Raw genomic sequence first — 57,671 nt, forward strand, 5'->3', positions numbered from 1 at the left:
CGGGTCCATCTATAAGTGATAGCGGGTCCATCTATAAGTGATAGATTGCTCCATCTTTCCCGATTCAGTCATGCGACCATATCGCGTATCCGGTATTAGCATTCGTTTCCGAATGTTATCCCAGTCTTAYAGGCAGGTTACCCACGTGTTACTCACCCGTCCGCCGCTAAGTATCAGAGGTGCAAGCACCTCATCAACTCCGCTCGACTTGCATGTATTAGGCACGCCGCCAGCGTTCGTCCTGAGCCAGGATCAAACTCTCCAAATTGGTGTTTGACTTGCTCATAACTTTTATCGCTATATTTGCTCATCCCGAAGGATTTGCAAGGCAGTTATTACTCGTTGTTCAGTTTTCAAAGAGCAATCTTTTCTTTCGTGTCAACCGCGTATTTCGTATCGGCGACTTTTATAATATATCACGTTTGCCTATCTCTTTGCAAGTACTTTTTTTCGTTTTTCGACATTTTTTTTAAAATGTCGTTTTCGCGATTATGTATCCTGTAAAAGCGGCGAGTACTAATATATCATCTGATACTAATATAAGTCAAGCATGTTTTCTACTTTTTATTTTAAACAAAAGAAGCGCATGCCTGCCTCTATAAACATAGGGCATGACATGCGCTTCTACTATTATAAACGGTTGAATCATTAGCTTGTTTTCACGTTGTTCATATATCGAAGTTCAAGCGCACCTATATCTCCTGCTTCATTCATAACAGCAACCTCACGAATGTACTCCCGCTTTACAAGCTTCTGAAGAACAAGTGATAAATCACCATGCAAAATATTTAATGTGGAGTGTGATTGCAGCTCCGCAATACTCCAAGGCTCTTCGCGACTGCCAAGTATATTAAATAATAACGCGCAGCTTGTTTTCATTTTGCTCATAACGGAAAACTCGCAGCCAAGCATAACTAATTGTACTCGTTGCTCCAATGTTTCTGGGCTTACCGTTAGCTCCTCGTAGAGCTTATATATTCCTGGGTGAACTCGCTTCAGCTGTTTCCACACGGTTAGCTCAGGATGCCTTCCTTCTTCTATAAGAACGATATGAGCCCAATGATGCAAGGCTGTCAGCACATGACTGTATGCATCCAACAAATTACCATCCAATAGATCCTGCTTTGCTTGTAAATACGTTCTTAAGAAACCCGTAAATTCAGCAAACTGCTTTTGCTCCCGCATTGAAGCAGGAAACTGAAGCAGACGTTCACGAACACTGCTCAGATAGCCGTCGCGATCCACCAAGATCTCCCCCCGAACTAGCCACTCGATAATATTGCGGTTTTCGCCACCAGACAACCATTCACTCAATCCATTCGAATCAATCGTTCGAATCAATACCCGTTGATCCTCGATTTGGACATGCTCCGTATCATTCCGCTCAATCTCTTCATTCATTACAACAAGTACTAATGAATCTAATCCATCAGCTAAAGGATTATAAGGATATGGGTTTTCAATAACAGCCAAACCGATTAAATGAGGTTCATCTCGATAGCTGTCCGAGAAGTACGCTTTTATATGTTCCACTGGTTCCTCCATATAGCTAATCACATTTTATTACGCTATAATAATATTCTACAGTTTTATTCTTTTTCGACAGGTTGGAGGCACATTCCTGCTTACTAACTCAGAAACTGTTTCAAAATCATAAGTCATTGGTCATAGGAAGGGTATGAATACATGAATAAGTTCTTTTTCAAGTCAGCCAAAATCAATGAATTCCGTCTATGGGGACTCGTTTTCACCCTTGTTGGCATGGGAGTCATGATACTCGGAACAGCCGGCATTGTTTTTTGGGGACAAGCAGGCAAAATTATTGCTGCTATCTTCATGGTAATCGGCATGATCTCCTTGTTAATCAGCGTAGCCGTTTATTTCTGGGCTGGCATGATGTCAACAAGCGCCACAATGCTTCAGTGTCCAGAATGCTCGCGTCCAACCAAGATGCTTGGAAAAACAGATCGTTGTATGTATTGCAAAACGATACTTACGCTTGATCCTGCACAAGCAACAACTACTCCTTCTGAACAGCAAGTTTAACCTATAGTGAATATACGGTTGATTCTTTCTTAGGAAACAACCTTTATTCTACTAAGAAGGTAAAAAGCTAATAAAACCAACTTTTGATCGCAGCATTATAAAAATAAGAAACGCCTCCTCCATGTCTTCACATGTGAGGAGGCGTTTCTTATTTAACATTTATAAATGAATTATGGCCTAAGCTTAAGAGAATCGTCGATAGATTTCCAAATAGCTTCCGTTTGGAACGCACGCTGCCATGTTGCTACACCCGCTAAATCATATTTACGCGCAAGCGCTACTCGAGCTTTAATGGATACTTCATCCTCAATCCATATTCGCATCAAATTTCCGTCTTCCGTATATTCCACGTAATTCTGACCTGCTTTTGCATCAAACACTGGCTTAAGTTTCTTAGTCGTAATAATCTCATTAACCTTCTTCATGCCTACTGCCTTTGAGGAAACGTCTATTTTACCGTCTTCCCCTTTTTTTTCAGTCCATATCCGGGTATACAGAGGCATGCTTAAAATAATTTTACTTGCTGGTACGGCATCCTCCTGCATGATACGAACAAGAGAACTCTCTGTCCAAGGCAGCGATGCTACCGAACCCGATTTTGGACTCGCAGCCCAATGCTCATCGTAAGCCATGACCATCATATAATCTACAACATTGCCAAGCGCTGCACGATCAAGAAACAGCGACCACATCTCACTATTCGACTTGGGCGTTACATCCACGGAGACAACCAAGCCTTGCTCGTGTAAAAGCGGAGTCAGCTCCCGAACAAATTGTACAAAGTTAGCTTTATCCGACGTGTGTACATTTTCAAAATCTAAATTAATCCCTTGCAATCCATATACTTGAGCAAAGCCGATCAGCTGCTGTATCATCGAGAACCGAGTTTCCACTGACGCTAATGCCTTTGTCGTTCGATCAGGCTCGAAGCTATTGCTGAACAGCGCCCAAATCTGCATCCCTTGCTGATGTGCCCATTTTACATATGCGGGATCAGCCTTGCCTTTTATTGTTCCTTTGTCGTCGGCAAGTTCAAACCAGGTTGGACTTACGACATTTACTCCCTGCATCGGCGCTATTTTGGCAGTATCGATTTTCCGTTGATAAACAGCTTCCCATGTCATATTAATTTTATTGCCGAGCACCTTCCACGCAATAAATGGAGGTTCTGACGCCTGCTCGGGCATTTTCTCAATAGAAGTAAGCTTCACATCTTTTTTATTCATAAAACCGATGATGCCTTCGCTGTTTTGAACAAGCAGCCAACCTTCCTGCTCTTTCCAAATTCTTATTGACTGTGATTGAGGAACTTTTTGAACAAAAGGCGCTCGAATAGTCGCTTCGGTTCGAATAGCCGCCCCTTTCTCAGGTGTAGCCTCAGCGAGCTGAACCATGTCTCCTGCATTCAGCAGCGTTACTGTGCCTGTCTCTTTTACGAATTCTACTTTCAGCCCATATAACTCCTCCAAAGGTTCTGCAGGAATATAGACCGTATCATTAGACGTTTCTGCAGTAATCGTTAGATCATATGGTTTTTGGTTGATAGTCGCCGTTAAAGAATCCGTCTTGAGGTGAAGCACCTTATTGGCAGTTGTCAAAATGATTGAACCTGAATCAGGCTCATATCTTATAGGCTTGTCCGCTCCTAATACCTGCTCCAGCACCGAAAGCGGCAGCTTAACTTCATCATTTTCGATAATAGCTCCTTGCTCCGCTTCAACGCCTTGAATAAATATAGGATGCTCTGACTTATAATTTGGTTCTACCTTTTCATTGTTAGGAATAAAACGCATATATCCATACCAACAAAAGACAGCTATTACTCCTAACAAAAACAACAATATTATGCTCCGAACACCTCTGTTGCCTTTTCGGCGTGGCGCTCGGTTGTACATCGTTTCCAAGTCATCACTCTCCTGTAATGTTAACTTCAAAATACTATTCGACTATTAAAAAACGTGCAGATTAGCGTTGTATCGCTTCCCGGCACGTTCTTGTAGGCATAACGCCAATTATTTCGCTGATTTAGTATTGCAAGTCGAGCAAACACCGTAAATTTCCATCCGATGTCCTTCAACCACAAAACCTGTTACACGTGACGCTGCACGTTCTACCTCAATCAGCGGTGGATAATTAAAATCGACGATTGAACCGCAATTTTTGCAAATGGCATGGTAATGATCGGATAAATCCGAATCAAACCGGCTTGAATCATCGCCATAAGTCAGCTCACGCACTAATCCAGCTTCTACAAATAAACGCAGATTGTTATATATGGTAGCTACGCTCATGCTCGGGTAAACTGGTGAGAGCGCTTTATAAATTTCATCTGCAGTCGGATGCGACATCGAGTCCATCAAGTAGCTTAATATGGCGTGACGTTGCGGGGTCATTCGGACGCCATTCATCTTCAGTTGCTCAAGTGCTAAGTTAACGCTGGCTCCCATTCCCCTCACGCCCTTCCTTAAAGTTATTAAAGCTATTGTACGTTCTTATTTAAGAGTTTGTCAATGAAAGCGCCTTTTTAGGATAGTCCAAATTGCTTAATTGCAATGCTGTTCGTAGCATTAATCTGAATCCTGAAAGTGCCGTCGCCAATAGTGCCTCTTATCGTTTTCTTACTTACTTCAAGCGGCAAATCGGACACAATATTACCGAAAGTTACCGATCCATACATCGTAAAATGAGCATTCGCCGGTATTGCAAGCTTTACCTCTCCGACGGAGCTATCGAGATCCCAATCTCCGCTAACTTCAGCACTGCTTAGTTCAATGTTCCCATTCAGCGTATCCGCTTTAACAGAACCGCCTGCACCGTCCATTTTGATTTTCCCGTTTTTTGTTTCTGCTTCAATGTTTCCATCAATCTGCTTGATCTCCAAACTGCCATTGAGTGTATTGGCATAAAGCTTACCTTCAATAGAATCTGCAGTAACCGTACCATTTTTTGTTTCAAGACTGGTATCACCGGTTATGCTTTTCACATTAATTCCGCCATTATTACCTTTGACGGAGATAGGACCTTTAATGTTGCTTACGGAAACAATTCCGCTATTGCTTCGGAGCTCAAGGCCGCCTGGCAGCGTCAAATTCATGACTTCAATTGAACCATTGCCTGATTCAACTTTCATCTTTAATACAGGCTTCTGTTCCTCAGCATTCTGAGGCGGTTGTTCAGATTGACCATTTAAACCTGCATCTGTATCCGTAGGCTTTTCAGTTGCGGACTGATCGTTCAAATCAACATCAGATGCTCCCGCATCAACTTCTTCGCCAATCGTATCAATACTTTCCGAACCCAAGGATAACGGTGTTTCTGTAGGCTGTTGATTAACCTCAACCTGATCAGACAAAGACATTGGTACGGTAATAATCATATTCATTCTCGGTTTTCTGCTGCCGTTAGCGCCATAGGTTTGACCCTTCGCCTCCAACGTTACTTCAGCGCCTGGATTAATTTTGACTGTTGATTGCTCTGCGATCGCATCAGCCTCCGTTTTGCCTGGCACATCAACCCACACAGCAGTCAAAAGCTCTATTTCCTGTACGTCACCCGATCGAATGGTTACTTGCCCATTGGGATTAACAACACGAATGAGAGAAATCGCTTCATCTAAAGGAACCTTAATGATGGTCTTCTCATAATGAAATCCTTTCTCTTCTCCAAATTCTGCTGCCCCGTTCAAATCAACATTAAATTGATCCAGCCAACGATAAGGAATATCCGCGTATTGGGTCACAACGTAAGCGGTCAACGAAATCGCAACAGCAATCATCGCGCCTCCAACATCAAATCGAAGCTTTTTTTCTATGTCTTTAAACTTTATGCTGTATAGAATGATTTCTAAACCTAACAATATAAAAATAACCGGCCACCATTGACCAAGCAATGAAATATCATTCCGTCCTTGAATTTGATCCCAGAGAAGCAATCCTCCCACGACCAATACCAGTGCCGCTGCTGTAAAGCGTCCCAGCTTAAACATAATAACTCTTCCTTTCCTTGAACGTGACAGCAGCAATATTGAAGCGATTATAATAATCGGGCCAACACATAACTCCGCTAGTTCATTCATCCAGGGTAAAATCGCTTGTGGAGGCTTCACTAAAATAAGCATGACGCTTCCCGCCGCCAAAAGTAAAATACCATGTGTGCGATTCATTGCAACGGGGATGTTATTATCGGCATCCGCGCTTTGCAAGGAATCAAACACGCTAATAAAATAAAAAATAGGAAGCATAATACCTAAATAAACGATCAACAGCAAATGTCTGCCGCCATCTGAATCGGCTAACCTTACAATCGCCGTCAAATCCAGCCAAAAGGCCGCAATTAACAGTAAGCCTTTCGGATGCTGTCCCGTATACATATGTCCTGCTCCTGGCATAGCAAATGCGAATAATACGGTGAGAAGCCTATTTTTTATTCGTTTTATTCTGAGCTGACCCAACGTACACCCTCCAAGTGCTTTATATTATCGATGAGCACTAACAATGCTTCTGATTTAGGCAGTGTAATATACACCTGCAGCAAAATCTGCTCGCCTTCCTCTTCACCCTCGCATTCTTCCAGCAGCATTTTTCTCATGATGATTTTCCGATCAGTCAGTAGGCTATTTAATTCAAGCATAGCTTGAGATAAATTATTAGCTTTTATTTTGAGCAAGTGCTCTTTCTTTGCACTAATATACCTTTTTTCCAGCTTATTAAACGCCCATAATGTTACAAGAACCATGATCGTTGCGGTAGCTGATGCAAAATAAAAGCCTGCTCCGACTGCTAATCCAATTGCAGAAACGACCCATAGGGACGCCGCTGTCGTTAAACCCGTTATTGATTTTCCGGTAAATAAAATAGTACCTGCACCTAGAAATCCAATGCCTGTAATAACTGCGGCTGCAAGTCGCGCTGGGTCAACCCGTACGTTAGGCTCGTCGACAAATGCTGAGAAACCGTACATGGATAGCAGCATCAACAAGCAAGAACCTAAACAAACTAGAATATTCGTTCGAAGTCCAGCAGCATGATTCGACTGTTCTCGCTCGAAGCCAATAAGTCCGCCCAATAGCAAGGCAAGCAGCAGCCTTAATAAAATATGAAGTTCACTAATATACCAAGGATTATGAAGTGTACTTAGCAGCATAAACAATCCCGACCTTTCTATATTCGCTATTGTAACATAATTGTATGCAGCGTATGGAGCTTACAGGTCTTCTGTCCAGAGTGATATTCAAAAAGAAAGACGCGGTTCATCATGTTGATGAACCGCGTCTTTTTGCGTGCAACTGCTCTTATTTCAAGCGCTCTACAAGCAGCTTATTCACGAGTGCAGGATTTGCTTTCCCTCTTGATTCCTTCATAACCTGACCAACAAGGAAGCCAATTGCTTTATCTTTACCTGCTCTGTAATCTTCAACAGATTGCGGATTTGCTTCAACGATCTGGTTAACGATGGCTTGAATAGCGCCTTCGTCACTGATTTGAACGAGACCCTGTTCCTCTACAATCTGCTGTGGCAGCTTGCCTGAATCCAGCATCGCTTTAAATACCGTTTTGGCAATTTTACCGTTGATTGTGCCTTTCTCAAGCAAACCAATCATTTCACCTAGGCCTTGTCCAGTAATCTTCACATCGGTAATTTCTTGACCGTTGGCATTCAAATAACCAAGCAAATCACCCATGATCCAGTTCGATACGGATTTGGCATCCTTCGTGTAAGAAAGGCTCTCCTCGAAGAAATCAGCAAGCTTCTTAGATGAAGTAATGACTTCAGCATCATAGGAAGGCAAGCTGTAATCAGCCGTATATCTCGCTTTGCGCGCATCAGGCAATTCTGGAATTGTCGCACGAATGCTTTGCTTCCAGTCTTCACTAATATGAAGCTGTACTAGATCCGGGTCCGGGAAGTAGCGGTAATCATGTGCTTCTTCTTTGCCGCGCATAGAGAAGGACTTACCAAGTGCATCGTCAAAACGACGAGTCTCCTGAATGACCTCACCACCGCTGTCGAGAATTTCCGCTTGGCGGAACTGCTCATACTCAAGGCCGCGCTGAACGCCGCGGAAGGAGTTCATGTTCTTAAGCTCCGCACGTGTACCAAATTCCTTTTGTCCGTATGGACGAAGGCTTATATTTGCATCACAGCGCAAGCTGCCCTCTTCCATCTTCACATCAGAAACGTCGCAATACTGCATGATGGCTTTGATTTTCTCGAGGTATGCTTTAGCTTCCTCAGGTGTACGAATATCAGGCTCTGATACGATCTCAATTAGCGGCGTACCTACACGGTTGAAATCGACAAGTGATGCATAACCGCCATCGACGTGAGTCAATTTGCCTGCATCCTCTTCAAGGTGCAGCCTTGTGATCCCAATTCGTTTGGTTTCTCCGCCCACTTCAATATCAATCCAGCCATGTTCACCAATCGGTTGATCGAATTGCGAAATCTGATACGCTTTTGGCGAATCGGGGTAAAAATAGTTTTTACGGTCAAACTTGCTGATATCTGCAATTTGACAGTTCAAAGCCATTGCCGCTTTCATTGCATATTCAACGGCTTGGCGATTCAATACCGGCAAAACGCCGGGATGTCCAAGGCATACTGGACAGGTATGGGTATTCGGCGGCGCGCCGAAAGCTGTAGAGCAGCCGCAAAAGATTTTACTGTTCGTATGCAGCTCCACATGGACTTCCAGCCCGACAACCGTCTCGTATTTGTTCGGTTCAGACATTCGTATCGATCCCTTCGTAAACGTATATAGATCCGCTTATAGCTGCGGACGTTGTTTATGATGCTCTGTATGCTGCTCGAACGCATGAGCGGCGCGCAGCACCGTCGATTCGTCGAACGCTTTCCCGATAATTTGCAAGCCAATCGGCAAGCCATCTGCCGTTCCACAAGGAACGCTAATGGCAGGAACGCCAGCCAAGCTTACCGGTATCGTACAGATATCGTTTAAATACATCGTTAATGGATCTCCAACTTGCTCTCCGATTCGGAACGCAGGTGTCGGAGCCGTAGGTCCGATGATGAGATCATATTGGCTGAACACTTGGTCAAAGTCCTGCTTGATAAGTGTACGCACCTTCTGAGCTTTCAAATAATATGCGTCATAATAGCCAGAGCTTAGAGCATAGGTTCCAAGCATAATCCGGCGTTTTACTTCAGCGCCAAATCCTTCGCTGCGGGATTTCTTATACAAATCAATGAGATTTGCAGGATCTTCCGCACGTACACCGTAACGTACGCCGTCGAAACGAGCTAGATTTGACGATGCTTCCGAGGAAGCAAGCAAATAGTAAGTAGCGATTGCATACTCCGTATGCGGAAGTGAAACCTCTTCCCAAGTCGCGCCCAGTGATTCGTATACTGCCAGCGCTTTAAGTACCGCTTCTTTCACACGCGGATCAATACCAGCTCCTAGGTATTCTTTAGGCACACCGATACGCAGACCTTTTACATCACCTGTAAGAGCTGCTGTGTAATCTGGAATATCCACATTCGCTGATGTAGAGTCGCTTGTGTCGTAACCAGCAATGGCTTGCAGCACAAATGCGGAATCTTCAACATTTTTGGTAAGCGGACCGATTTGGTCTAAAGAAGATGCAAAAGCAACAAGTCCAAAGCGTGATACTAGGCCATATGTTGGTTTGAGGCCAACGATACCGCAATAAGCAGCTGGCTGACGAATCGAGCCGCCAGTGTCGGAGCCAAGCGAGAAATAAACTTGTCCAGCAGCAACCGAAGCTGCCGATCCGCCGCTTGAGCCGCCTGGAACATAATCCGTATTCCATGGATTGCGAGTTGGATAGAAGCTGGAGTTCTCGTTGGAACCGCCCATCGCAAATTCATCCATGTTCAACTTGCCAATCGTTACCGACTGAGCTGCTTTCAGCTTGCGAACAACAGTGGCATCATAAATAGGATTGTAATTGCTTAAGAACTGACTCGCACAAGTGGTCAGTAGACCTTCAGTCACAATATTATCCTTAACACCCGCCGGCAATCCAAACAATAAACCTTGGTCGCCGCCTTCTTGCAATTGCTTGTCCAGCTCGGAAGCCTGCAAGCGTGCATTCTCTTCATTTAATGTAATAAAAGCCTTAATAGCAGGCTCAGTTTCCGCAATTCTCGCAAATGATGCGCTAACCAGCTCAGAAACAGACAGTTCCTTATTGTTAAGCTTGTTATGTACATCCTGCAGGCGCAAATCAAACAGTGCCAACAGTAGTTCCTCCCTTCAAATTAAACCCATTCGTATTATTCAAGCACCGCAGGTACTTTAAATTGTCCATCTTCTTCATCAGGCGCATTGAGCAGAACCTTCTCGATCGGCAGCGACGGGCGTTTCTCATCCGCGCGCGTTACATTCGTTATAGGGAGCACATGGCTGGTTGGCTCAACATTTTCCGTGTCCAAGCCTTCTAGCTTTTCCGCATATTTCAAAATCGCATTGAGCTGCTCCGTAAACTGATCCTTCTCCGAATCGGATAGCTCTAACCGCGCAAGTCTTGCTACATGGTCTACATCCTTAGGTGAAATGCTCATCAGGTATTCTTCCTTTCCTATTCCTGTAATCATTCTTCCTATTATATCTCACATACAGGGAGAACATCAATGTAAACGGCAAATCACTTCTTAATTTCCACATAAAAGGAACTGGATCTCCAACAGAAGAGTTGGGCGTAAAAGCAATCGTTTATCAAACAAACAAAAGCAGCCCACTCTCACAACTTAAGCTGTTGTGAGGCAGGCTGCTTTTTAGTTTTAGAGAATCAGGTTCTTACTGAAATGCTCTAGATGACCGTTAGCATTATTGCTCTTTAATCTCATGGTCGATGCTCGCAGTCTGAATATCTTCATACGCCCAGTGCTTCTGCGAAACGTCACTCCATTGTTGATCTGCTCCTGCTAGAGGAGATCTGCCCTGCTGTCTATTGAATATGACAACAGCTTCTGCTCTCGTAAGAACGCGGTTTGGTGCAAATGTACCATCCTTATATCCGTTGAAAATTCCTGCTGCAGTCCCCTGATCAATGGCCGTTTGTGCCCAGTGCCCATTAATGTCAGAGAAGCTTTTGCCGCCGGTTTCAATATGCTCCATCAATCGATTAATAATAACAGCCATTTCCGCACGAGTGATCGTCTGATTTGGTTTGAAGCTGCCATCTGGATAACCAACCATTAAACCCAATTCGGTTATAATTGCAATGTATTTTGCAGCCCAATGCTCAGCATCAACGCCCGTGCTGCTCACGGAAGATAATTCAGCTTCCTTGCCCAGTATGCGAACAAGTATCGCTGCCATTTCAGCACGTGTAATCCCTTTCTCTGGTTTAAAGCTTCCGTCCTGATGACCAATAATATAAGCTTTGACTTCTTTATGATCTGGAACTTCAACCGGATCAGGCTTATCGGGCTTTGGCGTCACGTTGCCACCCGAGTTGTTGCCTGAATAACTGGATCTCGTTGGATCCAACGGATAATAATCATCCTTATCATTGACACCATCTCTGTCCGTGTCTGGATCTTTTGGATTCGTTCCAATTGCTTTTTCTTGCTCATCCGTCAATCCATCGTTATCATCGTCTGGATCAGTCGAATCTGGAATGCCGTCTCCGTCTGTATCCAGCTCACCGTTTACTGTACCCGGCTTAGCTGCATCCGTTGGAAATGGATCGTCTTTATCGTTGATTCCATCTTTGTCGGTATCTGGATCTTTCGGATTTGTACCTAGTTTAGTTTCTTGCTCATCTGTTAATCCGTCGTTATCATCGTCTGGATCAGTCGAATCTGGAATGCCATCTCCGTCTGTATCCAGCTCACCGTTTACTGTACCCGGTTTAGCTGCATCCGTTGGGAATGGATCGTCCTTATCGTTGATTCCATCCTTATCCGTGTCTGGATCTTTCGGATTTGTACCTATTTTTGCTTCTTGCTCATCCGTCAAACCGTCGTTGTCATCGTCTGGATCAATGGAGTCTGGAATACCATCTCCGTCTGTATCCAGTTCCAAATCTGGCTCCGTGGTAAAGGTCCATACTAATTTATCAGAAATACCCGCATAGCTGTTTCCGTCTTTATCCTTCAAAGCTCCAGCTGCAATTAGGACGTAATATTCTGTACCTGGCTCCAAATATTCGACCTTAGGCCCATTGCCAGGTTGCGGGAGGATTGGAGGATTGATCGTTACCGTATTTCCCGATATATCGACTCCCATTTCTCCGATACTCACTTTATGCACAACGCTATTGTCAGACTTCTTTCTAATTTCAAAGCTCTTGCCGTTTACTCCCTGAACATTTGTGCTAAACGTCAGTTTTAGAGCTGTACTCTGAGAAACACTATTTGACCCTCCGGCAGGTGAGTATGCTGTAACCTTCAGTTCGTTTTTTTCCGGAGCAGCGCCTGTAGTGAAGTTCCAAGTTGTCTTGTCTGCAATACCTGCGTATTGTGCACTGCTGGTCGTGCTTTTCAGTGCTCCCGCTTCGATTTGAACATAGTAAGCAGTATTGTATTCCAAATAATTCCCTGGAGCATCCGATACCATTAGGTAAGGATTTATCTTTACTTTATTACCCGATACACTTACATCGCTTATGCTGCTAATTTCAAAAGTATGAGCAATGCTGTCATCAGATTGCTTCTTGATAAAAATCTTTTTACCCGGAATCACTTGTACATTCTCGCTAAAAGTTAGCAACAAATCGGAGTTAGTGGCCACTGCTGAAGCATCATCAATAGGAGATAATGTCGTGACAGTTAGTGGCGAAACACGCTTTGCTGTCTTGAAGCTCCAGATCGTCTTACCTGTTATGCCCTTATACGTATTGCCTGCCTTGTCCTTAAAGGCTCCATCATCAATCAGAACGTAATAGCCCGTATCGTTAGCTAAACTAGTTGACAATTTAATGGTCGCCTTAGTTCCTGCTAGTGTCAATTTTGCAGTATCGTTAGCTGCAATGGTTTCAACAACACTATCATCACTTGCTTTGCGGATGCTAATGTTTTTGCCCGCCATCGCTTCCACGATCTCACTGAAAGTCAGCTGCAAACTCGCATCTACCGCCACATCAAGAGCATTATTCGCTGGTGAATATCCAGTAGCTATAGGCGCCGTTGTGTCTGGTGCAGCTTCTGTTTTAAAAAACCATATCTTTCCTGGCTCGCCCATATACATTACGTTTTCGTTCATTAACTGAATGAATTGGAACATGCCATCAAAATCATTATTGTATATGTCCTGAAACGCACCTTTATCCATGAGAATATAATAATAGGTATTGTTTTTCATGTTTTTCGTTGGATTAATGGTAACTTTGTTCCCAGAAATCGTTATTTTGCTCGTATCTGTTGAAGATATTTCTTCTAACAAAATTGGAGCCGTTGGATTTGTTCCATCCGGTGTGGCTCTGCCCGGTTCAAAAATCTTTATTTTCTTGCCTATTCCAGCCTTCACATTTTCGTTGAACGTTAATGTCATGTCTGTACTGATGGAAACATCCACAGCAGCTTTCGCTGGAACAAATGTTGTCGCCACCGGGCCAACAGTATCTGCTGCCTTACCCGTTTTGAAATGCCATGATTCGGTAACTGTATCCTGTACTTGACCATCATGAATTTCGACATCAGCGGATAATCCAGCATAGCCGTTCCCTGCAATATCCGTAAAAGTAGATCGTTCAATCTTCACAAAATAATTCGTCTGATATTCCAGATCCGCTGCTGGATTAATCGTTGCTACATTATCCAAGACTGTTACCTTTGTCGAATCACCTGCATCTATTGTTTCTACTAACGTTGCATCGCTTATTAAGATCGGATAATCTGGTCCGTTAATCATTGATAATTCCCGAGGTTTCCAAATCGTTATCTTTTTACCCGCCAATGCCTTTACTTTCTCATCAAACGTTAATTTAAGATTAGTATCCACACCAACATTCTGTGCACCCTTAACTGGAGTTAGTGCTGTCACAACAGGAGCTTGATTATCAGCTGGCTCTGACGGTTCAGAAGGTTCAGCATCCAATGCAACAGCAACAGGAACCATGAAGGTTCCGACCATAAAAGGACCCGCACTGAGCTCAATTGTTTTGACGACCGTATTTGTCGTTGTATTAATAACACTCATATTGCTCGAGCCATAATTAATCGTGTACGCTTGAAGACCATCTTTGGAAACGCCGATGACGTAAGGGTTAGCATCAACATTTATGGTAGCATCCACTTTAAGGGTTGCCGCATTGATTACTGACACAGAGTCATTATAGCCATGTGCTGCAAATATCTTACTGCCATCAGGACTAACTTCTGTTGCAGTTGTCTTGCTGCCAACCAGTATATCCGCTTCGTGAGTTTTTGAACTCGTATCAATTATGTTTACGAAATTAGTTACTAAGTTAGCCACATAAACCTTTGTGCCTGAGGGATTAACCGAGAGTCCGTAAAGTTCCCCCTCAATGGTAATTTCCTTCACAACTGTTTCGCTTATTATATCTATAATCGTAAGTTTTCCGCTTCTACTAGTAACATAAAGATCATTCCCAACCAATGCCATCGCTATAGGCGTAGCTACGGATATTCTTTTCTCCTCTACAAGTGATGCTGTATTTATAACTGAAATCGAGCTTCCTGAGTCATTTGCCACATAAGCTTTACTTCCATCCTTATTAAAGGCAACGCCATGAGGCTGAACTCCAACTGGTATGGTCGCGATTACCTCATCCTTCGCCGGATCAATAACCGAGACCGTATTGCTTGCTCTGTTGGTTATGAACACCTGCTTCTGATTGGGGTTGATCGCAGCGCTGTTCGGTTGACTTCCTACCGTGATTTTAGCCTTTTCTACAGTCAGATCCGATAGATTAACAACATCGACAGTACCATTGATAAAGCTTGTAATATACGCTTTTTTAAATACAGAAACTTCTCCAGCTCCAGCCGCCTTTACCTTTCTCCCATCCTCCATAAACAATGACGAGCATAGGTTGACCATCAGCGCGAATAATACAATACTGATTATCTTCTTGGACCTTACTAAACTAAGCATATTTTTGACCTCTCTCCCACCGTGTGATTGGCTATTACCATGTTTGGAAGAATCTTATCAATTAGAACTCAACAAAATCTCACAATTCGTCACAACATGTCGAAAAAACAAAAAAGAACAGAGGACACTCCTCTGCTCTAATGGTTTATAACTATATTTTTAATGAATCTAGAACGAAGATAACCTGCTCTTCATATCCAAAGACGGCTCTATTCCAAGCTCTTCGCGGCTGACCCTCTCATATTTCGTATATAGTCGAAGCATCTTCTCTCTGTTCCCTTGTCTCTCATAAATATCGATCATAAGCTGATTCATCTCTTCATGGAGCGGATAAACAGCCAAATATTTGTCGAGGCGATGCTCCGCTTGATTCCAGTCATTCGATAATAAATCATCTTCGACTAGCTTTTTGGTCATCGTGGAGTATTGTTTAAAATAAGCTTCCTCCAGTGGTATTTTCCATAGATAGGTTTTCCCATCCAGCAGCGGCCCTCGATACAGCGCACATAAATACTCCATTTGCTCCCTATCCAGCTTCCCCTCGGCAAAAGAGACATTTGAGCGTTGGAACGCTAGCGCATCATACATTTGGTTTCCCGTTTCCATCATGTAGCCATCATTCATTTTGCGAATGCTCATGCCGAGTTCATTTTCTTTCAATATTTTCTTCATAAGATAAATTGTATTGTATAGATTGGAAGAGCTTCTCTCCTCCGGCATATCCGGCCACAACAAATCCATTACCTGCCATTTGCTAATATTGCGTCCCGAATGACACAGAAAATAGGCAAACAGCTCCTCAGCCCTGCGTGTCCGAAAATGTACAGGAACCCCTTCCGAATTGCGAACCTCGAACCCACCAAAACATTGGATCATAAATAAATCCTTTTGAGGGATGACCATTGTAGTTGCGCGCTGCCTATTAACTAAACGTTCTGTCACCCGTTCAATTGTTGAAGGTGTTACTGGCTTTAAAATATAATCAATCGCTTCTACTCCAAACGCGTCCAGAGCATAGTTCTTGTAAGCAGTTGTAAAAACAATTTCTGTCTGTATCGTTAACGCCCGTACTTTCCGTGCAAGCTCAAGCCCATTCATCTTAGGCATCTCCACATCTATGAAAGCTACGTCGGGCTTAATGTCTTCCATCTTCTCTAGTGCTTCAATAGGATTAGTGAAAGCTCCCACAATGGTGTAATTAGTATTCCGTCCTAAAATAACCTTCATCAATTCCAATATCGGCTTCTCATCTTCAATAATGACAGCCCGAAACATAATCTTCACCCCTTTAATCCTTCATACAAAATATCGTCCAAGTGTTGCGTCATGATTATTCACCCTACGATACCATAAGGCAAATACATCGTTATCTTTGTTCCGCTCCCTTGCTCTGAATGAACGGTGAATGCAGAACCAGAAATGGCCTCTAGCCGCTTTCGAATATTAGCGATGGCAATGCCCCCATCCCGCTTCTCTCCGCTCGTTATTTGACTAAGCAGAATATCCGACATTCCAACACCATCGTCCTCGACGGTTACTTGTATATAGCCATGTCCTTCATTAATCTTTAATGAAACAGTGCCCTCTCCCTCTTTATCAAACAACCCGTGACGGATCGCATTCTCAACAAAGGGCTGTATGCATAAAGAAGGAATCTCTACATCTTGAAGACCTTCATCTACATGAGAGATAAAAGTAAACCGCTCTCCAAACCTAGCCTTTTCGATCTCAACATAGGCATGAATCAATTCAAGCTCACGGTCTAGAGGAACGACTAAATTAGATCGATCCGTATCTAAAATGTAGCGTATATATTGACTTAGCATCGACAATAAATAGGCTGCTTTTTCTCCATCTGTATAACAGAAGGAAATAACGCTGCTTAACGCGTTGAACAAAAAATGAGGCTTAATTTGAGCCTGATGAAAGGCTAGCTCATTTTGAATGGCCTCCTGAATGGAGGTTTTCATTGCAATCAATGTTTGGATTCTAGCAAGCAGCGTCTCACCATCAAATGGCTTCGTTATATAATCATTAGCACCTGCCCTGAAACCTAACGCAATATCTGCAGGTGTGTCCTTAACAGTCGCGAAGAGAATGGGCAAATCTAGAATCGAATAGCGGTCTCGCAGTGTACGGCATAGCTCAATACCAGAAGTACCCGGCATCATGACATCTAAAATAACAAGGTCCACACGAGGATGCTCGTCCATCTTGAACATCGCTTCTTTAGCCGAAAATGCTGTAATCACATTGTATCGATGCTGCTTTAATATATGTAATAAGCTATAAATATTGGAGGCCTCGTCATCCACTATTAAAATGGTACGATCATAATAGCCTATAACGTCGAGCGAGGCGTGATCAGCTGTCACTCGCTGCACCATTTCGTTTTCTGAGGATGCCGAAGCTTCCCGATAGCCTTGAATGTCTAAAGCCCTAGGCAGTGTAAAGAGCATACGAGTTCCTTCACCGATCTCGGACCAATCCACTCGAATTTCGCCGTCCATTCGCTCAACCAGCTTGCGGCTAATGTACAGACCAACGCCCATTCCCATATAACCATCCGACGGAAGCGTTTCTTCCAGCTGCTCAAAATATTCGAAAACCTTCAAAAATTTATTGCTCGGAATTCCTTTTCCCGTATCCTCAACAGTGATAGCTACCCTATTGTCCAACAACCTCGAATTAACCCTTATCCAGCCGTTCTCTGTATGCCTAATTGCGTTATAAATCAGATTATAGAGCACCTGTCTAAGTCTGCTTTCATCTGCAACTACCCAAATATCCACTTCCACCTGATTGTCTAATCGCACCGACTTCCCAGCTAGCTCGAATTGCAGTACATCAAATACGATCTGAACGGCTACTCGCAAATCCACCACTGTCATATGCAGCCTTAATTCTCCATGCTTCAAGCGGCTTACATCAATTAAGTCATGAATTAACATAGACAGTTTAGTGGAAGTATCCTTGATCAACCAAAGATTTTGTTTTTGCTTTGGCTGCAAATTATGATCCTCATCCTCAAGCAAATGAGCTGTCATGTTCATAATACCGTGCAGAGGTGTTTTGATCTCATGAGAGGTACTCATCAAAAACTCATCCTTCAGTTGATTGGAAACGAGCAATTGACGGGAGAGTATTTCAGTTTTCTCATAGGCATTCGAAAATCTTACAGCGAGCAAAATATTTATAATGACAATAAATCCGATAATACCGAATGTTCCCACTAAATTAGTGTCTACGACATTCGTCGAGTAGAGACCATCGTATATGAGAAAAACCATCAAAGAAACGCCGCTCCCAATGAACAGAAGCCATTCTTTCCCTTCAGACGAAGTACTCTCACTGCGTATGTAAAATACAGCCATTTTCAAAATGATATACGACACCAACAGCCCTAAATAATATAAAGTTAAACCTTTTACATTAATGTGAACGCTGTACGGCAGCAGCAAAACAGCAGCAATATAAAGGATAAATGGCGTTTGAAACAGCTTTAAGTTTCTCGGCGACAATAACCTGGCATCAAATGAACAAAAAAATATAATAATGACCATAGCACTTAAAACTTGGCTCAAATCAAGCAGCTTATAAGTGATGTCGAATGGAATGTTCGGAAGCAGCTGTTGAAATATTTTCTCACCATTCAGTGAACGCTCTAAAGACAAGATTAGCAGGTACAATCCGCTAAGCAAGTAAGCTTTATTCCTCCGTCCAAGATAATAAAAGATAAGATGATACGCCCCGAACATACCCATAATCAAAACAAGTCCAATTCCTATGCCTAGCTGTCTGCCATTCATCTTGCTAATATCATAATCCAATCCGAACGAAATCGAATTGACGATCCCCCCAGTGACAAACACATAATTGGATACCTGAATAACAAGCTCAACTTCCCTCGTTTCGGTTTGAAAAAAAGCGCTAGAAGGCGTATTTCCAGGTATGTTCAATTTTTTGCTCGAGGATGGTTGTCCACTTTCGCTTTCCAATTTGCCATTAATAAATAACCGATGAGCCATTCGGATACTTCTTGTTTTCAGACCCAAACCTTCCTTTTCATCTTGGAGAAGAATCTTTAGACGATATGTCCCAAAGCCTTTTCGAGCCATACCTCCTTTAGCGTTTTTCCCTGTCCAAGTAGCAGGTACAGATAAATAAGAAATTCCCGAATTGTTTTGGTGAAAATCGGCAGGCGTAAGCAGCTGTCCTTCGTAAAATTCCCATTCACCATCAAGAAAAACAGGGCCATCCTGCTCAAGGCTCCAATTAGATAAATCCAGCACTCCCCGCTTTGCTTGCGGCAAGTCTCGGTTAGATTGCGTTAATGCCTGCAGGCTGGCTGTCAATACAATTGTAATGAGTAGAAATACTGCTATTTTGATCAATCTTTTAACGCTCTCTCTGTGCAATGCAGCAGCCCCTTCCACGGTTCATAACATTTCGTCCATTTTATCACCACAAGCTCACATAAATCTCTATAATTCTAGGCATAAAAAAAAGACTGTTCCGCGGTCACCAAAGTGACTTACAGGACAGTCCAAAGCTCAAGCTATTCTTTTAAATCCAAGCCTTTAAATTAACCTGACGAATAAAGTCCGCTGGGCTAAGCGTCTCCGTTGCCGTACTCTCTGGTTCCGCTTCCGTTTCTTCTTCACCGTTCATAATTCGTTTAAACAATTCTTCATTATGTGTAGCAAGAGCAAAATCAATTAAAGCCTCACGTTCAATGCGGTCAACCTCATCTTGAATGAGTACCTCTTCAAGTTCTACATCTTCATCAGGAATAAGGAAATTACGATTCGCAGAGGGTACTCTGAGCACGTAATCAAATACATTATCCGCATTGCGGTCGTAAGCTATAATATAACCATGTTCCCCGATGGGCAGGTTTTGTTCATATTGGTCAGCCACAATGACGACCTTTGTGCCTAGCTGTAGCATCGTCCTCAACTCCTGTTTCTTCGCCGCTGATTCTTTCACTACTATCCTACTAAAAAATGATAGCGGTGTCCAATCGAAGAGAGTTGATAGACGGAATAATTACATTATTCAACAGCTGAACTTCTGCGAAGAACCGTTGCTGATAAGCAAATAGACGCTGCAATACATATCATTGTGATCAAAATCGACCAACCGAATCGACTATTATTTTCTATACCTGATACCGCGGCTTGATAGGCAAAACCGCTTAATGCGCCTGGACTCCACCCCAGTGCCTTAGGAAACAGCCCCGTCAAAATGGATAAAATGACAGCTCCCCCCAATGCCGAGAACGCCGCAGCCGCCGGACTCCGAAGCAGCGAGCTGAAAAGGAGCGTAATCGTTGCTACAAAGGTGAGCCATAAACCGTAGATAAGCAAGCTGTTAAACACCTTATCCATTGGAGCATCGCCGATCAACAAGCCTGTATAGTACCAAGAAGCAAGATACCCCGCTATAAATGAACCCCAGGTAAGCATAACGATAGCTGTCCATTTGGAGCAGATGTAAGATAATACCGAAATCGGCTTTACAAGAATAAGTGATGCTGAGCCGTTGATACGCTCACCAGACACCGTCCCCATACAAACGAGCACGAGAACAAGAACCCCTAGTGTGCCAAATTGCTGCAGTGTTTGTGCAAGAACCTCAGTACCGAGCGGCGTAGGAATTTCGATAACCGTTCCCTCCGGCAAACTTCCTGCCTTCTCCAATATGACCGGCATGAAATAGGTTGATACCGGCTGCATAATACCGAGCAATATAAATACTAATGGCACCCATAGCAGCTTAAAGCTTCGCATAAGTTCGAGAAGCTCCTTTTGAACCATAACCATGTATCGAGTAAAGCTTGACGATCCAGCTGAAGGAACAGTAACTGTCTGTAAACGACTCATTTCTTTTGTACTCATGCAGTCACCACCCTCATAAATAAATCCTCCAATGATGAATGACCAATCTCCAATTTGCTTACCTTAATTTGTTCTCTCGTCAATTCTTCAAGCAAACTCCGTCTAGCTGCATCCACTTCGTTTACAGTAAATCGTGCAATTCCATTGTGCAATTGAACATCTTGAAAGAGACTAGTTTTGCCGCTATTCGTAAGGGCCGGCTGGATACGCTCTACATAAGAGGATAACCAGCGTTCTGAATTTGCATCACGTTCAATCTGAAGCTCAATGATCGGTTTGCGATGCTCATTGCGAATCTTCTCAATCGCTCCTTGCAGCGCAACTTTCCCATTCCGAATAATAATGACATCATCACACAGTTCCTCGGCATCATGCAGAACATGCGTCGAGAAAAGCACCGTCGTCTCCCGCTTCAGCTCACGCAGCAATTCAAGCACCTCTCTGCGTCCAATCGGATCAAGCGCTGAAACGGGCTCATCCATAACAAGCAGCTTAGGCTGATGGACAAGCGCTTGAGCCAGACCTAAGCGCTGCTTCATGCCTCCGGAATAGGAGCCTATTCTCCGCTTCGCAGCAGAGGAAATCCCGACACGCTCCAGCAACTCTTTGGCTCGTTTTTTGGCCTCTGCAGCGCTGAGACCGCATAATTTACCTGCATATATCACATATTCCATTCCAGTCATCCAATTATAGAACGACGGTGATTGCGGCAAGTATCCAATCAACTCACGATGATTGCCTGCTTGAGCAGATCCCATAAAATCCATTTGTCCTGCCGTCTGCTTAAGCAGGCCTGTAATCATTTTAATTGTTGTTGTTTTCCCTGCTCCGTTCGGTCCTAGAAGGGCAACACAGTGGCCTGTCGCAATCGAAAAATCGATTCCAGCTACTGCATCAACTGTACCGAACGTTTTTGTGAGTCCCTTCACCTGAAGCAATGCGCTCATCTTTCATTCCTCCTTCCAGCAATAAAGAAGGCGATCGGGCCAAAAATATTTACAAATATAATAATTAAAACCCACATCAGCTTAGGACCGCGTGTACTCTCCGCCTTAGCACACAATACCAATGCAATCACCATTAAGATCAATTGAATAACGATTATTGGTGCAATGATAGGTAATATATCCGATAATTCGATTTGATTATTCATTTTAAAGCCCCCTTAGTTCGATTTAAAAATGATCAGGCTATTCATTTCCTTTTCCACGGCGACGTGGAAACCATCCGCTCCGCACAAAAATAAAATAAAAGAGAAGCGGCATCGGCGCCTGAATCAAACCCCATAACCCCCAAAACCAAGGCATACTGTCCCTTTTACGAGCATCGATGAATAGCCACGTTGATTGTGCGATCAAGACAGAGATAAGCAAAATCCATCCCCAAATCGGTATGATCTTCAGCTCTTCCATGTTCGCACCTTCCTTCGACCAAACGTTATGCCAACAAAACCTATGCCTCCAACGGCAATGACCACTTGAAGCACAGCGAACCATACCAAGTTACGATCCAACATCCACATCATCATTCCAAAAATTAAACAAGCTAACAGCCAAAAAATCAAAAGATCCTTCCATAGCTTTCTTTTCATTTGCTGCTTATGCGCATCCACCATGTCCTCGAATCTTTGCAGCTCTGGAACATGCGGTGCATGAATAGCATCAAATCGATTTAATGTCTCTTGCAGTTGATCATCGAACCACTTCTGATCCTCTGTTTCCTCTTTAAGCTTCTTCATGCTCCGTTAGCTCCTTCCGCAGCTGCTTTAACCCATTATGCAGCCTTGATTTTACTGTCCCTACTGGGATATCCAGCATCGAGGAGATTTCCTCTTGTGAGTAGCCGTAATAATATTTCAACAATACCGGTATTCGAGTATCGCTATTCAGATCACCTAATGCTTGAAGCGCCTCGGGCCATTCATCTCCTCGCTGCAAAGTATTGTAGCGAATGGACCTGAGCGACTGCTCCTCTTGCACCCAATGCTTTTCAAGCTCGTTTCGCCGAATTCGATCAACAACGAGCCTCGATGCTATCGTTATAAGCCAAGTAGAAAATTTGGCTTTAATCTGAAAGGTCGCTATTTTTTCAATCGCTTTCAGCATCGTTTCCTGTGTGACATCCTCCGCACGTGTTTTGTTCATCGTTACTTTAAGTGCGTATTGATACAGAAATGAATAATTTTGTCGCAGCAGTTCCGAGAGCGCTCGCGAATCGCCGCGAACTGCTTGCTTAATTAGCTTCGTCTCGTCATGCACGAGCGCGCAACCTCCTCTTTTTCATTCACTTGTAGCTTAGACGGTTCACTAGCACATTTCGTTCATTTGCTTTTAAATTTATTTTTTTAAAATAAAACAACTGCGGAAATATTAGCTCTTCCGCAGCTGTTGAATGGAAACCATATTCTATTGTTTGTTATGACTGCGGCTGTACCAATTCCATACGGGCTGCAAGTCCGCACGATCGAGTGATTTCACACGATATTCGTAAGGGCTGCCCAGAACCCGAACCGCTATTGCAAACAGATTTTTTTTCTGCTGCCAAATGGAGCGGCTTACTCTCATCGTTACAATTTGCGGGCGCCTAACCATATAAGTAGATCGTGATAAAAAACGATTGCGAAGCGTTAACTGGCCTTCTCCCAAATGAACCCCCGCAGCGTTATAGCAGCTTTTTCTCCACAAAATAACTATCGGCAACAGTATTAGCGACCATAACCCATCTGCTTTAAATAATACGATCAATGCGGTACATAAAAGCAGAGTAATCAATAATTCGATTCTAACGTAATAAATGAAGGCACGTTTTGGCGCACCGATCAGCTTAGCTCTCGAAGGAATGTTCATTTGAGGAACAAATTCATCGAGTACTTTTTGAATATCGGAAAACTTCAGAAAAGGATGCAGCATAAGCTGTTCCTTTTTGTCCGATGATACGATTTGAAGCTGGATTTCCGCATAACCAATCGCCTGCCGGAGCGGTCCTTCGTTGACGATAACCGCCTGAACCTTCTTCGGGTCAAAAACAAACGATTTTTTCTCAAGTAAACCATAAGAAACTGCAATTTGCCTGCCATCTCTTTTAATGGAGAAGCCGCTATACTTCAGCACGTACAAAACAATAGACAGAAGCCATGCCAGCACAATTCCAATAACGACAACAATTACGATGAGTATGTAGCTTGGCATTAAACTAGTTGAATCCTCGACAACCGTTTCAAAAAAGTGATCCGGGAGAAGCTGATTGATAATATCATCTGCAAAAGAAAACAAACCCGCCAAAAACGCCGCTACGAGACCAAAATTAGTCGATGTCGCAGCTGCTTGAAGAAGCTGCGCAGCCGATAACGTTATCTCCGATTTTTTGGTACTGGCCTCGACAGTCGGAGCTTGCGGTGTAAGCGGCTTATTGTTTATTTTTACAACAACCTGCTCATCAGCCTGTTCATTGACCGCGATATGTTCAGCAGCCGGGTCAGTCGGTACAACGATCGACGATGCTTGTTTTCTAAGCATATATTGGATGTCATTTGCTTCTTTTATAGAGAGTGCCGGCAATATCCCATCTGCCTTCTTATTGCCGCCAGGCGTCTCGATCTTCACTTGAGCAACCCCGAGTATCCGCTGTATAAGTGGCTGCTCGACGTTAACGGAGTGGATACGTGTATAGTAGATCGTTTTCTCATCCCTGAACAACAAGCCTTTTCGAATGATAATACGATCCTCTTCCAGCCAAAATCCGAAACGCTTCCATTCAAAAAAACTAAAGACTAATAATACGACAGATAACACGGCTGCCCCGGTATACCAGTACCAATTCAAATTAGTCCAACTGGTCCCTTTCAATACGCCGATCAAAATAACAGGAATAAAACCTTTAATCGTATTCAGCAGTCCGAACAATATATAAATTGGATGAAGCGTGCGGCGATCATTCATCCTGATCATCCACCTTAGCCAAAATTCCAATTTTACGTTTCAACTGCTCTGCTTCCGTTTGCTTCAAACCACTGATTCGGTGGGTTGTAGCAGCTGTAACTATTGATACGCTAGCCAGATCATACTTCCGCATCAGAGGACCGCTCTCAAGCTCGACATGCTGTACGCGTACCATCGGAACAAGAACATTGCTCAAAAAGATAAGACCTGATTGAATTTCAAGCTCATCGTCAAATAGCTCATATGAAAATCGCGTATACTTCATTTCTGGAATAACCCAAGTGAACATAATAAAAGAGATGGCAAAAATGGATAATGCGATCCATCCTGGTATTAGCGTCCAATCCCAAATCGTTGCACAAGAAAAATAGGCGATGATTAAAGCGAGAAAAATACCGTTCGTAATTAGCTCACTAATGCGATAAACCGTAATATAATCACGATGAAGCCGATTCGTTAACTTTCGATTCATTTCTATCGTTTCCCCCTCTATTTGTTAAGGCAAAAGAATGAGCTCCGCCTTGGAACGAGTCAGCGCCCTAGCGCCTTGCTCCGTAATTAAATAGCTATTCTCAATACCGACCACGCCTTCTCCCGGAAACGTGAATTTCGGTTCAACTGCGATAACCATGCCGGGCTGCAGAGGCATTTGAAAACCTTTTGCCAACACAGGCCACTCATCAATTTCAAGTCCAATGCCATGCCCTAGAAACTTCGCTTGATCCGCACCATAACCCATAAAATGATCCGTTAGCTTAGCCGCTGCACAGCTCTCAAGCGCAGCCTCGTAAAGCCTTGCGCAAGGCGTGCCAGGAATCATAAGTTTCTCAGAATCAGCAATTACTGACTCCGACACCTTGTAGGCATGGTGAAGGGTTTCAGAAAGCTTCCCTATTACAGCTGTACGTGTCTGATCAATAACATATCCATCTACACAGCAGCCAATATCAATTAATATAGGTTCATTGCGTTTGATGATCGATCTGCTTACGCTTTGCGGCGATGCCCCGCCAAGACCAAGTCCGCCCGCAGGTCCGTCAAAATAGGATGGAACCGCTGCTGCAGCTCCCGAAATAACCATACCGGTCGTTATCTCTTGGTTATATCCGCGCATGCGCATCAAACCAATATGTCCGCGTATACGAAGCTCATATTCAACACGCGCCATCCATTCAAGCTCGCTGATTCCTTCCTTAAGATCATTCAGCGCCTCGCTTAATGCTTGTGCCACTACTTCGGCAGCTTCCTCGATACGGCTTACTTCCCATGGAGATTTAATCATTCGCAATCTCCGAATGTGAGCTGAGCCATCCATCAGCTCGCAACGTCCCGATGTGCCAAGCAGCTCCGTCAGCTTGATGTAAAGCTGCGCTGGAAGCACATCTAGATCGGCGGCTATCCGCAGCTCCTCTCCTTTGTTAAACAAATACGCATAGTTCTTTGCCAGCGTTTCTCCAAAAACACGAAAAGCACCGAGCTCCTCTACCTGAATGACCGTCTCCAGCTTAGCGCGTTGAACGCTGCGACGTACATAAAAGGTAGGTTCCCCAATGCTTGGAATAAATAAATAACCCGTTTGCATAGATCCGCAAAAATAATATAGATCTACATTTTGAGTAATAAGAAAACCAATAATTCGCTCTGCTTTCATAACGTCCTGCAATCGCTCAATTCGTTGTTTGATAAGCTCAGCAGGAACATCTGCTTTAATATCCATCACTTCGTTAATCAACTCCTATTTATTTCCCTCCTCTTATTACACCAATTTTCCAAATTTTCGTCAACCTGCTACCAGCTCTGCTGCCCCCTTAATATCCCATTCAATAGGATCCATCACTTGAAACGCTCGCGGATACACGATATGTACAATCAACACAACTCCCGGCCGATTAAGCGTCACCTCATAATCAAAGGTCTCATTTCGATAAAGGTATGGAAAAGTTTTTTCATCATTTACGATCTCAAATACGAGTACCTCAACTCGCTTTTTCAAAAATGATTCCGGCAGCGGCACGCCTTGTTCATCCAGCCTTAAATTTTCTCGCAAATATAAAGTCGCTGCCGCTGCCGCTTCACCTGGAGATAATCGAAGCACGCCATTGCCAAGCGCCGCTGGATCAAGCTGTTGTGCAGCTGCATGCGCAGCTCGATTAATCGCTCGCTTGCTTTGGAACAAGGTGCGCATCGCAAGCTCCTCTTCAACCTGAAGCAAATGAATCGATATCCAGACCGTCATCATCAACACGATAAGCAATAGCTTGTACATCGATTCATTCACCTCTTTCCGTTATGGCAAATATTCACTCATTTTCATTCCAAAAGCCCGCATTCGCTCGCTCGGCAGCGGAGGTGCCAGACCAATTAATCGATCTATTTCAAATAAATCCTCATACGGGTAGCTAAGTGTCAACGAAATGCCGGTCCCTCTTACAACAGGGGCGCTAGGGTTTGAAGCTGTGACACCACTCGTTGTAGCTAGTTTATATTCGATCTGGTCAGCCTGCATGCCATAGCGAGCCATACGCTGCCTAGATTGCTCTTGCATTTCCTCGCTAATGTAGCCGTAGGTTCCACTAGCGCCTATTTCCAGTAAATAATCGACCTCCTGCTGCAAAACAGCTTGTCTAACAATGAGAACATGCTTATAAATGGGCGAAAACATAAGCCAGCATAAAAGCCCTGCAAACAAAACGAAAATCAATATTTGCTTCATGGACTCATTTCCCTAATATGGCTGYTTATCGAGCTGCCTGCCCCATCGATTTGCTTCTTCATTCCCTTATCACCATCAGCAACTGCTTGATAGCAAATAATTACGGCAATAAGCAGCAGCATCGATACAAGTATTGAGCGCAATAATGGAACACCTCCGCTCTACTTTATAATTTTATGCAGCTGAGCTTAAGGAAGCAGAGCGCCAATTTTTGTATTGGCTGCTGTTCCTTGCGATTCGATCTGACTGCTAGTTCCAGTCTTGTCCTCAGCGATGATTGAGTTAAACAAAACGATAACAACAACAAGCATCATGACTGTCATCAAAATATTACGCATGCTACCACCTCCTTTCCAAAATAACCGATTAATGATTAGCCTAGCGATTCAAACAGCTTCTGTCCTTCTCTCACCCATGGATATATAAACACTTGAAAGGTATACAAGATGGGGATTCCCGCGATAACAAACAAAAAATAAGAGGTTGATTCCTTACGACTTTCTTTAGCCAGCTCCAGCTTCTCTTTATAATCCTCTATACGTACACGCAGCAATTCGTAATATTGCGGACTCTCATGGAGTCGAAGCGCATCAATCGTTTCTACAAAGCTCAAAGCCTCCTCCGTTCCGAGCCTTTGCTTAAACCGTTGAAGTGCGCCGCCCGCATCGTGATACCATTCAGCCAGAAGCCGTTCAAGATCATAGCGCATCGCTCTCGTAAAGGGTACACATCTTAGAAGCTTCGCATGAACATGCAGGGAGGAATCGGATAAATAAAGAAGCTGCCTGCTAATAATGAAAATTTCTTTCGTAATTTGCAGGGTGCGCACCTTGCGAATAGAACGCAGCCATATTAGGTCGACATACAAAACAAGCATCACAATGAGTAAGCCTGGACCCGCATACGACATGGGGATATAGGCGTTTATACGCTCATACCATGCAGCAGCCAAAATAATTATCCCGCTTACACCAATTAATAACGATCGCCTTGCAAAAACATACCAAGCTGTATCGATGGTTACACCACAGCCTGCGAGCAGCAGCTCCCGCTCTATAAAAGAAGGATGCTGCCTTGAAATAAGCAAAAACCGCAGCCACTTATCCGGTGCTTGCCTCGTTCGCCACCCGAATACAGCGAGGTGCTTCCATCTCGATGGCCGCTCCGGCCACAACTGCAAAAGCATATAAATCGCAGCCGCGCCGCCTATGCACTGACTTATTAACAGCGCTAACCGTATTGATACTCCTGTCCATTCAGGCATTTACTGCCTCCTTTCACATCTTTTTGCGTGAAAGCCACAAACCCATTAGGAACGATGCAAAGATGAGCACCATTGCATTTAGCAGCATATCTCTTCCCATCGGGTCAACGATGTAGTAATAATAAGAGTTATCTTTGTTGTATCTGAGATTAATGCCTACAAATAAAGCAAGGAACAATATAGGCGTGAAGTTAGCTACACGTATCTCTAGCAATCGGTTTCTTTCCTGCTCTCCCGCTCTTCTTGCCTTGCGCATATCGGTTAGAAGCTCTTTTAAGCTATCTGTTATAGGAGCTCCCTCAACAAGCGCCACCCGCAAAATATGAACGAAATAATCCGCCCACAAATGGCCGAGTGAAACGGAGAGCAGCCTCAGGCTTGCTTCATCATCGCCTCGAACCGATAAATTACGATACAGCTGTTCAAAAACAAGCTGCATCGGTCCGAGCAGCCTTCTCTCCTCCACCGTGCGCTGCAGCGCAACCCTGACATGCCGCTCACCTGTTACGAGATAACATTGATAAAATAGCTCCACCGCAGGTAAAAAATCCATTTGCGTCTGCATTCTGCGGTGTACCAGCAGTGCTCGTAATATTGTATAAGGGAAAAACCCTAGCAACGCGCCGAACAACAAGGTTCCTTTGACGCTTTGAAAAAATATGCCACCAGAAGCAATCCCCGCAAGCAACAGCAATCCTGATACACAAGCAAAGGAAGCAGGCGTTATTTTCAATCGGAGCGTCTCGAGCAGTTCATTCAAATGATCATGCAGCCAGCTATATCGTCTGAACCCTTCAGCCAGCTTCTTGCGCCAACCGTTATTTGCCCGGTAAGCGAGCTTGCTTCTGAGCTGCTGCTCAGTCGACCACAGCTTGAACAGGTGATACAACGCGATAAACATTAAGCAAAATAATAAGGATGCCGTTGCTGCTGTGGAAAGTTTATTCATCGTTGAGTCCCCCTGTGATTAGCCTGCTAGCCGACCTCACAGTTGGCTCCATTGGAAACTGCCAATCATTTCGCGACTCATCAAATCTTACCCAGTCTCTAACGATTGTCTGCCCATTCTCCCAGCACAGCTCCCCTATCCGACTAACGACTCGCCGTCCACCCAAGTAACTCATTTCAATGCCGATTTCGGTTACATACTGTGTAATTCGTTTTGCGAGCCGTTCAGCGTTCATGCCTCTTCCATCGAGCATACACATATCGGTTATCGCCTCTGGCACATCCTCCAGCCTGTTCGCATGAACGGTCGTCATGCTTCCGGTATGTCCACGCGTGCAGGCACGGACATAAATATTCGCATCCATGTCGCGAATTTCGGCATGGATGATGCGCTGCGGCGACTGCCTGAGCGCGAGCTTAAAAGCTTGATCCGAGCGATGATAGGAATCCTCTTCATCGGTCATATATTCCACAACGTTTTTATTTGGAAAATCACGCCCCAGCATCATCTCAAATCGACTCTCAATCGTAATGATTCGTTCTTCATCAGGCAGCTCAGCAATTAAAGCTTTCATTAAATTGGTTTTTCCTGAGTTCGTTGGTCCAATAATGACCATATTGAATCGTGCAGCTAAGATGGCTTTAAGCAAGCTCTCTACTCGCGCATTAATCGTCTGGTATTCCTGTTTACTTAATGTCTCAAGGCTGAAGCTTCGTACCGTGTAGAATCGAATCGTTAAGGTCGGGTTTGCCGTGAAGCCAAAACCTGTCATCGTAACACGCGATCCATCTCGCAGCATCACCTCTGCCCACCGTTTACGCGGATTGATGCGGTCATTATTGTAGAGCACTAAATTTTGCTGGATGCGCTCCACCTCTCGAATGTCGTTAAAGCGGTAGCCTGAAGCATTTGTAACCCCATTCTTTACCGTAAAAACCCTCTCGCCAACGACTTGTATTTCCTCCAAGCCTTCCTTGTCAGCAAGCACCAGCTCCAAAACATTCAATCCTATCACTTCCGCAAATAACGCCTCTGCGAGCGATTGAAACGAATGCTGTATATTAGCGGCTCCATGTATTCGAAGCCTAATTAATCGATCCGTGATAACCGCAAGAATTTGCTCACGCTCCTGCGTATAGCCAAGCACTGCACGATTCAAGGTCTCGCTGTATTGCCTGCGCTCTTCCTCGCCAAGCCCGTGCGGGGCGCTTAAATAAGTTCGAATATCATCGGCAAGCTTGCCCATTTCCTCTTGTGCGTCCGATGGCAAATAGAAACCAACTGCATCATGCTCACGTTTTTCTTTCTCCGATTGCATTTGAGCTGCGAATTGGGAAGGCGAAAATCGATTTTGCCCCGCTGTCACGAACTCGTACCATTGCGATGCGCTAACAGTTTGCGATACCAAGGCTGTACTGCAACAGAAGTGCTCATACTGCGTATATTATGCCTCTTCATCATCGCTTTGGCGGGCTCCTGCATAACCTGCTTGCCCTCCGTATCAACCTTCAGCCACTGTGCATACGTTCCACTATCCAACTGACTAAAAACTGGCTCGCTTAATTGAAGCTGGCCAAGTGCCTTTGTTCCCAGCTCTTTGCAAATATGCTTCATCTGATAACCTCCGTTTCTCCATGGACCGTTGATAATGACCGAATCGTATTGTTCAGGCGTGACTTCAAATAAGGGCGATACTTGACCTATCCAGCGTCTTCCATCCTCTTGAAAATGCGATAATGCAGGAGTTGTAACGAGTATGCGCGAGCCCGCTCTACGGATAGAGCAAATAGTCGCTGCGTTGTCCCAATAGGCACCCACATCCAAAATGACAAATGCAAAAGTTTGTTCCGCAATCGAAAGCAAATGCTCCGCTTCTTCTGGGGTGAAATATTCAGCTTGATCTCTCATGAGATTACCGAACAGCACCTGCAAATTCGGCTGACCTGGCACAGGATATACAGCCCTGCGAAGCTTCTCCGGCGTCAACGTATAGGAACGAAGCTCTGGACGAAGCTTATCCAGCGTTACAAGTGGCTCGTCTACACCGATATACCGATGAATCTTCGCGCTTTTGAGATTAAGGCATAAGTAGCCGATTGGCTTGCCGCATGCTTCCGCCATACGATATGCGGTTGCAAACGCCGCGGTTGTCGTTCCGATATTGGGAGTCGTGCCAATAAATACTGCAAGAGGCGCTGGCGTTCCATTCACAATTACTCAGCCTCCTCTCCAGCAACCAAATCAAGCGATGTCGGACTATAAGCGACAACTAGCTTCAAAGAGCCTCCCTTGCATAAGCTGTCGAGCTTAAGCCACTGTTCCTCCGACAAATTTAAATTCAAATAATCAATCATTCCGTTAGCTTCCCGCCTAGACGCATACATTTGCTCTTTATTTCCCTCAGCCAGCGAAAATAAATTCGGGTTCTCAATATTATCTATTTCGACGTTGCCAGATGTCTTGACCGAGGCTACAGTAACTGCCTCAGAGAAAATCCTCATCGAGGGAGACGCATCACCTGAAGCGTATAGAAGCACCTTATCACCTGCTCTGATCCCATTCGAAATCGAGCGTATATACTCCTTCGGAATTTGAAATGTCGACTCGCTTCTTCTAGGCTGCAAATAATAATCGTCGACCTTCCAGATCAAGAGCGGCTCCCCTTTGCCAAGGGGGATCATCGTTTCCTTCCCAGCAGCCTGCTCCAGCTTCAATACCATGTCGGAGACATAAGCAGATTGCGGAACCAATTTGTACTCTAAATCACTTTCCTTAAGCCGCTCGCCAGCCCCAATAAATCGTTTGGGTACGAGAACAGCTACCGTCTCCTCCCCCTGGATTTGAATTCTTTGCAGCTCATACATGCCATACACGAGGCTTGCCGACAACACCGCAGCTGTTAAACTAATGATTGCATTTCGTCTCTTTTTCATCCCCATTCCTCTCTGAGCACAAAAAAAGAACGCAGCAGCAGCCAACTAAGGCGTACTACGTGCGTTCTTCGCATAATAAAGCTCATATATAGGTTTGCAATAAGTAATTGAGTTCATAATAGCAAATTGAACTTTCATTTGTCTATCATTATTTTTCCAAGTTCAACAACATTCAGTAAAAGTCGACAAAAAAAAGCCATTCAGCAGAAGGGAAATCCCCTTCCTATGCCAAATAGCCCTCTCACTCATTAAAAATCAATTAATCCAACGCTGATTAACAAAGCATCATCAACTTTACGCATCGTTTCGTCATCCAAATGCGTAATCTTATCCGTTAATCTTTGCTTGTCGATCGTCCGAATTTGTTCAAGCAATACGACAGAATCACGATCAAACCCATGGGCGGCGGCATCCATTTCAACATGGGTAGGCAGCTTTGCCTTTTGAATTTGAGCTGTGATTGCAGCCACAATTACCGTTGGACTAAAACGGTTTCCAATATCATTTTGAATGACCAAGACGGGGCGAACACCACCCTGTTCCGATCCGACGACAGGCGATAAATCCGCAAAAAAGACATCTCCACGTTTTACAATCAACCTCTACACCCCGCTAACGAGACGGCCTAACGTATGATCTGCTTCTTCCTCCGCTTGAAAAGCTTCCGAGGCCATGTTCAGGTTTATTTTCGCCATTTCCATATACCCGCGCTGCATGGATTCTCGAATTTGACGTTTTTTGCGCTCCACCAAATACAGCTTCATGGCTTGCCGAATAAATTCGCTGCGGTTGGAGTTTTCCTTGGCTACAATCCCGTCAACCTCCTCCAGCAAGTGATCTGGCAGGCTAATCATGATTCTTTTGGTATTTTGTACATTGGCCACCGAACTCGCACCCCCAAAACTTTTCCATAACCTTAATACACATTATGACAATATATTGCCGTCGCTATACTTCAACATATCTATGATAGCCGTATATCAAATATGCTGTATGTTTTCATGTATAGCCATTATAGATGATCTGCCTTACTACATTCGAGATATTTGGCGAAAATCCTCTTCATTTACGAAAAATTGTAAGATGAAACAATTACCAATTCGAATGATGTCTAAGTTAGGGGGTTTTGCACAGCTATTATTTGGTTACCTCTGACATATACGCGAGGTACTCGTGTAGCAAGCATGCAGATTAATTCATAATTTAACGTTCCTAGCTGCTCAGCTACTTCCTCCACTGTAATAGCCTCATTGCCCTGGCGTCCAATGAGCACAACCTCTTCACCTGACTCAATTGGCAACGCTCCCGCATCAGAAGCTGCATCAAGCGCTATCATACATTGATCCATACATATCGTACCTCGGATTGGTACTTTTACACCTCGTACAAGTCCGTGGGCTTTACCCGTTAGCATGCGACTAAAGCCGTCTGCATATCCAATCGGAAGTGTTCCGATGATTTCTTCGCTTTTTGAAAAATAACGAGTGCCATAGCTGATTCCCCAGCCGGCAGGTACTTTTTTGACCATAACCACTTCTGTTTTCAGCGTCAAGACCGGCTTCAGCTCCACTCGCTGCTGATTAACTTCTTCAGAAGGATAAAGACCAAACATACTAATTCCTAATCGCAGCATACCGTCCGCAAATTGCGGAGTGTCAATGCCTGCAGCGCTGTTTGCCGCATGAATAATCGGTATAGGCAATCCATTCTGCCGGACATAATCTGCCACTTCTCGAAATCGCTCGTACTGCATGATCGTATAGCTCTTATCCGCTTCATCCGCACGCGCATAATGCGTAAACAATCCTTCAACTTCAACTTGTGGTATCTGCAACGCCTTTTCAATAAAAGAAATCGCAGCGTCTTTCCCGATTATGCCGAGCCGTCCCATTCCGGAATCGATCTTGATGTGAACTTTAAGCTTTCGTCCACTTATGTCAGGCGGCAGCTTTGCAGCTGCTTCCATAATGTCATCCCTGAACAGGCTTATTGTAATATCATTGCTTCTAGCGACAGACAAGGCATCCGCAGCCACGAATCCAAGTACAAGAATCGGGGTTAGGATGCCTGCCTTGCGCAATTGCAATGCTTCATCAAGAAAAGCGACTCCTAAATAGTCCACGCCAAAGCGTTCTGCTTCCCTTGCTATTTCTACCGCGCCATGTCCGTAAGCGTTAGCCTTAACGGAGGCCATTAGCTTGCAGTCCTGTGGCATGGCATTGCGAAAAGCTTGTAAATTATGTCGTAATGCATCAAGTGATAATTCAACCCTAGTCGGGCGATAAAACGAATCCAAGTCTTTCACCTTCTCCTCATCTTTCAGCCACAACAGTCCGAGCAGCAAACATCAATAGCAATAATGTTAAACCTTGCTGCTAAGACTGTCAATGAAACGAACCTCGGAATTGGCTAGTACGTCTTGGAAATTCGCTCTTTTCCCCGCTTTATTTCCCGATTTCTCCCTGTACCGACTGTGCGACCTTAAGCATTTCGGACTCAGGCAGATTTGCACTGGTCAGCCGGAACTGATGACCCTCGTAAGTCCAGGTGAGCGTCTGTTGTTCATCACCGCTGAGCTGACCCCACGTAAAGCCTAGATCGACCATCACCCCATCTACTAAGGAGGCTGCTTGATCTTTTGGCTCCGTCTGAATCAACGTGTAGCTATAATCGCCAGTGTAACGAAGCATCAGACCAGGATTACCGCCAAATTTAATATCAACTAATTCCGGCTCGCCCACACCATCTGGAATGTACGAAGGTTCCATTGCTGTGAAATTAGTGGCTTCAGGAGTAGTACCCGTTGCAGCTCCATCGCCTTCATTTTCCGCAGCATTGCCGCTATTATTCGTTTGATTATTACCGTCTACTGCACTGTCAGTTCCTGGCTTATTCCCGTCTTTGTCCACTTTATTGCCTGGGGTTCCTGCTTCTACTTCAGTATTCGTATTTGTTCCCTTGTTGCTGGGTTGCTCCGGCGTAGTCATCGTTGGCTCTTCCGTCTCTTGATTAGTAGGAGCAGCATTCATGTTTGCTTCTGTCTCAAATACAGCTTTATCAAATTTTGGACCAAAATCAAATTTGTCAAATTTCACTTCGACCATTACCGTTGCATTCGTATCGCTGACCTCAACCTGAACCGGCTTGTAGTCTGCTTTATTAAGCCAAATTTTTTGACGAGACAATGAACCATTGTTGTAGTTAGCCATGACATCAAACACGTAAGCATCTTGATCGATTACAAATTGCCGCGAGTTATCAACTAGGATGCTTTGAATGAGCGTTTGATATAAATATACTTGCCCTTGGTTTTGCGGCCAATCGCTTTGGAAGCGGAATACTTTATTCAGCTTCGGTGTGAGAACGAATACGCCGTCGTCATTGCGAAGCACGATTTGTGTAATGTCCTTCTCTTCATTTGTCAGCTTGATCCGATAAAATTGCGGCTTTTGATAGGAAACCTCCACCTTGTATTCGAGTGGCTGCTGTCCCGTTCGCAGCGTCATCGTCCCGCTTCCTTGATAGCTCTCCATACTGTTTACTACCTTGTCGAGCTCCTTAACCACGGACTCGGCGTCCTTCGTTCCGCAAGCCGCTAATGCTAATGAAAAAATTAATAATATTGCCGCGGTCCATGTCATGCGACGCATGTAATCATCCCCTCTGCACATTGTTTTTTACTGGCTGATAACATGTCTATGAGGGGACTTGACCAATTATGCGGACTAGTTTGACAAGCAGGGGCTTGGATCAAAATATATGGCTATATCAGCTCAATTTGACGCGCTAGTTTAGTTAGCAAACTCCGATTAGCAGCAGCATCGGGGCATCTAAGCGCATAAATACACCTAGTCCGCCAACTACTTTTCAAAACTGCTCAAATAGATGCATTTGTGCACCTATATACTTCATTTCCATCATATTTGTTGTAAACAGGTGCACTTCTGTGCTTATTTACACTCCACGATCGGTTCACGCACACTCTAATTACACTAACAACACACTCTGCCTATACAATTCACATACGTCCAACCGCACTGCTTACACACTTCACAGACTTCACAAATGCACGCTCTCTCACGTAACCGGCTCCAGCTGCCATTCACAACAAATTTCAAGAATAAAACTAGCTAGTTTAGTGAGCATACACCTGTTAGCAGCAGCATCGCGAATCTAAAAGCATAAATACACCTAATCCGCCAACCACTTTTCAAAAATGCTCAAATAGATGCACTTGTGCACCTATTTACGTCATTTCCATCTCATTTATTAAAAACAAGTGCACTTCTGCTCTTATTTACACTCCACGATCGGTTCACGCACACTCTAATCACACTACCAACACACTCTGCCTATACAATTCACATACAATCCAATCGCACTCCTTACTCACTTCACAAAAGCACGCCCACACATCCAGTCGCCACACCCTACAAGATCCAAGGATTTAAAACTAACTAGTTTAGTGATCACACTCCGATTAGCAACAGCATCGCGGTATCTAAGCGCATAAATACACTTATTACACCAACTACTTTTCAAAACTGAACAAATAGATGCACTTGTGCACCTATTTGTGTAATTTCCACCTCATTTATTAAAAACAAGTGCACTTCTGCGCTTATTTACACTCCACGATCGGTTCACTCACACTCTAATCACACTACCAACACTCTACCTACACTCTACCTACACTATCCATTTACAGCCCAATAGCACTTCTTACACACTTCACAAATGTACGTTCTCTCACGTAACCAGCCGTTATTCCCAACAAATTTCAAGAATGTAAAACTGGCTAGTTTAGTGAGCATACACCTGTTAGCAGCAGCATCTCGACATCTAAGAGCATAAATACACTTATTCCACCAACTACTTTTCAAAACTGCTCAAATAGAGTACTTGTGCACCTATTCTCGTCATTTCCAGCACATTTATTAAAAACAAGTGCACTTCTGCGCTTATTTATACTCCACGATCGGTTCACGCACACTCAAATCACACTACCAACACTCTACCTACACTATTCACATACAGTCCAATCGCACTCCTTACACACTTACAAATGCACCCCCCACTCATCCAGTCGCCACTCCTTACAGATGCCAAGAATATAAAATTAGTTAGTTTAGTGAGCACACTCCGATTAGTAGCAGCATTTAAGCGCATAAATACACTTATTCCACCAGCTACTTTTCAAAACTGCTCAAATAGATGCACTTGTGCACCTATTCTCGTCATTTCCAGTTCATATATTAAAAACAAGTGCACTTCTGCGCTTATTTACACTCCACAATTGGTTCACGCACACTCTAATCACACCACCTTCACAATTCGTATACAGTCCATTCGCACTCCAACACGCTTTTCGAAAGCGTATTTAGACAGCTAAAGTATAGTAGAGGGGTTCCAAGGGTTCCAAGGGTTCCAAGGGTTCCAAGGGTTCCAAGGATTCCAGGGGTTCCGAAGGTTCCGGTTTTTTTGGGGGTTCGGGGTTTCGGGGTCTCGGGGGGGTTTCGGGGTTTCGGGGTTTCGGGGTTTCGGGGTTTCGGGGTGTTCTGAGGGTTTTTACGGGCTACTACAGGGGCTACAGAATCCCTGGGTTCCCTGATTTCCGTCTCTTGCTTATCGGCTGCCAGAATCTCATCTAATGGGTCGAGCGGCGTTTGTTTACTCGTCATCTGCTTAAATAAGCAGCCATGGATTAGAATAGAAAAATAGCGATACAGGAATAACTCCCTGTAACGCTATTTTTTCAAATTCAAATACTACTTCTAGGACAGCCTAATCTGTAATGTAGAGAAATCCACAAGTCCTCTAAAAACTTCAAATCTATTTCAAATAATCGAACAGTCTGCTAAGTACAATCGCCGCTTCCGCTCTAGTCAGCTCTTTGTTGGCTTTGAGCGTTTGATCCGGCATGCCTTTCAACAAGCCTGCTTGGATACAAATAGCCAGCGCATTTCTGGACCAAGCGGCTGCTTGATTTTCGTCTTTAAAGCTCGCTAAAATGGCTTCTTCAGATGTCGCAAGAGTCGGCAGCTTACCTTTCATTTGCAGCACGCGCGTGATAATGACAGCCATTTCCTTACGGGTAAGGGAACGGTCGGGCTCAAATCGATTGCCTCCAGTTCCTTGCAGCAATCCCGATTCCGATGCAGCCGATATCACATTGTTGTACCACTTGTCCCCACGCACATCTTCAAACGATTGAGAAGTGCTTGCTTGGAGATTGAATCCCCGAGTGAACATAGCCGCGATTTCAGCGCGAGTAATGGACGCATCAGGGTTAAACTTGTTCTCTGATACGCCTGTTAGAATGCCTTTGGCTGCAAGAGCTTCAATCTCTTTTCTAGCCCAATGACTGGCTGTATCCTGGAAAGTCACTTTAGTTCCCGCTCCCGGATCTGTGCCTGTGCCTGGACCAGTGCCCGCTCCCGGATTTGTACCTGTTCCAGGATTCGTCCCTGTCCCTGGATCTATACCCGGTCCGCTATTGTCCGCCTGCACTTGCACCGTAGCGATCGCTTTAAGCGTCGTACCCGCAACCGTGCCTTCTACCTGAAAAGTACCAGTTTGCGCATAATCGGAAGCTTTGATCGCATTCCAGACGACCAAAAGATCTTTAACCGATTTGTCACTGTAAACAACTCTCACAGTCTGAGGCAGCACTGGCGCCTTTCCAACCGTAGAGGTCACTGACACTGCCTGCAAGCTTACAATAGTGATGACATGAGTCTCCAGCTCACTCACAGCCTTCTCCAAAGCTGTCCTCGCCGATTCAATCATTTCTATTGTTGCTTCAGCATTTCTGCTTACTTCGATAGCGCTTTGCAGAGTCGCGGCAACAGTCGCCCATGTCACAGACGTATACTCTGCTTCTTTAAGCGCTTGTGCATCTTTAATTGCTTGCAGCAGGAGCTCCTTGGCATAATCAACGCCCGTATTTTTGATGTAGAAATCGTCCAATATAAAAGCATAATCGGAAGTCGCGATACCTGCGCCTTTGGCAATCATTTTAAACACGACCTGATAGTCGTCTTCGGCTCCAGTGGTGAAGGTTTGGCTATAGCGGATGTAGCCATCCTCTACCTTAATCCCCGAATTAGGCTTGTTTTGCAGCGTTTCCTTCAACACCGCAGTGCCGGTCGAACGAGACAACACGCTGACCTCGTAGGTAACCCCATTTTCCATCGTATAAACAAAGCCAAGCTCATACGTCTTATTCGCTTTTAATTTAATGTCGGACTCATTTGATTTGATCAGTCTGCCCATGTCAGTTTCATTCAGCTTTAATGAATTCTGACCATTCAATACCCAAGTCATGACAGGACCGATTTTTTGGTCAGCTGCCTGAACAATCGGATTGTTATCATGCGGGTTGCTCTGATCCGATGCTATATGAATCATTCGACTGCCGCCTCCATACTCGAAAGGCCCCCAGCCCTCATACACATTCTCAAAATCTTCCTTCACGACATAACCAGCTTGTTCAGCACCGCTTCCCGACGTCAGATGCTTCCAAATTCGGACATCATCGAATAGCACAGTGCCAGCTCCAGCATCTGCGATTAACTTGATTGTTGCCGTTGTCGTGCCTTCTGGCACCTTAAATTTCACATTCATTCTCTGCCAAGTTGTGTCCACATATTTAAATGAACTTTGATGTGAACCGTCCAAGCCTGTTACATAATTGCTGTACGTTTTGCCGTTCATGGTTACCTGTAAAGAGGATTTTCTTCCTTTAACGGTTTGAGTCCATACACCAACCGTATACTCTCCTCCCGGAATCAATCCAGTGATTTGCTGAGACAACTCACCAGCACGGCTTCCAATTTCCGCATAGCGGTTCCAGTTGGACCTTACCATTTCTTTTGTCGTGTCGTATCCAACATCGCCTTGAACGACCTTAATGGAAGCATTGGCCGTATCATTAACAGACCATGATCCTTCAACATTAAATTTCTCTGAATTGAAAGCAAAATCCTTAATCAGGCTGCCTTCTCCCCATTCACCCGCAGAAGGAATCAGGTTTAAAGCATCTGCTGTTGCAGGGTATAGAACATATGGCGTATTTTTGCTTGCCTTCGCAATCGTTAGCGATCCATCCACCGCAGCAATCGTATCTACAAGCACCTTGCCTTGCTGCGTTAATTCATACATGTTAAACGATGCAACGTCTTTAAAATCATTTGTCAGTTGCCAAGTCGTCGTATTACCGGTCGTATTCCAGTGGTACAATTTAGCTCCTTCGTTTATGCCTAGAGGCTGGTTGGTCTTCACATCCCACAGCCACGGGATCAAGGAGTCTGCTTCGCTCGTATGACGCTCGGCTGTATCCGTCGTTGTTCCGGTATCTTTCCAAGAAGAGATGACTTTCCCGTCTTTGGAAAGCTCAATCTTGTTGCTCGCTTTATTTCGTTTGGAAACAACATTTTGTTCAAAAGTCACTTGATCCGTCTCATATTTCATGACGCCATAATGCTGCATAAATTTTGTCGGAAGCACTTCATTGAAAAACACGGTTACACCCTGTTGAATATCTGGCTTCGAATCCCCCCAAGTCGCTACGACCGGGATTTTCTGGCCTTTAAACAGCGCGTTGCCGACGAAAATATCGAGGTCATTTTTAACCAATCGGTAAAGAATGCTTTTGTTCCCTTGGTTCGGATAACCCAAATCCGTTCCCCAATGGACAAATACCGATCCTGGCTCAATCGGCCCCGCAAATTCGGTTCCTACTTTCAACCCCAAGCCATTCGCATACTGCAGCAATTTATAAGCGTTGTAATCGTTGCCTGTGTATACATCGATATAATAAAAATCCAAAGCTGGGTCATTCGGGTTTGCTGGATCTTTGGTGAGATTGTACAAGTTTGTAAATCGTGACTTCAGATCACCGCTCAAAACATCCTTTGTCTGATCTACATAATAGCTCGTATCGATCCAATCCCAACCTTTTGCTAGCCGATCCTGTTTATATCCGTTTGGCGTAGCGCCTGTCAGATTGGAATAGTTCAGCTCGTTTGCATCAAGATGGTATTCTGTGGCGTTTAAATGAACGCCGACGCGAAGGTTATATTTGGCCCCTTCGTCAATCAAGTAGTTAAAATCGGCTAATCCGCCCTGTCTCACCCCAATGTTGGAGTAAGAAGGAATATCATCGTCATGCCCTTCCGCCTGATAACCTTTTTCCAAAATCATTTGTCCAAAGCCGTCGGAATAATTGTACAGCACTTTACCGGTGTCCAAAGCGTTCAGGAACGGATCATTTGCCTGACTAGCGAAGTTGAACGCAATGTACATCATATTGTTTTTCATGTCTTCGGCGCCGAACGGCTGCACATATATTTCTTTACGATAAGCCACAGCCGCATCCTGCCAGTCTACCTTCCCATCGGAATTGCGATCCTCGGTAAGAACAACGTTATACCACGGCAGTGCTTCCTTTTCATTGCTCTGGGTATGACGATAAGTCCACGATCCTGGTTTTACGGTAAGCTTGTTTACAAGGGACTTTTTCTCGGCGTTAACGAGTATCTTATTTCCGCCGCTCATCACATTATTTTCCATAGACGCGCCCAGTCCTTCTGCGCTCACCATCGTCATCGTTGCGCCGAATGAACCGGTTTGATTCATTTTGGACATGTCGTCAACCAGCTCTTCCGTAATCCCGTGCCACTTGCCGTCGGACTTGTTCCAAGCGTACGTCGCGCCTTTCATTGAGCTATCTACATAGAAGAGTGAACTGTTCAATTCGAGAGATCTGACAACAAAATCACTTTTTTCTCGAATTTCGCTCACTTCGAATCGAACAACGTTATTTTCTTTTGCTTCTATGAAAGCCTTAATCACCACGCCAATTTCGTCAAAAGCCATCGTATAGGCATATTTGCTTTCGCCAACCTTTTCCGAAACCGTCTGAGCTGTATACTCCGTATTGTTAATTTGTATTGTATTGGTTTGCTCGTCTGCTGCTTTCATCGTCTTATTGCCGACCTGATAAGAAAAAATACTCGGAAAACCCTTATTCAGCGTCACAGTCAAATCGTCTTTGGTGATCGAATCAAGCTCCGCCGCAAGCTGAAGCCTTGGCATGGATTCCTGTTCAACCACTTTGAGATTGGCAATCGTCATTTCTTTGGCGCTATACCAGGAACGCACTCCAAATTTCCCAGCCCCTGAGGTCACCGTATTATCCGTAACCGCGCCCATATCCGTCCTGTTGCCATCAGCATCAGTAATAGCGAAAGTAACTGTGTTGCCGATCAGATTCAATTCGATTTTATACACAGTATCAGCCGCCATGGAATACGCAGTAGGGAAGTTGGAATCGTTGCCGTTTGCAGAAAGCTTCCAAGTTCCATTGATGTCATGAACGATAGATACGTAGCGGTTATCGTCATATCCTCTCAAAATAAATCCATAGCGCCCTCCATCTGACCCAGCGCCTACACTCGTCTTGAAATCAAAGGTTACTTTCTGATCGACAACGTCTGGACTGTTATTATCGGTAACGAGAGATACGCCCGGCAGCCTTAATTTAACGCTGCCTTCGCCGCTTTCCAGCACGGCCGGACTGCTTGAATCCATCGCGCTCCAGTTAGGCGTTGCGAAGTCAGGCTCATAAATTCTGATTTCTTCTGCGGTCATCGCATCCATCTCAACTTGCATCACTTCATTTCCGGAATTATAAATTCCAAACGCTCCCGGTGTGAAGTTTTTCGCTTGGACAGTGCCCGCCAAAATGCCGTTCACATAAAGATTCAACTCATTTTCGATCAACCGCACCCGCAAAATAAAATCTTTGCCAGGTACAATTTCAACGCTGTCTCCGATAGCTATTTTTTCTCCACCGTTAGGTTGATACATCCATTTGCCTTGACCTTCGTAATAAATGGCTGCATTGCCGATTTTAACTCCTGCGGACGAAGCATTTGTCTTCATCTTGACCTGGTATACGCCGTTTTTCACAGGTACGATATCTTCATTTATTGCAACCGATTCCGAAGCGATACTGCCCTTCAAATAACCATTGACGGCTTGACTGCCGCCGAGTCCTGTCCAGTTCATGCTTGAAGCTGTCTCATAATATTGTTCATAATACATCTTGCTTGCGACAGGGGAAGTATCCATTAGGATAAATTCCTCCGTGAACAAAATGTTGTCCACATACAAGTCGCCTTGCCCGTATACTCCGAATGAACCTTCTCCGAATTGTTGTCCGGACGGTAAATTCGCAGTCAACTTAGCTCCATTTATACTTAGTGTGACCGAAGAGTCGCTATATTGTATTCCGACCTTATTCCAACTCATAACTAATGGACTCGATGAAATAGCGTCACTTGCTACAAAAGGAATAGTGCTGCCATCCTTCTCCAAAATCCAGTGGTCATTCGCAAATTTCACCAAAGAGCTGCTGCCTATAGCAAAACCAATCGCATCAGTCGTAGGTTTTACATCCAGCATATAGGTTGCGCTCTGTAGGAGTGGCGCATCGTTATTCAATACCGTGCCCGTGATACCGGACAACTTCAAAAAGCGATTGCTGCCTTCTTTGATGATGGATGAAGAGCCGCTGCTCCACCCTCCCGTAATGCCATCCTGAAAGTTGTTGCTGTATTGCACCAATTCCTTTGGAGTAATCATTTGATTCGTATACTGCAGGTTGTCGATATACAGCTCTACTGTGCTTCTGATTCGAAGTCCAAACAAGCCAGCCGCATCGGTAAATTCAGCAAATGTAATATCGCCAACTAGCTTTTTGTTCATATAGACCGTAATTGTTTTTCCATTAAAATTGAACAATAGATTGTTCCATTTCCCCTGAATCGGATAAGGAATATTTAAATTGCTGCCCCAACCGGAGCTGGATTCAGGCAACCAGCGATTTGGATCGACTCCGATTTCGCTAAAGATGCTTGCCGTCTCATTCATTCTGAAGCCAAATGCAAAACCTTGGCCGCTAGAAAGCTTAACAGGATTTACTAGCTTAAAGTCCAATGAAAGCGTACCCGATTGTAGCTGCGGGGAATCCAAATCTGCTCCGCGTTCTTTAGCTCCTTTTTTTAGCGATAATACCTTGTTGCCTGTAATGTCTGTTACCACTTGAGCGTTAAGTCCGGACCAACGCGGTGTGTACGCCGGGTCTTCATAATTTTGTACATAATTAATGATATCTGACGGTTTTTCGATTTGGCCAACGCCTTGAATGTTAATATCCTTCAAAACGACTTGTCCCGTCGCAAAACGTTTATACAAGGCCACCTGACCTATTCCAGCCTTCAAATTCAATAAATTCGTTTCCTTGTTGTAATAGGTAACGCCATCAACGATAACCAATAGCTTGTTTCCGTTATAACCAATCTTGATCCGGTAATCGGTATCCATTTTCAACTCGGGTCCTTCAAAAGATTCCCACGCGCCAGAACCATCTGGGCTTTGAATGACCCAAGTCGTACCCGCATCATAACGAATAGACAATCCTTGGGTAGAATTATAGGCACCGATTACAAACCCGATATTACCTTGCGTCCCGCTGGTGTAACGCAGTGTTGCATCGATTGTGCCGGCGGACAGCCATGGTCCTTTATCCCAAGCAGCAATAGCGATATTTTTTTCTAACGAATTCATTTCTACCGTCAGCCCATTGTTAACCGATGTAGTCCCGTTTCCTTTCATAAAAGTCATTAATTCGGGCTGCATGGACTGATAATTGTTGCTGTAGGAAACGACACTTTGTCCATCTGGCACATTGCTCGTAATCTCATTCAGAAATACTGTAAAATCGTTTTCCCTCACTGTAACTTCTGCGGAAGCTTTGAGGGGAGTGCCTTGAACGCTGCCTTCTACTTTAAAAGCTCCAGCCTCAGCATATTGCGAGGGATCAATTTCGTCCCAGCTTACCTGAACTTGTCCAACGGATTCATCGCTAAATACAGCTTGTACCTCCAGCGGAAGAATCGGCGAGTTCCCTATTGTTGTGTTCATCTCGATAGAGGGAATGCTCGCGATCGTTTTTACCTCAACGACTTCCTCTGCAAAGGATACCGCACTTGGCCATACAGCCAGCTGACTCAAAATAGCAAAACAAATCATCCAAACATACAATTTGAAAACCGTGCTTTTTTTCCTCTTAATCATCTTTCACCCATCCTCCATGGTAATCTGATCCTAATTGGATTTTATTAGCATAGAACAGATGAAAGCGCTTAAGAATGATCATTTTTGTTAGAAGTCTGATCTTTTTTGAAAAAAGTCTGTATGGGGTGGGGCGGGTGCTATGGTGTTACCCGCTCAGTTGCATCTAGGTGCAAAGTTAATCGTAATGGCTTTATTTAGGTACATAGTTAACCTCAATAGCTTGATCTAGGTGCCAGCTAACCGTAATAGCTTCATTTAGATGCATAGTTAACCTCAATTGCTTGATCTAGGTGCACAGCTAACCGTAATGACTTAAATTAGGTGCAGAGCTAACAGTAATAGCTTCATTTAGGTACATAGTTAACCTCAATTGCTTGATCTAGGTGTATTTCTGCACCTATTCCGCCAGCTACCTCTCAAATCCGCTCAACTAGATGCACTTGTGCACCTATTTGTGTTATTTCCATCAAATTTGATAATAATAAGTGCACTTCTGCGCTTATTTGCACTTTACGATCGGTCACGCACACTACAATCACACAACATGCGCAAACCACTTACACACTCTAAGCACACTACCTGCACAATTGACATACTGTTAGTTCAATAGCACTCCTTGTACACTTAACATACAAATCGGACTCCTTGCACGCTCTACAAACGCATAACCCCCACACCTAATACACTTCACATATTCACACTGCTGCGTGTCCAGTTACTACTATCTACAAAAGCCAAGAAGAATAAAAAGAAGGCTAGCTAAGTGAGAACCCCAGTTAGCAGCAGCAACGTCATCTAAGTGCATAAATGCACCTACTCCGCCAGCTACCTTTCAAATCCGCTCAACTAGATGCACTTTTGCACCTCTTTGCATCATTTCCATCAAATTTGATAGAAACTAGTGCACTTTTGCGCTTATTTACATTCCACGTCCGGTCAAGCACACTACAATCACACAACATGCGTAAACCACTTATACTCTCAAAGCGCATAACCTACACAAATCACATACTGTTAGTTTAATAGCACTCAATGTACAATTAACAATCATCCCATTGGATTCCTTGCACGCTCTACACAAGCATAATCCCACTCCCAATACACTTCACATATTCACACTGCTGCGCGTCCAGTTACTACTATTTGCATAAGCTAAGAATAATACAAAGAAGGCTAGCCAAATGAGTACATCAGTCAGCATCAGGAAGGTCATCTACGTGCATAAATGCACCTATTCCGCCAGCTACCTTTCAAATCCGCTCAACTAGAAGCACTTCTACACCTATTTGAGCCGTTTCCACCAAATTTAATAGAAACAAGTGCACTTCTGCTCTTATATTCACTCCACGTCCGGTCACGCACACTACAATCACACAACATGCGCAAACCACTTATACCCTCAAAGTACAACTACCAACACAATTCACATACTGTCAGATCAATAGCACATCTTGTACACATAACAATCATCCGATAGGACGCCTTGCACGCTCTACAAACGTATAACCCAACACACAATACACTTTACATATTCACACTGCTGCGCGTCCAAACGCACATTCTCTCAAAGTCCAACGGCTACCTTCAACAAAAAAGGCCGAGAGTACTTGCTGATTAGTTAAGCCAGCAACGCGGTTCATACCAGCAGATTCATCTAAGAGCAAAAATACACCTATACCGACAACTTCTTTTCCAATCCACTCAAATAGATGCACTTGTGCACCTATTTTCGTAAATTCCACCTTATTTATTGAAAATAGAGCACTTTTGCACTTATTAAAACTTTACGCGCAGTACATGCATACTTCACTCATATTACGTGCACAATCCAAATTCACGCCCCACACACACTACATTCACAATCCATATACACCATTTCAATCCCTCTCTACCTACACAAATCGTATGCAATTAAGACACACTCCACATACATACAATTCGCATGCAATCCAGTCACACTCCAAATACATACAAATCACACGCTCCACATATGCACACATACACATTTTCAGCCGTCACTTCTAATTCCTCTCCTACTCCTACTCTTACTCATACTCTTACTCCTACTCCTACTTCCACGTCCACTTCCGCTACCTACAAAAAAGGATTAAAAGCCGAGCGTATTAACTCATAGCTGATAATACGAATGCCCTTTCCAGATACAACTGGACGCAGCTTGCCAATGTCACACAGTCTTTTCAAATATTTGACCGCTGTGCGGCGATTAATATGAAACTCCTTCATAACATCAGCTGGGCGAATGTTCTTGTTTGACCTAAACGCATAATGCAATAACTCCCGCTCAAAGCGTGTCATGTTCTGCTCTTGCGTGTGAGTCACCAAATAAGGAGCCAGCAGCGACTGCAGCAAAGACACAATAAGTTGCGGCTTTTCCTCCAACTCGTCATAAGGTATGGACACGACGCGGTATCCAAGCACTTGCAGAAATGTTTCCCGATTTAGTTCCCGTCGGTATCGAATTCGATCGGTATTCTGAACATGAGGTCCATAACCCTTTATTTCGAAAGCGAACCTCGTCGCTCCCCGCTGCCAAACTAAATCAATATAAAAAGGGTTCCCACGCCAATCCACGACTTCATACTCCGGATGTAAATGATCAAAACTACCCATCATCGGCCACCAAACTTGCTTCAAAAACAAACGTTCACCATGCCCATGTCCACGCTGAAGCCTGCTCTTGTGCTCTCCCTTACTTGCACGCAAATGTTTTTTCAACCATTTCTCATGTTCTTCAGCAAATTCCATCTCTCATCCTCCTCAAAATGAAAAAACGTCCTTGGCTCCTCTTGTACAGAGGAAAACCAGGGACGTTCTACGTCACACTTTTTTATTCAACTTTTTATAAGATGTCATACTATGACGTTCTACGTCACACTTTTTTTATTTACCTTTTTATAAGACGTCAGCCTATGACGTTCTACGTCACAACTATCTTATCCAACTTTTCAAAGATGTCAGCCTATGACGTTCTACGTCACAACTATCTTATTCAACTTTTAAAAGACATCAGCCTATGACGCTAATGCTACATCTTAAGCTGTTTCCTTTTTTCACACTCTCTCTCTAACTTGTTACATTCGTGCCAGTAGAGCAGCCGCCTCTGCACGAGTCAAAGTCGCGAGCGGCTTGAAGCTTCCATCCTTGTAGCCAGTAATAATACCGGAATCTATTATTGCGCCCACCAGCCCAAGGTTTGATGCTTGTATGGATGATTTGTCAGAAATCTTAGCTAAGCCATCCGTTTTTTCGATCAACTTTAGAGCTTTAGCTGTCCATACCGCTACCTCTTCTCTTGTAATCGGCTGTTCAGGCTTGAAGCGATTTCCATATTTTGAAGCATCAATCCAGCCTTGTGTTACAGCCGATTCAATATATGGCCTAGACCAGCGCGTGCTCGGGACGTCAAGAAATGACAGATTTTCTGCTTTAACAGAAACTTTCAATTTCTTCGCAAGCATAGCCAGAAACTGCTCCCTCGTTACCTGAGCTGCAGGACGGTATGTTCCATCTGGAAAACCGTCAACAACGCCAGCTGCTGCAAGTTCCTCAACAGCTCCTTTTGCCCAGTGCAGCTTCAAATCGGAAAATAAAAGTCCAGAAGTATGTTTAACCTCAATATCTGAGAAGGTTAATTCACCTGCTGAATCGATAACTGCGACTTGGAAGTTGTTGCTAATTCTACTTACTGCCGTCTTCTCTCCAGCGATAGGGAGCTCCCACTTCAACTTGCCTGCTAAATTATACGATGCAAGAGAATGACGTCCTCTACTAGCGTAAGTATTATCAGATAAAGTAAGAAGCCATTCATTCTGCTGCTGATTGATGCTATTGGTGGATTCGGGATAATTTTTCACATTAATAAAACGGATAAGCTCTTCTCCCTCGGTCACGCCAATATTCTCGCCAGGTTTAAATATAACGAGCTTATTTTCGCTTAAAAATGGTCCTGTATAGGCATATACTTTCAAATTTTTCTTCCATTTCGATTTGCCTTCTTTATCTATTGCTTCTACAGTACCTTGTGAGCTGCCCGTAACAATGGTCCCATCCTGAAGCAGCAACGGTTTATAAAATGTATTATCTGACACACCGAGCTCATACTTCCAACGAATGCTGCCAGATGAAGCATTAATAGCGTAAAGTGTGCCATGTCTACGAATTTGTACAATACCTGAAGGAATAGCCGAACTCTCACCAACCGCTTCTTCTGCCGTAGTAATAATATATAACGTGTCTCCTATATCGTTTAAAGTTGGCTCAAAATGTGTGATTTCTCCACTCAACGATATCGACCACAGCCGACTATCCGATACATTTGATGCTTCAAGATGACTAGTGACGCTGCGTTTGTTGCCATCCCTTACAATATTATTATTTGTGAATCCTGTATATCTATTACCGGAACGATCCCAGCCAATCATAGTATTGCGCTGATTAGCTGCCACCATATTATGAAGAACCTGCTTGCCGCTGCTTGGATCAAATGCTGTAAGCAAACCGCTATTCGTTCCTATAAATAGCCGTCCATCCGGTCCAATTGCAGGCCTCGCCCATACCTGCTCCTTCAAATCGTATTGCCACTGTAGCTTTCCTTCCAAGCTGACAGCTGCTACCTTCCCTTGACTGCTAAGTGCATAAACCTTACCATCATCCGAGATGAGGGGAGCCTGGTATACCTCATTAATACTGCTATTCAGTGTAGGCAGTGACACTCCCCATTTTTTCACAAGCTGAGCGCTATAGGTAACCCCAGGCTCATTCATATAAGCTCGCTCGTTTACCTTAATTTTCATTGCTGTCTTCAAATGCAAATATTCAGCGCTTACCTCGACTTCACCAGCTCCGACCGTATGAAGGCCCTGTTTATCAAAATAAGCAATCTTTTCATTGCTGCTGCGATAAACGATGCCTTGCGGATTGGTTTGCTCCTTGCCATCTGCCCACTTCACAGTTGCAAATAGCGAGTATGTACTTTTTGATTCAATGTACGGAAAGAGGTTCCCAAACGTGATGGAAACCGCATCACCCTTGTTTGAGGCTTGTTTAATTTCAAGCGCGATTACCCGGCCGCTCTCTGTTCCAACATAGATCGTATTGGTATCCCTATACGTTAAATAAATGGGGGAATTTGTGTTGTACTCTGTTAGCTTCGTTGATTTCAAATCCGACAAAACAACTTTGTTATAACCATTTATTACATTCATTCCATTGTCTAACGAAACAACCGAACTAGCATAAAGGCCGCTCTTTATAGAGGATTGCAATTCCCCTCTTTGATTTATCCGAATCAAGCGATTTTTAAAATATTCACTTTGCTCGGTTTTCTCAACCTTCGTCTTGTCATAACCAATCAATGAGCTGTAGAAAAGAAGGGAACCATCCTTATCCAGCTGCATTGCCGTTCCGTTTTCCAATACATTAGTATCTTGGTCGATTTGCAGCTTCCATATCAATTTTCCTTGCGTATCAAATTTAGTAATGACAGCATCTCTCGTAACAATATAAGCGTTTTGTTGATCATCAAAAACAACAGGAGCGTATGACCTTGCGCTTAGCGAGTAACTTTTTTTCACAGCTCCCTCGCTGATCACTTTAATCTCACCTGGACTTCTGTCCTGACTAAGCTGTGAACTACCCGATTGATCTCCTTTTTTCGAAGCCTCTAAATATACGATTAAATTGCCTTGCTTGTCCGTCATTGGGGTATTATAAGATGATCCATACATATTGACTTTCCAGCGCGATGAGCCGCTAGCATTTAATTCCTCAGCATAAGATATCCATTCGGAGCTTAGCTTGCCCTCAACAAATTTGGTATCTATTTTATAAGATGTAATAAAAACCTTATCCTCTAAAGTGTCTGCGTACTTTACCAAACTTGTTATATTGGTCCGTTCCAATGCTTTCGTACCATCCATACGCAGGGCAAGCAGCAGTTCCCTTGATCTTACTTGAATATAGATTAAGCCGTTACGTTGAACGACAACCTTTTGAAAGCTTGAATAGGTTGTTTCATACTCCCATTTTTTCACACCATCTTTATTGAATGCATATAAATTCCCTCTTGAGCCGACATAAAGGGTCCCGTCTGCTCCTATTTCGAGCTGACCTTCTCTTTCTGAAGAAGTCACATCCATAGGACTAACATCAGCAGTCCACAGTTGCTTGCCAGCAGGACTAAAGGCATAAACCTTCCCTTGCTGAGATAGGATGTACACCGTACCGTCCTCACCGATGACCGGATTCGCAGCTACGCCTCCCTTGATGCTTTCGCTCCATCGCTCTGCTAAATAGGAAGCAGCAGGTTTAGCCTCATTCGCTTGGACAGAGGACGAAGCGCCTATGCTTGGAAGGAGCAGTGTAAAAACGATTAGCAAGCAAGTTCCGATTTTATAATAAAACCATCTGTTCATGTTGGTCCCAACTCCCATTTATACTAATTATTATCTCTCAAATCTAAATTTATAATAGTAGATTGGTTGAATAGAGTAAAGGAATTTAGCAGCCTCTCTCGCTCGAGTAGGCGGGAAAGTGGTAAACAATAACCGACTAAGTCCTTATTCAAGATTCCCAGCCAGCAATTACGGTTCCGACTGATTACACAGTAGAAGGTTTGCCAGCAGAAATAGAATTTCTAAGCCGCTCCTTCAAAGAAGCAACGCTTCTATAGCCTAGCTACGCAATGATCATATAACCCACAACCCTAATTCTCTGGTTCTACAACGTGATCATCCCGATAAGTCTGCCCAAAGTTCTAATGATTTTCGGGTAGCTTTTTTCAAGGAGTTACAATTTCAACTAAGACCACCACCAATCCCAATTGCAATTTCTAATAAAGCACAGCCTATAACTGCTATAAGAATAGCGGCAGCCCCGTCGCCCGTCGCAGACAGTCCCCGCCTAAAGCCTAGCACCGAAATGGCCCGAGGACCGTTACGAAAGAATCTTCAAGAGGCTACAATAAGGACATAGATGAGCTACACGAAAGGATGACTGTATATGAAAAAATTATTTCGATCAACGACAGACAGCAAGCTGACAGGTCTATGCGGAGGCATCGGACAATGGCTCGGCATTGATTCCACTATTGTTAGATTGTTAGTTGTCATTGCGGCGTTCTTCAGCTTCGGAACGGTTATACTCGCATATTTTATAGCTACCCTCTTTATCCCAAAAGCAATTAACAACGACTTTCGATTTGCCGATCACTACTAAATCAAATAAACGAATGCAAATGAAAATAAAACCAAACACAAACTTTTAAGGAGAGATTATCAATGGGAATTTTACAACGAGTAGTTAGTATGACAAAGGCAGCAGCAAATGAAATGTTGGATAAGATGGAAAATCCGGTCATGATGCTTAATCATTATTTGAGAGATTTGGATGAGGAAATTGCCAAAACGGAGCATGCGCTAGCACAGCAGCAAGCACAGGATCGTATGCTGCAATCTAAACTAAGTGAATTCAGCGGACAAGTAAGCTATTACGAGGGTAAAGCAGAGCAAGCGGCAGTTGAGGAACGTGAAGCAGAAGCACGTACGGCGCTTGAAGCGAAGCTGTTGTATCTAGAACAAGCCGAAGAAACGGCAAGACTGCAGCAGCTAGCAAAGCAAGCGGTACTTGACCTCGGTTATCGCATTGAGGCATTAAAAGAAGAGAAAACACGGCTGCAAGGAAAACGCGCTGAGCTCATTACCCGCGTGCAGCAGACAACTGCAACTTCTACTGGCTATTCCAACTCCCTACATGGCAGCTCCGCTTCACAAGGGTTCGATCGGATTGAACAGAAGGTGATGGAATTAGAAGCACAACGTGACCTTACGAAAGGTTCATACAACAGCTTACATGCTGGCGCATATGGTTCCGATCAGCAGCTCGAGCAGCGCAAAGCTCGTGTGGATGAAGAACTTAAACGGCTTCAAACTAAAAAAGCCTAAATACAACTTAAAGCGGCGGGCAAGACGTATAGTAACGTCATTGACCGCCGCTTCATTCGTTAGAATATTTATTTTAAATTAGGATGAAGAAGAGCTAATAAATTGAAATACGCCAATTGCGATCAGTAGAACGACGAATATAAGGACGAACCACAGTACAAACTTAAGAGCGTTAGAAGAATTCGATTTACGTTGAAGTTTTTCCTCGACGTTAACTAATCGTTCTTTAAGCTCCTGTATTTCTTTTTCCTGTTGCTGCATTCTTACCCCTCCCTGGCAAATAATTTCGATTGACAAGAATATATTTTCTTTACATTTTTCATTCTCTTGTAGATTTAAAAAAACGCTAGATCATCAATATATCATGATCTAGCGTTTTTTTCATTTATTTACTAATTTTACAGCAATTCTTTAACTGTTGTTTGTTCGATGAAAGTCGATGTTGTCAGTTCCATATTAACAAAATCGTCGTCCCTTCACCCGGTGTTGTTTTAACCATAATCCTGCCACCCATAGCTTCAATCAGTCCCTTCGATATAGCCATGCCAAGTCCAGAACCATTGGTGGTGGATGCGGTATCCGTGCCGCGATAATAACGCTCAAAAAGCCGATTTAATGTAACTTCATCCATACCATCGCCATCATCGGAGAATTTTATCGTTATTCCGCCACCTTCTTCATCCGCCAGAAGCGATACCGTCAAAACGGTATCAGGCGGGTTATGAAGCAGCGAATTAGCGGTTAAATTATTAACTACCCTCTCCAGCCAAGGTGTATACAATTGGAACCAGACATCATCTTGCGCAGCATGAAATACAATTCGCTGTTTTCCGTAAGCAGGATCAGCGGCAGCCTGTTCAAGCGCTTCATAAAGCCAGGCGTTTAGTTCAACCTTCATCGTCTCAGGAGGAAGAATTCCCGACCTCAATCGGTACGTCATAGCAAGATCGCTGATCAACATATCCATATGAGCCGATTTTTCCAGCATCGTCGCAGAAAATTTACGTACCTCCTCCTGAGACCAATCATATGCCGGCTCCGCTAATAAATGGGCATAACCAGTTATTGAGGATAACGGCGTCTTCAAATCATGGGTAACGCCAGCAATCCATTCTTCTCTCAGGCTTTCCGTTTGCTCCCGCATCGCTTGCTCTCTCTTCAAGGCATTGGATAGCTTTTCAATAGAAACCATCACATCAGCAAAAACACGATACCTTCGCCGCCATTTTCCTGCTGACGTTCGGCTTCGATGGAGACCTCTACGATCGACAGGTTCTTCATACACGGTTTTCCCTATTGAATCCAGCCATACAAGCATGTGCAGCATCGGGGCGCCAAAACGATGAGCTTGCCATAGTGAGAGGAGTACGAACAAGACCAGTAAGGAGATAAACAAGAAAATGGACCCGATAATGACTACCTGTGCTTCCTCCGGTATCCATTTCTTTTTGCCCGATTCTCCCGCTACAGTATTCGGTTCTCCGACAAGCCAGGTGTTTCCAGTTTTTGCATCATACGAGGTTGCTATCCGGTAACCGTATCTTTCACTGTACAATGTGCGAAGCGCAAGTTCCGGAACGGAGTATAGCGAAGGCACCGCATCGGGCTTGTTATAGGAGTCCAGTTCCAATCCTGCCGAATCGATCAGTTGAACAAAAGCATGAGCCGATCTTATTTTTCCTGATAAGGCATCTGGAAGGACTAATTTTTTTTCAGAAACAATGAATTCGACTTCATTTAATTGTTCCAATATAGGCTCTATTACTTTTGGAGCCCCATAGACCATTGTGAATTTCTTCCCATCCTTCTGCTGTATCCATAACGCAATCTGGTAAGGAAATGCGCTCTTCCCCATCCAGTGTTCCACTAATTCACCTGGCCCGTATTGGTTAGGAACATCTTTGGGCGTGTTATAAGCACTAGCAACTTTTCCATTCTCATCTAGGCTTTGCAGCCAGCCATTGTTTTTCTTCACCTGCCTCAGCAAGCTGGGTGCAAACGTAATGCCATTCTTGCCAAGCTTAGAGGATTCTACCATCTGTTCTAACCCTACACTGGCAAAATCACGTGTAATGTTAATCTCGCTAAACCGCTGCAGCATCCAATAAAAAGTTAGCGCAGCTATGAGAAGAACAATTATTCCTGCTATTGCGAGTTGAAGAACGAACTTTAGTGTCAGTTGTCGCTTAATATTCATGGCATAGTAAGCTCCTGCTGATCCGCTTTAACTAGTTTGTAGCCCATACCTCTGACGTTAACGATAAATTTTGGGTTAGATGGATCAGCTTCAATTCTTTCTCTTATCCGATGAATATGAACCATGACCGTATTGTCATCACTGAAGGCTTCTTCACCCCAAACCTTCTCATACAGCTCGCTTTTACTGAATATTCGATTAGGGTTTTTGCATAGAAAAAGCAGCAGCTGAAACACAAGCGCAGGACATGAAACAGCCTGTCCTTCAATAAACAGCTCACCTGCTGTCTCATCTAATTTAAATCGGCCGTAGTCAAAAACGTTGGATTTTCGATTGTGAGAATCTTCTGAGGTATTTTTTAAGGCATCCGTTTCCGTTGACGAACTAAAGTACCGCCGCAGCTGCGCCCTTATGCGGGCTACCACTTCCAGCGGATTAAATGGTTTGGTAATGTAATCATCTCCGCCAATCGCAAACCCTGTCAGCTTGTCGAAATCCGATGTTCTCGCGGTTAGAAATAAAATTGGCGCGTTCGTCGTTTGACGGATAAAAGGACATATTTCAATTCCGCTGCGCCCTGGCAGCATCACATCCAGTACAATTAAATCGTATTTTTTAGCTTCACAAGCTTCAATGGCTTCTTCACCCGATTGCACGGTATCAATATTCATGTAGCCTTCCTTGCGCAATACCATCTGCAAAAGCTCCAGTAGCGCTTGCTCATCATCAACGAGCAAAATCGATGCATGGTTCATTCGTGCCAGCTCCTTCTGCCAACTGATGTTTATATCATCATAGCATGATTTTTTTCACTTTAAATCATTCTAATCTTAAGGGAAGCTTAATTCGTTTCCATTCACTCTTCTTAAAGTTAAGAGTGCGTTAATGGTGGGTTTCATAAGAGCTAAGACTCTGCTGCTACAATGGTATTATCGGGAGGCGATGAAAATGAAAAAAGGAGCAACGAATTATATATATGGTACAGCAATGACTGCAAAAACGGCATTAGCTGCCGGTTCACTAGCTTTACTTCTAGCCGCTTGCAGCGGAGAAAATTCAGCAGTGACCACCAACACAGGAGCTGTGCAAACAATGAGCCCCACGGAGACGACGAACCAATTACTTATGCCAGACGACTTGCCAAAGGCGCTGCTGGACGGCAAGTATAAGGAAATTTATGCCCGTTTTAATCAGCCTTTAAAAGATGCGGTAAGCGAAGCAGATTTTGAAAAGACGGGAGAGGAGTTTACGAATGGGATCCATAGCTTCGAAAAATCCTCTACTATACAGCTTAATGGTTACGACCGGCGCATATGGGTAAGTGAGGAGGGGAATAAGGGGCTTCTTGGAATGTTTGATTCTAGCGGAGTCATTACATCAATTCAAGTTCAGGAACTAACCTCCTCTCCTGAAACCGATTCGAAGCTGAGCAAAAATAAATATGCTTTACCTTTTGAAGGCGACTGGTTTGTATTTTGGGGCGGCGAGAATGTTCTGGTGAATTATCATTATGAACTAGAGATTCAGCGATACGCGTACGATTTTATCCAAACAAAGGATCATTTTTCCTATAAAGGTG

At 43.9% G+C, this 57,671-nt stretch carries 45 protein-coding genes and 1 rRNA gene (1 of these 46 running past the window's edge); 4 read left to right on the plus strand and 42 right to left on the minus strand.

Features of this window, described 5'->3' with window-relative positions; all coding sequences use genetic code 11:
- A 16S ribosomal RNA gene (locus tag AB4Z50_RS06080) occupies nt 1-268 on the minus strand; the annotation flags it as partial.
- A gap of 380 nt (nt 269-648) precedes the next feature.
- Nucleotides 649-1,533, minus strand: coding sequence for a nucleotidyltransferase-like protein (locus tag AB4Z50_RS06085; protein ID WP_441876898.1), 885 nt, complete (start codon nt 1,531-1,533; stop codon nt 649-651).
- A gap of 153 nt (nt 1,534-1,686) precedes the next feature.
- On the opposite strand from AB4Z50_RS06085, the gene AB4Z50_RS06090 reads away from it, so the two are divergent.
- On the plus strand, nt 1,687-2,046 hold the full coding sequence (locus AB4Z50_RS06090; protein ID WP_076271895.1) for a YgzB family protein: 360 nt from the start codon (nt 1,687-1,689) through the stop codon (nt 2,044-2,046).
- 170 nt (nt 2,047-2,216) lie between these two features.
- Here the strand turns inward: AB4Z50_RS06090 and AB4Z50_RS06095 are convergent, their stop codons facing one another.
- From AB4Z50_RS06095 to AB4Z50_RS06275, 37 genes are all read right to left on the minus strand, one after another.
- Nucleotides 2,217-3,839 (minus strand): glycosyl hydrolase family 18 protein, encoded by a 1,623-nt coding sequence (locus AB4Z50_RS06095; protein ID WP_441876901.1) that lies wholly within the window; start codon nt 3,837-3,839, stop codon nt 2,217-2,219.
- Nucleotides 3,840-4,058: 219 nt separating this feature from the next.
- Entirely contained in the window at nt 4,059-4,493 is a 435-nt protein-coding gene (perR, locus tag AB4Z50_RS06100) for a peroxide-responsive transcriptional repressor PerR (RefSeq protein WP_441876904.1), read from the minus strand.
- Nucleotides 4,494-4,570: 77 nt separating this feature from the next.
- A complete protein-coding gene (locus AB4Z50_RS06105) occupies nt 4,571-6,496 on the minus strand; it encodes a DUF4097 family beta strand repeat-containing protein (RefSeq protein WP_441876907.1) in 1,926 nt (641 codons plus the stop codon).
- A complete protein-coding gene (locus tag AB4Z50_RS06110; protein ID WP_441876910.1) occupies nt 6,478-7,188 on the minus strand; it encodes an MgtC/SapB family protein in 711 nt (236 codons plus the stop codon). The genes AB4Z50_RS06105 and AB4Z50_RS06110 overlap by 19 nt, the downstream gene beginning before the upstream one ends.
- 148 nt (nt 7,189-7,336) lie before the next feature.
- A complete protein-coding gene (gatB, locus tag AB4Z50_RS06115) occupies nt 7,337-8,776 on the minus strand; it encodes an Asp-tRNA(Asn)/Glu-tRNA(Gln) amidotransferase subunit GatB (protein WP_339207443.1) in 1,440 nt (479 codons plus the stop codon).
- 36 nt (nt 8,777-8,812) lie between these two features.
- A complete protein-coding gene (gene gatA, locus AB4Z50_RS06120) occupies nt 8,813-10,270 on the minus strand; it encodes an Asp-tRNA(Asn)/Glu-tRNA(Gln) amidotransferase subunit GatA (protein WP_076271889.1) in 1,458 nt (485 codons plus the stop codon).
- Nucleotides 10,271-10,305: 35 nt separating this feature from the next.
- On the minus strand, nt 10,306-10,593 hold the full coding sequence (gene gatC, locus AB4Z50_RS06125; protein WP_076271888.1) for an Asp-tRNA(Asn)/Glu-tRNA(Gln) amidotransferase subunit GatC: 288 nt from the start codon (nt 10,591-10,593) through the stop codon (nt 10,306-10,308).
- Nucleotides 10,594-10,858: 265 nt separating this feature from the next.
- Nucleotides 10,859-15,013 (minus strand): Ig-like domain-containing protein, encoded by a 4,155-nt coding sequence (locus tag AB4Z50_RS06130; RefSeq protein ID WP_441876916.1) that lies wholly within the window; start codon nt 15,011-15,013, stop codon nt 10,859-10,861.
- A gap of 249 nt (nt 15,014-15,262) precedes the next feature.
- A complete protein-coding gene (locus AB4Z50_RS06135) occupies nt 15,263-16,369 on the minus strand; it encodes a response regulator (RefSeq protein ID WP_441877565.1) in 1,107 nt (368 codons plus the stop codon).
- Nucleotides 16,370-16,428: 59 nt separating this feature from the next.
- A complete protein-coding gene (locus AB4Z50_RS06140) occupies nt 16,429-19,488 on the minus strand; it encodes an ATP-binding protein (protein WP_441876919.1) in 3,060 nt (1,019 codons plus the stop codon).
- 172 nt (nt 19,489-19,660) lie between these two features.
- Nucleotides 19,661-20,044, minus strand: a complete 384-nt coding sequence (locus AB4Z50_RS06145; protein ID WP_339207439.1) for an ATPase — start codon at nt 20,042-20,044, stop codon at nt 19,661-19,663.
- A gap of 104 nt (nt 20,045-20,148) precedes the next feature.
- Entirely contained in the window at nt 20,149-20,994 is an 846-nt protein-coding gene (locus AB4Z50_RS06150) for an ABC transporter permease (RefSeq protein WP_441876922.1), read from the minus strand.
- Nucleotides 20,991-21,941: an ATP-binding cassette domain-containing protein gene (locus AB4Z50_RS06155; protein ID WP_441876925.1), complete on the minus strand. Its 951-nt coding sequence runs from the start codon at nt 21,939-21,941 to the stop codon at nt 20,991-20,993. The genes AB4Z50_RS06150 and AB4Z50_RS06155 overlap by 4 nt, the downstream gene beginning before the upstream one ends.
- Nucleotides 21,938-22,147: a PLD nuclease N-terminal domain-containing protein gene (locus tag AB4Z50_RS06160; protein ID WP_339207436.1), complete on the minus strand. Its 210-nt coding sequence runs from the start codon at nt 22,145-22,147 to the stop codon at nt 21,938-21,940. The genes AB4Z50_RS06155 and AB4Z50_RS06160 overlap by 4 nt, the downstream gene beginning before the upstream one ends.
- 37 nt (nt 22,148-22,184) lie before the next feature.
- Nucleotides 22,185-22,406: a sigmaY antisigma factor component gene (locus AB4Z50_RS06165; protein ID WP_441876928.1), complete on the minus strand. Its 222-nt coding sequence runs from the start codon at nt 22,404-22,406 to the stop codon at nt 22,185-22,187.
- Entirely contained in the window at nt 22,394-22,732 is a 339-nt protein-coding gene (locus AB4Z50_RS06170) for a YxlC family protein (protein ID WP_441876931.1), read from the minus strand. Before AB4Z50_RS06170 ends, AB4Z50_RS06165 begins: the two co-directional genes overlap by 13 nt.
- Nucleotides 22,719-23,252, minus strand: coding sequence for an RNA polymerase sigma factor SigY (gene sigY, locus AB4Z50_RS06175; RefSeq protein ID WP_441876934.1), 534 nt, complete (start codon nt 23,250-23,252; stop codon nt 22,719-22,721). The genes AB4Z50_RS06170 and sigY overlap by 14 nt, the downstream gene beginning before the upstream one ends.
- 147 nt (nt 23,253-23,399) lie before the next feature.
- Nucleotides 23,400-24,932, minus strand: a complete 1,533-nt coding sequence (locus tag AB4Z50_RS06180; protein WP_441876937.1) for a PH domain-containing protein — start codon at nt 24,930-24,932, stop codon at nt 23,400-23,402.
- Nucleotides 24,925-25,404, minus strand: coding sequence for a PH domain-containing protein (locus tag AB4Z50_RS06185; protein ID WP_441876940.1), 480 nt, complete (start codon nt 25,402-25,404; stop codon nt 24,925-24,927). The genes AB4Z50_RS06180 and AB4Z50_RS06185 overlap by 8 nt, the downstream gene beginning before the upstream one ends.
- A 24-nt stretch (nt 25,405-25,428) precedes the next feature.
- Nucleotides 25,429-26,649: a M24 family metallopeptidase gene (locus AB4Z50_RS06190; protein ID WP_441877568.1), complete on the minus strand. Its 1,221-nt coding sequence runs from the start codon at nt 26,647-26,649 to the stop codon at nt 25,429-25,431.
- Between the two features lie 63 nt (nt 26,650-26,712).
- Complete coding sequence (locus tag AB4Z50_RS06195; RefSeq protein ID WP_441876943.1) at nt 26,713-27,198, minus strand: hypothetical protein; 486 nt, start codon at nt 27,196-27,198, stop codon at nt 26,713-26,715.
- Between the two features lie 21 nt (nt 27,199-27,219).
- The gene (locus AB4Z50_RS06200) at nt 27,220-27,645 is read right to left on the minus strand and encodes a hypothetical protein (protein WP_441876945.1); all 426 of its coding nucleotides are present in this window, start codon (nt 27,643-27,645) and stop codon (nt 27,220-27,222) included.
- Nucleotides 27,642-27,788, minus strand: coding sequence for a hypothetical protein (locus AB4Z50_RS06205; RefSeq protein WP_441876948.1), 147 nt, complete (start codon nt 27,786-27,788; stop codon nt 27,642-27,644). The genes AB4Z50_RS06200 and AB4Z50_RS06205 overlap by 4 nt, the downstream gene beginning before the upstream one ends.
- Nucleotides 27,789-27,833: 45 nt before the next feature.
- Nucleotides 27,834-27,983 carry a hypothetical protein gene (locus tag AB4Z50_RS06210; RefSeq protein WP_179089950.1) on the minus strand — a complete coding sequence of 50 codons (150 nt, stop codon included), beginning with the start codon at nt 27,981-27,983 and terminating at the stop codon, nt 27,834-27,836.
- A 35-nt stretch (nt 27,984-28,018) separates the two neighbouring features.
- Entirely contained in the window at nt 28,019-28,909 is an 891-nt protein-coding gene (locus tag AB4Z50_RS06215; RefSeq protein WP_441876951.1) for a hypothetical protein, read from the minus strand.
- Between the two features lie 13 nt (nt 28,910-28,922).
- Complete coding sequence (locus tag AB4Z50_RS06220; protein WP_441876954.1) at nt 28,923-29,858, minus strand: type II secretion system F family protein; 936 nt, start codon at nt 29,856-29,858, stop codon at nt 28,923-28,925.
- Nucleotides 29,851-31,176 (minus strand): ATPase, T2SS/T4P/T4SS family, encoded by a 1,326-nt coding sequence (locus tag AB4Z50_RS06225; RefSeq protein ID WP_441876957.1) that lies wholly within the window; start codon nt 31,174-31,176, stop codon nt 29,851-29,853. Before AB4Z50_RS06225 ends, AB4Z50_RS06220 begins: the two co-directional genes overlap by 8 nt.
- A gap of 44 nt (nt 31,177-31,220) precedes the next feature.
- A complete protein-coding gene (locus tag AB4Z50_RS06230; RefSeq protein WP_441876960.1) occupies nt 31,221-32,069 on the minus strand; it encodes a hypothetical protein in 849 nt (282 codons plus the stop codon).
- Between the two features lie 2 nt (nt 32,070-32,071).
- Nucleotides 32,072-32,791, minus strand: a complete 720-nt coding sequence (locus tag AB4Z50_RS06235; protein WP_441876963.1) for a flagellar biosynthesis protein FlgA — start codon at nt 32,789-32,791, stop codon at nt 32,072-32,074.
- A 248-nt stretch (nt 32,792-33,039) separates the two neighbouring features.
- Nucleotides 33,040-33,390, minus strand: a complete 351-nt coding sequence (locus AB4Z50_RS06240) for a type II toxin-antitoxin system PemK/MazF family toxin (protein ID WP_028609438.1) — start codon at nt 33,388-33,390, stop codon at nt 33,040-33,042.
- A 3-nt stretch (nt 33,391-33,393) separates the two neighbouring features.
- Nucleotides 33,394-33,675 (minus strand): CopG family ribbon-helix-helix protein, encoded by a 282-nt coding sequence (locus tag AB4Z50_RS06245; protein WP_028609437.1) that lies wholly within the window; start codon nt 33,673-33,675, stop codon nt 33,394-33,396.
- A gap of 227 nt (nt 33,676-33,902) precedes the next feature.
- The gene (gene alr, locus AB4Z50_RS06250) at nt 33,903-35,087 is read right to left on the minus strand and encodes an alanine racemase (RefSeq protein ID WP_441877571.1); all 1,185 of its coding nucleotides are present in this window, start codon (nt 35,085-35,087) and stop codon (nt 33,903-33,905) included.
- Between the two features lie 148 nt (nt 35,088-35,235).
- Entirely contained in the window at nt 35,236-36,441 is a 1,206-nt protein-coding gene (locus tag AB4Z50_RS06255) for a DUF4367 domain-containing protein (protein ID WP_441876968.1), read from the minus strand.
- A 2,182-nt stretch (nt 36,442-38,623) separates the two neighbouring features.
- Nucleotides 38,624-45,934, minus strand: a complete 7,311-nt coding sequence (locus AB4Z50_RS06260) for an endo-alpha-N-acetylgalactosaminidase family protein (protein WP_441876971.1) — start codon at nt 45,932-45,934, stop codon at nt 38,624-38,626.
- 1,532 nt (nt 45,935-47,466) lie between these two features.
- Complete coding sequence (locus AB4Z50_RS06265) at nt 47,467-47,676, minus strand: hypothetical protein (protein WP_441876974.1); 210 nt, start codon at nt 47,674-47,676, stop codon at nt 47,467-47,469.
- 352 nt (nt 47,677-48,028) lie between these two features.
- Complete coding sequence (locus AB4Z50_RS06270; RefSeq protein WP_441876978.1) at nt 48,029-48,700, minus strand: hypothetical protein; 672 nt, start codon at nt 48,698-48,700, stop codon at nt 48,029-48,031.
- A gap of 326 nt (nt 48,701-49,026) precedes the next feature.
- The gene (locus AB4Z50_RS06275; protein WP_441876981.1) at nt 49,027-52,368 is read right to left on the minus strand and encodes an outer membrane protein assembly factor BamB family protein; all 3,342 of its coding nucleotides are present in this window, start codon (nt 52,366-52,368) and stop codon (nt 49,027-49,029) included.
- Nucleotides 52,369-52,954: 586 nt separating this feature from the next.
- Here AB4Z50_RS06275 and AB4Z50_RS06280 point away from each other — a divergent pair.
- Both AB4Z50_RS06280 and AB4Z50_RS06285 read left to right on the plus strand, forming a co-directional pair.
- A complete protein-coding gene (locus AB4Z50_RS06280; protein ID WP_076271803.1) occupies nt 52,955-53,170 on the plus strand; it encodes a PspC domain-containing protein in 216 nt (71 codons plus the stop codon).
- Between the two features lie 62 nt (nt 53,171-53,232).
- Entirely contained in the window at nt 53,233-53,895 is a 663-nt protein-coding gene (locus tag AB4Z50_RS06285) for a PspA/IM30 family protein (protein WP_441876984.1), read from the plus strand.
- Between the two features lie 78 nt (nt 53,896-53,973).
- Here the strand turns inward: AB4Z50_RS06285 and AB4Z50_RS06290 are convergent, their stop codons facing one another.
- From AB4Z50_RS06290 to AB4Z50_RS06300, 3 genes are all read right to left on the minus strand, one after another.
- Nucleotides 53,974-54,156, minus strand: coding sequence for a hypothetical protein (locus AB4Z50_RS06290; protein WP_441876987.1), 183 nt, complete (start codon nt 54,154-54,156; stop codon nt 53,974-53,976).
- A 184-nt stretch (nt 54,157-54,340) separates the two neighbouring features.
- Nucleotides 54,341-56,092 (minus strand): sensor histidine kinase, encoded by a 1,752-nt coding sequence (locus AB4Z50_RS06295; RefSeq protein ID WP_441876990.1) that lies wholly within the window; start codon nt 56,090-56,092, stop codon nt 54,341-54,343.
- The gene (locus tag AB4Z50_RS06300) at nt 56,089-56,847 is read right to left on the minus strand and encodes a response regulator (protein WP_441876993.1); all 759 of its coding nucleotides are present in this window, start codon (nt 56,845-56,847) and stop codon (nt 56,089-56,091) included. Before AB4Z50_RS06300 ends, AB4Z50_RS06295 begins: the two co-directional genes overlap by 4 nt.
- A 193-nt stretch (nt 56,848-57,040) precedes the next feature.
- Here AB4Z50_RS06300 and AB4Z50_RS06305 point away from each other — a divergent pair, with 193 nt between their 5' ends.
- On the plus strand, nt 57,041-57,671 hold the 5' portion of the coding sequence (locus AB4Z50_RS06305; protein WP_441876996.1) for a peptidoglycan DD-metalloendopeptidase family protein. The gene runs 398 nt beyond the window's last position; the window shows 631 of its 1,029 coding nt (coding positions 1-631); its start codon is at nt 57,041-57,043; its stop codon lies beyond the right edge, outside the window.

The organism is Paenibacillus sp. 2TAB26 (genome assembly GCF_052115145.1).
Classification (GTDB): Bacteria; Bacillota; Bacilli; order Paenibacillales; family Paenibacillaceae; genus Pristimantibacillus.

Bases quoted from the DNA above. Each gene is read 5' to 3' on its own strand.
- AB4Z50_RS06165 (WP_441876928.1), bottom strand. From the start codon at position 22,406: ATGGAAGAGCTGAAGATCATACCGATTTGGGGATGGATTTTGCTTATC.
- AB4Z50_RS06295 (WP_441876990.1), bottom strand. From the start codon at position 56,092: ATGAATATTAAGCGACAACTGACACTAAAGTTCGTTCTTCAACTCGCA.
- AB4Z50_RS06260 (WP_441876971.1), bottom strand. From the start codon at position 45,934: ATGATTAAGAGGAAAAAAAGCACGGTTTTCAAATTGTATGTTTGGATG.
- AB4Z50_RS06170 (WP_441876931.1), bottom strand. From the start codon at position 22,732: ATGAAGAAGCTTAAAGAGGAAACAGAGGATCAGAAGTGGTTCGATGAT.
- AB4Z50_RS06190 (WP_441877568.1), bottom strand. From the start codon at position 26,649: ATGGATATTAAAGCAGATGTTCCTGCTGAGCTTATCAAACAACGAATT.
- AB4Z50_RS06145 (WP_339207439.1), bottom strand. From the start codon at position 20,044: ATGCTACAGCTAGGCACAAAGGTCGTCATTGTGGCTGACCAATATGAA.
- AB4Z50_RS06200 (WP_441876945.1), bottom strand. From the start codon at position 27,645: ATGAAGCAAATATTGATTTTCGTTTTGTTTGCAGGGCTTTTATGCTGG.
- AB4Z50_RS06225 (WP_441876957.1), bottom strand. From the start codon at position 31,176: ATGCAATCGGAGAAAGAAAAACGTGAGCATGATGCAGTTGGTTTCTAT.
- AB4Z50_RS06155 (WP_441876925.1), bottom strand. From the start codon at position 21,941: ATGAGCGCATTGCTTCAGGTGAAGGGACTCACAAAAACGTTCGGTACA.
- AB4Z50_RS06290 (WP_441876987.1), bottom strand. From the start codon at position 54,156: ATGCAGCAACAGGAAAAAGAAATACAGGAGCTTAAAGAACGATTAGTT.
- AB4Z50_RS06255 (WP_441876968.1), bottom strand. From the start codon at position 36,441: ATGCGTCGCATGACATGGACCGCGGCAATATTATTAATTTTTTCATTA.
- AB4Z50_RS06275 (WP_441876981.1), bottom strand. From the start codon at position 52,368: ATGAACAGATGGTTTTATTATAAAATCGGAACTTGCTTGCTAATCGTT.
- AB4Z50_RS06215 (WP_441876951.1), bottom strand. From the start codon at position 28,909: ATGCCTGAATGGACAGGAGTATCAATACGGTTAGCGCTGTTAATAAGT.
- AB4Z50_RS06195 (WP_441876943.1), bottom strand. From the start codon at position 27,198: ATGTACAAGCTATTGCTTATCGTGTTGATGATGACGGTCTGGATATCG.
- gatC (WP_076271888.1), bottom strand. From the start codon at position 10,593: ATGAGCATTTCACCTAAGGATGTAGACCATGTAGCAAGACTTGCGCGG.
- AB4Z50_RS06285 (WP_441876984.1), top strand. From the start codon at position 53,233: ATGGGAATTTTACAACGAGTAGTTAGTATGACAAAGGCAGCAGCAAAT.
- AB4Z50_RS06150 (WP_441876922.1), bottom strand. From the start codon at position 20,994: ATGAGTACAAAAGAAATGAGTCGTTTACAGACAGTTACTGTTCCTTCA.
- AB4Z50_RS06300 (WP_441876993.1), bottom strand. From the start codon at position 56,847: ATGAACCATGCATCGATTTTGCTCGTTGATGATGAGCAAGCGCTACTG.
- AB4Z50_RS06220 (WP_441876954.1), bottom strand. From the start codon at position 29,858: ATGAATAAACTTTCCACAGCAGCAACGGCATCCTTATTATTTTGCTTA.
- AB4Z50_RS06095 (WP_441876901.1), bottom strand. From the start codon at position 3,839: ATGCGTTTTATTCCTAACAATGAAAAGGTAGAACCAAATTATAAGTCA.
- AB4Z50_RS06235 (WP_441876963.1), bottom strand. From the start codon at position 32,791: ATGAAAAAGAGACGAAATGCAATCATTAGTTTAACAGCTGCGGTGTTG.
- AB4Z50_RS06130 (WP_441876916.1), bottom strand. From the start codon at position 15,013: ATGGAGGATGGGAGAAAGGTAAAGGCGGCTGGAGCTGGAGAAGTTTCT.
- AB4Z50_RS06185 (WP_441876940.1), bottom strand. From the start codon at position 25,404: ATGAATCGAAAGTTAACGAATCGGCTTCATCGTGATTATATTACGGTT.
- AB4Z50_RS06110 (WP_441876910.1), bottom strand. From the start codon at position 7,188: ATGCTGCTAAGTACACTTCATAATCCTTGGTATATTAGTGAACTTCAT.
- AB4Z50_RS06180 (WP_441876937.1), bottom strand. From the start codon at position 24,932: ATGAATGATCGCCGCACGCTTCATCCAATTTATATATTGTTCGGACTG.
- AB4Z50_RS06090 (WP_076271895.1), top strand. From the start codon at position 1,687: ATGAATAAGTTCTTTTTCAAGTCAGCCAAAATCAATGAATTCCGTCTA.
- AB4Z50_RS06210 (WP_179089950.1), bottom strand. From the start codon at position 27,983: ATGCGTAATATTTTGATGACAGTCATGATGCTTGTTGTTGTTATCGTT.
- perR (WP_441876904.1), bottom strand. From the start codon at position 4,493: ATGGGAGCCAGCGTTAACTTAGCACTTGAGCAACTGAAGATGAATGGC.
- AB4Z50_RS06280 (WP_076271803.1), top strand. From the start codon at position 52,955: ATGAAAAAATTATTTCGATCAACGACAGACAGCAAGCTGACAGGTCTA.
- AB4Z50_RS06135 (WP_441877565.1), bottom strand. From the start codon at position 16,369: ATGTTTCGGGCTGTCATTATTGAAGATGAGAAGCCGATATTGGAATTG.
- gatB (WP_339207443.1), bottom strand. From the start codon at position 8,776: ATGTCTGAACCGAACAAATACGAGACGGTTGTCGGGCTGGAAGTCCAT.
- AB4Z50_RS06270 (WP_441876978.1), bottom strand. From the start codon at position 48,700: ATGGAATTTGCTGAAGAACATGAGAAATGGTTGAAAAAACATTTGCGT.
- AB4Z50_RS06160 (WP_339207436.1), bottom strand. From the start codon at position 22,147: ATGAATAATCAAATCGAATTATCGGATATATTACCTATCATTGCACCA.